Source organism: Pseudomonas aestuarii (genome assembly GCF_027988105.1).
GTDB lineage: Bacteria > Pseudomonadota > Gammaproteobacteria > Pseudomonadales > Pseudomonadaceae > Aquipseudomonas > Aquipseudomonas aestuarii.
In genome coordinates this window covers 510,742-568,182 of record NZ_JAQJZJ010000002.1, presented here as the reverse complement: position 1 = coordinate 568,182, position 57,441 = coordinate 510,742, and the positions used below count along the sequence as shown (strand labels likewise).

The 57,441-nt window shown below is 62.8% G+C and carries 48 protein-coding genes, 5 tRNA genes and 1 pseudogene (2 of these 54 cut by a window edge); 50 read left to right on the top strand and 4 right to left on the bottom strand.

Annotated elements, in window-relative coordinates:
- From tolQ to PH586_RS06340, 39 genes and pseudogenes are all read left to right on the top strand, one after another.
- On the top strand, positions 1 to 642 hold the 3' portion of the coding sequence (gene tolQ, locus PH586_RS06530) for a protein TolQ (RefSeq protein WP_271346946.1). 54 nt of this gene lie to the left of the window's left edge; the window shows 642 of its 696 coding nt (coding positions 55-696); the start codon falls outside the window, past its left edge; the stop codon is at positions 640 to 642.
- A 32-nt stretch (positions 643 to 674) separates the two neighbouring features.
- Positions 675 to 1,127, top strand: coding sequence for a protein TolR (tolR, locus tag PH586_RS06525; RefSeq protein ID WP_271346945.1), 453 nt, complete (start codon positions 675 to 677; stop codon positions 1,125 to 1,127).
- The gene (gene tolA, locus PH586_RS06520; RefSeq protein ID WP_271346944.1) at positions 1,127 to 2,125 is read left to right on the top strand and encodes a cell envelope integrity protein TolA; all 999 of its coding nucleotides are present in this window, start codon (positions 1,127 to 1,129) and stop codon (positions 2,123 to 2,125) included. The genes tolR and tolA overlap by 1 nt, the downstream gene beginning before the upstream one ends.
- A complete protein-coding gene (gene tolB, locus PH586_RS06515) occupies positions 2,122 to 3,420 on the top strand; it encodes a Tol-Pal system beta propeller repeat protein TolB (RefSeq protein ID WP_271346943.1) in 1,299 nt (432 codons plus the stop codon). The genes tolA and tolB overlap by 4 nt, the downstream gene beginning before the upstream one ends.
- 69 nt (positions 3,421 to 3,489) lie before the next feature.
- A complete protein-coding gene (gene pal, locus PH586_RS06510; RefSeq protein WP_271346942.1) occupies positions 3,490 to 3,990 on the top strand; it encodes a peptidoglycan-associated lipoprotein Pal in 501 nt (166 codons plus the stop codon).
- Between the two features lie 5 nt (positions 3,991 to 3,995).
- Entirely contained in the window at positions 3,996 to 4,811 is an 816-nt protein-coding gene (ybgF, locus tag PH586_RS06505) for a tol-pal system protein YbgF (RefSeq protein ID WP_271346941.1), read from the top strand.
- A 129-nt stretch (positions 4,812 to 4,940) separates the two neighbouring features.
- Complete coding sequence (queE, locus tag PH586_RS06500; protein ID WP_271346940.1) at positions 4,941 to 5,588, top strand: 7-carboxy-7-deazaguanine synthase QueE; 648 nt, start codon at positions 4,941 to 4,943, stop codon at positions 5,586 to 5,588.
- Between the two features lies 1 nt (position 5,589).
- A complete protein-coding gene (queC, locus tag PH586_RS06495) occupies positions 5,590 to 6,264 on the top strand; it encodes a 7-cyano-7-deazaguanine synthase QueC (protein ID WP_271346939.1) in 675 nt (224 codons plus the stop codon).
- A gap of 56 nt (positions 6,265 to 6,320) precedes the next feature.
- Positions 6,321 to 6,396 (top strand) — tRNA-Lys (locus PH586_RS06490).
- A gap of 523 nt (positions 6,397 to 6,919) precedes the next feature.
- The gene (locus PH586_RS06485; RefSeq protein WP_271346938.1) at positions 6,920 to 7,765 is read left to right on the top strand and encodes an IclR family transcriptional regulator; all 846 of its coding nucleotides are present in this window, start codon (positions 6,920 to 6,922) and stop codon (positions 7,763 to 7,765) included.
- A 259-nt stretch (positions 7,766 to 8,024) separates the two neighbouring features.
- The gene (locus PH586_RS06480) at positions 8,025 to 8,978 is read left to right on the top strand and encodes an AraC family transcriptional regulator (RefSeq protein WP_271346937.1); all 954 of its coding nucleotides are present in this window, start codon (positions 8,025 to 8,027) and stop codon (positions 8,976 to 8,978) included.
- Between the two features lie 228 nt (positions 8,979 to 9,206).
- Positions 9,207 to 10,568 (top strand): benzoate 1,2-dioxygenase large subunit, encoded by a 1,362-nt coding sequence (gene benA, locus PH586_RS06475; RefSeq protein WP_271346936.1) that lies wholly within the window; start codon positions 9,207 to 9,209, stop codon positions 10,566 to 10,568.
- The gene (gene benB / locus PH586_RS06470; protein ID WP_271346935.1) at positions 10,569 to 11,057 is read left to right on the top strand and encodes a benzoate 1,2-dioxygenase small subunit; all 489 of its coding nucleotides are present in this window, start codon (positions 10,569 to 10,571) and stop codon (positions 11,055 to 11,057) included. It abuts the gene before it with no gap.
- 108 nt (positions 11,058 to 11,165) lie between these two features.
- Positions 11,166 to 12,176 carry a benzoate 1,2-dioxygenase electron transfer component BenC gene (gene benC / locus PH586_RS06465; protein ID WP_271346934.1) on the top strand — a complete coding sequence of 337 codons (1,011 nt, stop codon included), beginning with the start codon at positions 11,166 to 11,168 and terminating at the stop codon, positions 12,174 to 12,176.
- 113 nt (positions 12,177 to 12,289) lie between these two features.
- Positions 12,290 to 13,066, top strand: coding sequence for a 1,6-dihydroxycyclohexa-2,4-diene-1-carboxylate dehydrogenase (locus PH586_RS06460; protein ID WP_271346933.1), 777 nt, complete (start codon positions 12,290 to 12,292; stop codon positions 13,064 to 13,066).
- A gap of 79 nt (positions 13,067 to 13,145) precedes the next feature.
- Entirely contained in the window at positions 13,146 to 14,483 is a 1,338-nt protein-coding gene (locus tag PH586_RS06455) for an MFS transporter (RefSeq protein WP_271346932.1), read from the top strand.
- Between the two features lie 30 nt (positions 14,484 to 14,513).
- The gene (locus tag PH586_RS06450) at positions 14,514 to 15,635 is read left to right on the top strand and encodes a muconate cycloisomerase family protein (protein WP_271346931.1); all 1,122 of its coding nucleotides are present in this window, start codon (positions 14,514 to 14,516) and stop codon (positions 15,633 to 15,635) included.
- 39 nt (positions 15,636 to 15,674) lie between these two features.
- Entirely contained in the window at positions 15,675 to 15,965 is a 291-nt protein-coding gene (gene catC / locus PH586_RS06445) for a muconolactone Delta-isomerase (protein ID WP_271346930.1), read from the top strand.
- A 32-nt stretch (positions 15,966 to 15,997) separates the two neighbouring features.
- Positions 15,998 to 16,939 (top strand): catechol 1,2-dioxygenase, encoded by a 942-nt coding sequence (catA, locus tag PH586_RS06440; protein WP_271346929.1) that lies wholly within the window; start codon positions 15,998 to 16,000, stop codon positions 16,937 to 16,939.
- A gap of 120 nt (positions 16,940 to 17,059) precedes the next feature.
- On the top strand, positions 17,060 to 18,289 hold the full coding sequence (locus PH586_RS06435) for a benzoate/H(+) symporter BenE family transporter (RefSeq protein ID WP_271346928.1): 1,230 nt from the start codon (positions 17,060 to 17,062) through the stop codon (positions 18,287 to 18,289).
- A 143-nt stretch (positions 18,290 to 18,432) separates the two neighbouring features.
- Complete coding sequence (locus PH586_RS06430; RefSeq protein ID WP_271346927.1) at positions 18,433 to 19,707, top strand: OprD family porin; 1,275 nt, start codon at positions 18,433 to 18,435, stop codon at positions 19,705 to 19,707.
- A gap of 105 nt (positions 19,708 to 19,812) precedes the next feature.
- Positions 19,813 to 21,006, top strand: a complete 1,194-nt coding sequence (locus tag PH586_RS06425) for an ABC transporter substrate-binding protein (protein ID WP_271346926.1) — start codon at positions 19,813 to 19,815, stop codon at positions 21,004 to 21,006.
- Positions 20,990 to 21,169 (top strand): hypothetical protein, encoded by a 180-nt coding sequence (locus PH586_RS06420; RefSeq protein ID WP_271346925.1) that lies wholly within the window; start codon positions 20,990 to 20,992, stop codon positions 21,167 to 21,169. The genes PH586_RS06425 and PH586_RS06420 overlap by 17 nt, the downstream gene beginning before the upstream one ends.
- 79 nt (positions 21,170 to 21,248) lie before the next feature.
- Positions 21,249 to 22,109, top strand: coding sequence for a branched-chain amino acid ABC transporter permease (locus PH586_RS06415; protein WP_271346924.1), 861 nt, complete (start codon positions 21,249 to 21,251; stop codon positions 22,107 to 22,109).
- Positions 22,110 to 22,131: 22 nt separating this feature from the next.
- On the top strand, positions 22,132 to 23,163 hold the full coding sequence (locus PH586_RS06410) for a branched-chain amino acid ABC transporter permease (protein WP_271346923.1): 1,032 nt from the start codon (positions 22,132 to 22,134) through the stop codon (positions 23,161 to 23,163).
- On the top strand, positions 23,160 to 23,918 hold the full coding sequence (locus PH586_RS06405) for an ABC transporter ATP-binding protein (protein ID WP_271346922.1): 759 nt from the start codon (positions 23,160 to 23,162) through the stop codon (positions 23,916 to 23,918). Before PH586_RS06410 ends, PH586_RS06405 begins: the two co-directional genes overlap by 4 nt.
- Positions 23,918 to 24,646 carry an ABC transporter ATP-binding protein gene (locus PH586_RS06400; protein WP_271346921.1) on the top strand — a complete coding sequence of 243 codons (729 nt, stop codon included), beginning with the start codon at positions 23,918 to 23,920 and terminating at the stop codon, positions 24,644 to 24,646. The genes PH586_RS06405 and PH586_RS06400 overlap by 1 nt, the downstream gene beginning before the upstream one ends.
- A 751-nt stretch (positions 24,647 to 25,397) precedes the next feature.
- Positions 25,398 to 25,784, top strand: a pseudogene (locus PH586_RS23670) (methyl-accepting chemotaxis protein); the annotation flags it as partial.
- Between the two features lie 124 nt (positions 25,785 to 25,908).
- Positions 25,909 to 26,757: a CoA transferase subunit A gene (locus tag PH586_RS06390; RefSeq protein ID WP_271346919.1), complete on the top strand. Its 849-nt coding sequence runs from the start codon at positions 25,909 to 25,911 to the stop codon at positions 26,755 to 26,757.
- Positions 26,757 to 27,539, top strand: coding sequence for a CoA-transferase subunit beta (locus PH586_RS06385; RefSeq protein WP_271346918.1), 783 nt, complete (start codon positions 26,757 to 26,759; stop codon positions 27,537 to 27,539). The genes PH586_RS06390 and PH586_RS06385 overlap by 1 nt, the downstream gene beginning before the upstream one ends.
- Positions 27,536 to 28,741 (top strand): 3-oxoadipyl-CoA thiolase, encoded by a 1,206-nt coding sequence (gene pcaF, locus PH586_RS06380; protein ID WP_271346917.1) that lies wholly within the window; start codon positions 27,536 to 27,538, stop codon positions 28,739 to 28,741. The genes PH586_RS06385 and pcaF overlap by 4 nt, the downstream gene beginning before the upstream one ends.
- A 181-nt stretch (positions 28,742 to 28,922) precedes the next feature.
- Positions 28,923 to 29,711, top strand: coding sequence for a 3-oxoadipate enol-lactonase (gene pcaD / locus PH586_RS06375; RefSeq protein WP_271346916.1), 789 nt, complete (start codon positions 28,923 to 28,925; stop codon positions 29,709 to 29,711).
- Between the two features lie 248 nt (positions 29,712 to 29,959).
- Positions 29,960 to 31,018: a quinolinate synthase NadA gene (gene nadA / locus PH586_RS06370; RefSeq protein ID WP_271346915.1), complete on the top strand. Its 1,059-nt coding sequence runs from the start codon at positions 29,960 to 29,962 to the stop codon at positions 31,016 to 31,018.
- 261 nt (positions 31,019 to 31,279) lie between these two features.
- Positions 31,280 to 33,919 (top strand): alanine--tRNA ligase, encoded by a 2,640-nt coding sequence (alaS, locus tag PH586_RS06365; protein WP_271346914.1) that lies wholly within the window; start codon positions 31,280 to 31,282, stop codon positions 33,917 to 33,919.
- A gap of 92 nt (positions 33,920 to 34,011) precedes the next feature.
- Positions 34,012 to 35,250, top strand: coding sequence for an aspartate kinase (locus PH586_RS06360; protein WP_238041772.1), 1,239 nt, complete (start codon positions 34,012 to 34,014; stop codon positions 35,248 to 35,250).
- A gap of 185 nt (positions 35,251 to 35,435) precedes the next feature.
- Positions 35,436 to 35,621, top strand: coding sequence for a carbon storage regulator CsrA (csrA, locus tag PH586_RS06355; RefSeq protein WP_010490393.1), 186 nt, complete (start codon positions 35,436 to 35,438; stop codon positions 35,619 to 35,621).
- Positions 35,622 to 35,683: 62 nt separating this feature from the next.
- Positions 35,684 to 35,774 (top strand) — tRNA-Ser (locus PH586_RS06350).
- Positions 35,775 to 35,881: 107 nt separating this feature from the next.
- Positions 35,882 to 35,958 (top strand) — tRNA-Arg (locus tag PH586_RS06345).
- Positions 35,959 to 36,029: 71 nt separating this feature from the next.
- Positions 36,030 to 36,106: transfer RNA gene (locus PH586_RS06340), tRNA-Arg, on the top strand.
- 159 nt (positions 36,107 to 36,265) lie between these two features.
- Here the strand turns inward: PH586_RS06340 and bamE are convergent.
- Entirely contained in the window at positions 36,266 to 36,757 is a 492-nt protein-coding gene (bamE, locus tag PH586_RS06335) for an outer membrane protein assembly factor BamE domain-containing protein (RefSeq protein ID WP_271346913.1), read from the bottom strand.
- A gap of 323 nt (positions 36,758 to 37,080) precedes the next feature.
- On the opposite strand from bamE, the gene mgtE reads away from it, so the two are divergent.
- From mgtE to PH586_RS06315, 4 genes are all read left to right on the top strand, one after another.
- Entirely contained in the window at positions 37,081 to 38,523 is a 1,443-nt protein-coding gene (mgtE, locus tag PH586_RS06330) for a magnesium transporter (RefSeq protein ID WP_271346912.1), read from the top strand.
- Positions 38,524 to 38,714: 191 nt separating this feature from the next.
- On the top strand, positions 38,715 to 38,969 hold the full coding sequence (locus tag PH586_RS06325) for an OadG family protein (protein ID WP_271346911.1): 255 nt from the start codon (positions 38,715 to 38,717) through the stop codon (positions 38,967 to 38,969).
- Between the two features lie 25 nt (positions 38,970 to 38,994).
- A complete protein-coding gene (oadA, locus tag PH586_RS06320) occupies positions 38,995 to 40,773 on the top strand; it encodes a sodium-extruding oxaloacetate decarboxylase subunit alpha (RefSeq protein ID WP_271346910.1) in 1,779 nt (592 codons plus the stop codon).
- Between the two features lie 10 nt (positions 40,774 to 40,783).
- Complete coding sequence (locus PH586_RS06315) at positions 40,784 to 41,920, top strand: sodium ion-translocating decarboxylase subunit beta (RefSeq protein ID WP_271346909.1); 1,137 nt, start codon at positions 40,784 to 40,786, stop codon at positions 41,918 to 41,920.
- A 108-nt stretch (positions 41,921 to 42,028) separates the two neighbouring features.
- On the opposite strand, the gene PH586_RS06310 is transcribed toward PH586_RS06315, so the two are convergent.
- Positions 42,029 to 42,355 (bottom strand): Arc family DNA-binding protein, encoded by a 327-nt coding sequence (locus PH586_RS06310; RefSeq protein ID WP_271346908.1) that lies wholly within the window; start codon positions 42,353 to 42,355, stop codon positions 42,029 to 42,031.
- Between the two features lie 904 nt (positions 42,356 to 43,259).
- Here PH586_RS06310 and phnN point away from each other — a divergent pair.
- Entirely contained in the window at positions 43,260 to 43,811 is a 552-nt protein-coding gene (gene phnN / locus PH586_RS06305; RefSeq protein ID WP_271347063.1) for a phosphonate metabolism protein/1,5-bisphosphokinase (PRPP-forming) PhnN, read from the top strand.
- 153 nt (positions 43,812 to 43,964) lie between these two features.
- Here the strand turns inward: phnN and PH586_RS06300 are convergent, their stop codons facing one another.
- Positions 43,965 to 44,432 carry an Lrp/AsnC family transcriptional regulator gene (locus tag PH586_RS06300; RefSeq protein ID WP_271346907.1) on the bottom strand — a complete coding sequence of 156 codons (468 nt, stop codon included), beginning with the start codon at positions 44,430 to 44,432 and terminating at the stop codon, positions 43,965 to 43,967.
- Positions 44,433 to 44,633: 201 nt separating this feature from the next.
- Here PH586_RS06300 and PH586_RS06295 point away from each other — a divergent pair, with 201 nt between their 5' ends.
- The 3 genes from PH586_RS06295 to PH586_RS06285 all read left to right on the top strand — a co-directional run bounded on the left by PH586_RS06295 (position 44,634) and on the right by PH586_RS06285 (position 50,804).
- Entirely contained in the window at positions 44,634 to 48,101 is a 3,468-nt protein-coding gene (locus PH586_RS06295; protein ID WP_271346906.1) for an indolepyruvate ferredoxin oxidoreductase family protein, read from the top strand.
- Between the two features lie 105 nt (positions 48,102 to 48,206).
- A complete protein-coding gene (locus PH586_RS06290) occupies positions 48,207 to 49,265 on the top strand; it encodes a Glu/Leu/Phe/Val dehydrogenase dimerization domain-containing protein (protein ID WP_271346905.1) in 1,059 nt (352 codons plus the stop codon).
- A 138-nt stretch (positions 49,266 to 49,403) separates the two neighbouring features.
- On the top strand, positions 49,404 to 50,804 hold the full coding sequence (locus PH586_RS06285; protein WP_271346904.1) for a sodium-dependent transporter: 1,401 nt from the start codon (positions 49,404 to 49,406) through the stop codon (positions 50,802 to 50,804).
- Positions 50,805 to 50,957: 153 nt separating this feature from the next.
- On the opposite strand, the gene PH586_RS06280 is transcribed toward PH586_RS06285, so the two are convergent.
- Complete coding sequence (locus tag PH586_RS06280) at positions 50,958 to 51,449, bottom strand: GNAT family N-acetyltransferase (RefSeq protein ID WP_271346903.1); 492 nt, start codon at positions 51,447 to 51,449, stop codon at positions 50,958 to 50,960.
- A 120-nt stretch (positions 51,450 to 51,569) separates the two neighbouring features.
- Between PH586_RS06280 and PH586_RS06275 the strand changes: the two genes are divergently transcribed.
- From PH586_RS06275 to putA, 3 genes are all read left to right on the top strand, one after another.
- Positions 51,570 to 51,644, top strand: a tRNA-Arg gene (locus PH586_RS06275).
- A gap of 582 nt (positions 51,645 to 52,226) precedes the next feature.
- Positions 52,227 to 53,696 carry a sodium/proline symporter PutP gene (putP, locus tag PH586_RS06270; protein ID WP_271346902.1) on the top strand — a complete coding sequence of 490 codons (1,470 nt, stop codon included), beginning with the start codon at positions 52,227 to 52,229 and terminating at the stop codon, positions 53,694 to 53,696.
- Positions 53,697 to 53,791: 95 nt separating this feature from the next.
- A protein-coding gene (putA, locus tag PH586_RS06265; RefSeq protein ID WP_271346901.1) for a bifunctional proline dehydrogenase/L-glutamate gamma-semialdehyde dehydrogenase PutA crosses the window boundary here: on the top strand, positions 53,792 to 57,441 show its 5' portion. It continues 244 nt past the right edge of the window; only the first 3,650 of its 3,894 coding nucleotides appear in the window; it begins with the start codon at positions 53,792 to 53,794; its stop codon lies off the right edge, out of view.

Here is a 57,441-nt window from a genome sequence, read left to right as displayed (position 1 = left end):
AGTCTGGTGGTGCAGTTGGTGATGTTGACGCTGGTGGCCGCCTCGGTCACCTCGTGGGTCATGATTTTCCAGCGCAGCACCTTGCTGCGTGCGGCCAAGCGCGCCCTGGACAACTTCGAAGAGCGCTTCTGGTCTGGTATCGATCTGTCCAAGCTGTATCGTCAGGCGGGCAGCAATCCGGACCCTGACTCTGGGCTGGAGCAGATCTTCCGTGCCGGTTTCAAGGAGTTCTCCCGTCTGCGTCAACAGCCGGGCGTCGACCCCGACGCGGTGATGGACGGTGTCGCGCGCGGCATGCGCGTGGCTATTTCGCGTGAGGAAGAGAAGCTCGAGCAGAGCCTGCCGTTTCTCGCCACCGTGGGCTCCACCAGCCCCTATATCGGCCTGTTCGGCACCGTGTGGGGGATCATGAACGCCTTTCGCGGCCTGGCCCAGGTGCAGCAAGCGACTCTGGCTACCGTGGCGCCGGGTATTGCCGAGGCGCTGATTGCCACCGCCATCGGCCTGTTTGCCGCGATTCCCGCGGTCATCGCCTACAACCGCTTCACTTCGCGTGGCGAGATGTTGATCGGCCGCTACTACACCTTCGCCGATGAGTTTCAGGCGATCCTGCACCGCAAGGTACACACCAGCGACGACTAAGCCTTAGGCTCTCTCAAGATAGGTTTCAAGCCATGGCCAGAATTCGCAACAAACGCAAGCCGGTTTCCGAGATGAATGTGGTGCCCTACATCGATGTGATGTTGGTGCTGATGGTTATCTTCATGGTCACCGCGCCGATGCTCAACCAGGGGGTCAAGGTCGATCTGCCGCAAGTCAGCAGTGAAGTCTTGCCTCAGGACAATAACGCTCAGGTCCTGACGATCTCAATCAAGGCAGACAAGTCCTACTTCTGGAATATGGGCACGGAAGTCGATGTCGATACCGTGCAGGATCGGGCCTTGACCCTGGAAGAAATGACTGCGGCAGTAACCGCGATCATCCGCCAGAGTCGTACTCAGGGTAAACAGGTGCAGGTGTTCGTGCGCGGTGATAAAGCAGTCGATTACGGCACCGTAATGGCTGCCATGAGTGGCTTGCAGCTGGCCGACGTGGGTAACGTCGGGCTGATTACCGAGGCCCCCTGATGCGTCAGCAACGCGAACCGTCACCCTCGGATAGTCTGTTTTGGCCAGTGGTCTGGGCTGTGGCGCTGCATGCCTTGATGTTCGCCATGCTGTTCGTCAGCTTTGCTTTCGCTCCTGACTTGCCGCCGGCCCGGCCGATTGTCCAGGCAACCCTGTATCAGCTGAAGTCACAGAGTCAGGCGACCACCCAGACCAACCAGAAAATTGCCGGTGAGACCAAGAAAACCACCGCGCCGATTTATGAGACCGAACAGCTGGAGCAGAAAAAGGCCGATAAGGAAAAACAGGCAATTGCGGCTAAAGCTGCGGAACAAAAGCAGGCCGCGGAGGCTCAAAAGGCCGATGCGGCGAAGAAAGCCGATGCGGCGAAGCAGGCGGAAGCAGAAAAGAAAGCGAGCGAGCAGAAGAAGCTAGCCGAGATCGCCAAGAAAAAGGCGGCGGATGAAGCGGCGAAGAAGAAGGCTGCCGAAGACGCCAAGAAGAAAGCGACGGAAGACGCCAAGAAGAAGGCCGCCGAAGACGCCAAGAAAAAAGCCGCAGCCGAGGCCGCCAAGAAAAAGGCCGCGGATGATGCCAAGAAAAAGGCTGCCGAGGCCGCCCAACGCAAGGCCACAGAAGACAAGAAGGCCGCCGCCTTGGCCGAGCTGTTGTCCGAGGATGTCGGGCGTCAGCAAGCGCTGGCCGATGAAGTGGGCGACCAGGTTGCCGGTAATCTCGATGATTTGATCGTCAAGTTGGTCAGCGAGCAGTGGCGCAGGCCGCCATCTGCGCGTAACGGCATGAGTGTAGAAGTACTGATCGAGATGTTGCCCGACGGCACCATCATCAACGCCAGTGTCACCCGCTCCAGTGGCGATGCGCCCTTTGACAGTTCCGCGGTACAGGCGGTGCGTAACGTAGGCCGTATCGCTGAAATGCAACAATTGGATCGCGCTACTTTCGATCGACTTTACCGGCAGCGACGTGCCGTCTTCAAACCGGAGGATTTAGGTCTGTGAATACCCTGATGCGTATCGTCTTGCTCGGTCTGGCCATGTTGGTCGGTTCGGTGCAAGCGGCTGATCCCCTAGTGATCAGCACAGGTACTGACCGTGCGACACCTATCGCCGTCGTGCCATTCGGCTGGCAAGGTGGCACCGTGCTGCCGGAGGATATGGCCAAGATTATTGGCGATGACCTGCGTAACTCGGGGGTATTCGAGCCTATTGCGCCGCAGAACATGATCAGCCGGCCGAGTCAGGCCAGTGAAATCATTTACCGCGACTGGCAGGCCCTGGGCGCGCAATATGTCCTGGTTGGCAGCATGCTGCCCAGCGGGGGGCGTTTACAGGTGCAGTTCGCCCTGTTCAATGTGGCCACCGAGCAGCAGGTGCTAACCGGTAGCGTCGGCGGCGGAACCGATCAGCTGCGTGATATGGCGCACCATATCGCCGATTTGTCGTTCGAGAAGCTGACCGGGGTCAAGGGCGCGTTTTCCACGCGCATGCTCTATGTCACTGCCGAACGCTTCTCGGTCAACAACACCCGTTACACGCTGCAGCGCTCCGACTACGACGGTGCGCGTGCGGTGACTTTGCTGCAGTCGCGCGAGCCGATCCTGTCGCCATCGTTTGCGCCGGATGGCCGTCGTATCGCCTATGTGTCGTTCGAGCAGAAGCGTCCGCGCATCTTCGTCCAGCACATCGACACCGGCCGGCGCGAGCAAGTGACCAACTTCGAGGGGCTGAACGGTGCACCGGCCTGGTCGCCGGATGGCAGCCGTCTGGCATTCGTGCTGTCAAAAGATGGCAACCCGGAAATCTATGTGATGGAGATGGGCTCGCGGCAGCTACGTCGGGTAACCAATCAAGGCTCGATCGATACCGAGCCGTTCTGGGGCAAGGATGGCAATACCATCTACTTCACCTCGGATCGCTCCGGCAAACCACAGATCTACAAGACCAATATCAACAGCGGAGCGGCGGAACGAGTGACCTTCGTCGGCAACTACAATGCCAACCCGAAGCTCTCTGCAGATGAAAAGACCCTGGTGATGATCCATCGCCAGGAGGGTTACACCGTGTTCAAGGTAGCGGCTCAGGACCTGCAACGTGGCAATTTGCGCATTCTTTCCGATACAAGTTTGGATGAATCACCCACTGTTGCACCCAATGGCACCATGCTAATCTACGCGACCCGCCAGCAGGGTCGGGGAGTCTTGATGTTAGCGTCCATTAATGGGCGTGTAAGGCTCCCTCTTCCTACCGCTCAAGGCGAAGTTCGAGAGCCTTCCTGGTCCCCCTACCTGAACTGATGCGGCGCTACACCGTTGTATTGCTAAGTAATACTGCTTAACACACTGGGGTTCATTAGGAGTTACATGATGGAAATGCTGAAATTTGGCAAATTTGCTGTACTGGGTCTGGCTCTGGCCGTTGCTGTTGGTTGTTCGTCCAAAGGCGGTGATGCCGCTGGTCAAGGTGATGCTGTAGATCCTAACGCTGGTTACGGTGCTGACACTGGTTCCGTAGATGGCAGCATGAGCGAAGAAGCTGCTCTGCGCGCTATCACCACGTTCTACTTCGAATACGACAGCGCCGACCTGAAAGCCGAAGCTATGCGTGCACTCGACGTTCACGCTAAGGACCTGAAAAGCAACGGCGCTCGCGTTGTTCTGGAAGGCCACGCTGACGAGCGCGGTACCCGTGAGTACAACATGGCTCTGGGCGAGCGTCGCTCGAAAGCCGTTCAGCGCTACCTGGTGCTGCAGGGTGTTTCCCCGGCTCAGCTGGAACTGGTTTCCTACGGTGAAGAGCGTGCGATTGCCACTGGCAACGACGAGCAATCCTGGGCTCAGAACCGTCGCGTAGAACTGCGTAAGTAATAGCCATGCATACCTGCCGCCGTGCTTTGACTATTTTGGCCCTCTGCCTGCCGTTTACGGCCTGGGCCGAGGTTCCTGTGGTGGATAACAATGCCGATTATGGCAGTAGCAGTTATCCGCCCGCTGGTTATGGCACGTCCGGCGCCTACGCCGGGGGAGGGGTTGAAGCCCCGATCTCGGCGCAAGGCATGGTGTTTACCCAGCTGCAACAGATGCAGCAAGAAATCGCGCAACTGCGCGGCATGCTCGAAGAGCAGCAGAATGAAATTCAGCGTTTGAAGCAAGAAGCCCTGGAACGTTACCAGGATCTTGATCGGCGTTTGAGCAGTGGAGCAGCAAGTTCTGCGGCCACCCAGAATTCCCCTACCGGTGGTGCTGCTGGCGCCATTGGCAATTCAGCGGCGCCAACTGGTCAGGCGCCAGGCAATGGTGCTGCGGCTGATCCAGAGAAGGAGAAGCTGTTTTATGACGCCGCCTTCGATCTGATCAAAGCCAAGGATTTTGACAAGGCCAGCCAGGCGTTTACTGCCTTCGTGCGTAAATACCCGAACAGCCAATATGCCGGCAATGCCCAGTATTGGTTGGGCGAGGTGAACCTGGCCCAAGGCGATCTGCAGGGTGCCGGCCGGGCATTTGCTCAAGTCAGTCAGTCCTATCCGCAGCATGCCAAGGTGCCCGACTCGTTGTTCAAGCTCGCTGACGTTGAAATGCGTCTGGGTAACACGGACAAGGCCCGAGGCATTCTGCAGCAGGTGATTGCCAAGTATCCGGGTAGTTCTGCGGCGCAGCTGGCGCAGCGGGATTTGCAGCGGATGCCGTAAGGAATCAGTTGAAAGCTGCAAGCTGTAGTGATAAACCCGCGCCTGTCGCGGGTTTTTTCGTTACAATCCGCGCCCCTTTTCCCGCAACGGAGGCGGATGGCCTGTTTAGCCGTCACGCCCGTGGCTGATATGCAAGATACCCTGCGAATTACCGAGATTTTCTACTCGCTGCAGGGCGAGACGCGCACCGCCGGCTTGCCGACCGTGTTCGTCCGCCTGACCGGCTGTCCCCTGCGCTGCCAGTACTGCGATACCGCCTACGCTTTCAGCGGCGGTGAAGTCGTGTCTCTGGACGCCATCGTTGAACAGATCGCCAGCTACAAGCCGCGCTATATCTGTGTGACTGGTGGCGAGCCACTGGCGCAACCCAACTGCATCCCTCTGCTCAGGCGCCTATGCGATGCCGGCTATCAGGTGTCGCTGGAAACCAGTGGCGCGCTGGATGTAGCGGCGGTCGATCCGCGGGTGAGCAAGGTGCTCGACCTGAAGACCCCGGGCTCGGCAGAGGTGGCGCGCAATCGCTATGAAAATATCGAGTTGTTGACGGCGAACGACCAGGTCAAGTTCGTGATTTGCTCGCGCGAGGACTATGACTGGGCGGTGACCAAGCTGATCCAGTACCGTTTGCACGAGCGTGCGGGTGAGGTGTTGTTCTCGCCGAGCCACCAGCAGTTAAACGTGCGTTCGCTGGCCGACTGGATCGTCGCCGACAACCTGCCCGTGCGCCTGCAAATGCAGTTGCACAAGATTCTCTGGAATGACGAGCCGGGACATTGATATGAGCGACAAGAAAGCGCTAATTCTTCTCTCTGGCGGCCTCGATTCGGCCACCGTGGTGGCACTGGCCAAGGCCGAGGGCTACAGCTGCTACAGCATGAGCTTCGACTATGGCCAGCGTCATCGCGCTGAATTGCAGGCGGCCGAGCGAGTGGCCAGGCACCTGGGGGTGGTCGAGCACAAGGTGATCGGTCTGAGCCTCGATGGCATCGGTGGTTCGGCACTGACCGACAGCAGTATCGCGGTGCCGGAAGGCCCGACCGAGGGCATCCCGGTCACCTATGTGCCGGCGCGCAATACCGTGTTCCTCGCCCTGGCCCTGGGCTGGGCCGAAGTGCTGGGCGCGCGGGATATCTTCATTGGGGTTAACGCAGTGGATTATTCCGGTTACCCGGATTGTCGCCCCGAGTTCATTGCTGCCTTCGAGCGCATGGCCAACCTGGCGACCAAGGCCGGGGTCGAAGGCCAGGGATTCCGGATCCAGGCGCCGCTGCAGAACATGAGCAAGGCCGAGATCGTCCAGGCCGGTATGCGCCATGGCGTCGATTACGCGTTGACGGTGTCCTGCTACCAGGCCGACGAGCAGGGGCGTGCCTGCGGTAAGTGCGACAGCTGTCGCCTGCGTGCGGCCGGTTTTGCCGCGGCGGGCGTAGCCGATCCGACCCGTTATCGCTAAAAGTTTTCTCCGGGTGTTGATTTCCTGAATTAAATCAGTATCATGCGCCCTGCATCGGGTCGTTAGCTCAGTTGGTAGAGCAGTTGGCTTTTAACCAATTGGTCGTAGGTTCGAATCCCACACGACCCACCATATATCCTTCCTCGGAAGGTCAAAAAAAGCCCGGATGTCCTTTTTGAAAAGGCATCCGGGCTTTTTTGTGCCTGCGGTTTCTTACTCGCAGCGATTGCCGGCCCGGCTGGTCTCAGTCTGTACGGCGCCCTCTATCATCTTTCTCTCAAGCGGCGCCCCTGCGGGAGCTTTTTCCGGATCGCGTCCACGCCACGCGGTGCTCTCCGGTCGGTGAAAGCAATACGGAATACCGGGTTGCTTGCTGGCTGATCAACAGGGTTGCCCGGATGACCTGGAGTCTGCGCAAGCAGTGGCGCTCGCCGCCCCTAGTCCTGGCCATTGGCGCCATGACCGAGGGCGGGGCGCGCGGCCACAAGAGCGGATCATGGTCTGGGTCGAACTCGATGCATGACGGGCAACTGGTTATTACGGACACTGGCTGAGCGCCGGCAAGGTTACCTGTCATGCCGGTGGGTCAATTGCGATTATCGAACTGGCGTTCGATAATCGCATCGGTGTTGCACCCATCTGCTCAGGAGGTTGTATGAACGAGGCGCATCTATCACCGTCCGGTCTGGTGCCGCCGGCGTATGTTTCTCCGGCCAAACGCATCGCCGATCTCAGCGGCGATCCGAACTTCATGACTTCTCTGGCGCGCGGCCTGGCGGTGATCAATGCCTTTCAGGAGCGCAAGCGCCACCTGACCATCGCGCAGATCAGCCACCGCACTGAGATCCCTCGCGCGGCGGTGCGTCGCTGTCTCTACACCCTGATGAAACTCGGCTATGCGACTACTGACGGACGTACCTACTCGCTGTTGCCCAAGGTGCTGACCCTCGGCCATGCCTACCTGTCGTCTACGCCCCTGGCCGTTTCGGCGCAGCCCTACCTCGACCGGATCAGCGAGCAACTGCACGAGGCCTGCAACCTGGCCACCCTGGAAGGCGAGCAGGTGCTCTACATTGCCCGTTCGGCGATTCCGCAGCGGCTGATCTCGGTTGACCTCAGTGTCGGCAGTCGCTTGCCGGCCTACTGCACGTCGATGGGCCGGATTCTCCTCGCCGCGCTCGACGACGACAGCCTGCGCGACTACCTTAACCACGCCGACCTGCAAGCCAAGACCAGTCGCACCCTCTACACCCCCGAGGCCCTCTGGGAGTGCCTGCAACAGGTGCGTCAGCAGGGCTGGTGCCTGGTCGATCAGGAGCTGGAGCAAGGGCTGCGTTCACTGGCCGTGCCGGTGTACGACTCTTCAGGGCATGTGCTGGCAGCGATGAACGTCAGTACCCACGCCGGCCGGGTTCCCGCCCGCGAACTGGAGCAGCGCTTCCTGCCGATCATGCTCAATGCCAGCCGCGAGTTGAGCGGTCAGTTGTTCAAGCCATTGTGAGCCACGCGCAGGAACTCCAGCCTTGAGCGAATGTGTGCGGTTATCGCGCACTGAGCATCCGGCTCTTGTTCGAATTCACTAAGCTGTCGCTATCACTCTCAATGACCCCGGCGCAGCGACCGATGTGGCTGGCGCCTGTTGACCGTTGATCGGTGCAGGCTGCTGTATGGCTGTTTTGCCTGTATCTATAAGAGGTGAGGGCGGATGCCTTGCTTGTGCCGATCCTCAGCGCCATAAAAAATATAAGAGCACCTGAGTTATGGACTGTCGTCTGCTTAATGAGAGAAGTCGGATATTCCACAATGCCGACCCCTATGCGGTTTCCGATTACGTGAATCAGCACGTCGGCGCGCATTGCATTCGTTTGCCCCAAAGCGGGCGGCCCGAGGCCAGTCTCAGCCACCGTACCTTCGGCAGCCTGGATCTGTGCCGGATCAGCTACGGTGGCAGTGTACGGGTCACCTCGCCGGCCCTGGAGACCATCTACCACCTGCAGGTCCTCCTGCAGGGTCACTGCCTGTGGCGCGGGCGGGGCGAGGAGCACTTTTTCACCCCCGGCGAGCTGCTGCTGATCAATCCGGACGATCCGGTCGACCTGACCTACTCGGACGACTGCGAGAAGTTCATCGTCAAGTTGCCCACGACCTTTCTCGATCGCGCTTGCAGCGAGAACCACTGGCGCCGGCCGGCCGACGGCATCCGCTTCGGTGCACGCCACGATCTCAGCGAGCTGGACGGCTTCATCAACCTGCTCGGTCTGGTCTGCGACGAGGCCGAAGGCGCGCAGCAGATTCCCCTGGTGCAGGAGCAGTACACGCGGATCATCGCCACCAAGCTGCTCGGCCTGCTGGCCAACAACGTCAGTCGCGAGGAATTGGGCGAAAGCTGCCCGTCGTTCGAGCGCATCGCCCAGTACATCGAGGACAACCTCAAGCAGGACATCTCCCTGGAACAGCTGGCCGAGGTGGTGCGCATAAGTCCGCGTTCACTCTACGCGCTGTTCGAGCGGTATGCCGGCGCCACGCCCAAGCACTACATCCGCGCCAAGAAGCTGGAGAAGGTGCATGCCTGCCTGATCGACCCGACCGCCAAGGTGCGTAACGTCACCGAGGTGGCGCTGGATTACGGCTTCCTGCACCTCGGGCGCTTTTCCGAGAGCTACAAGAGCGCCTTTGGCGAATTGCCCTCGGACACCCTGCGCCGGCGCGGCTGAGCCGTCTGTTGGCCGCATCACCGCATGCCCCTTGGCGTACTGCTTCGCGAGTACGCCCTACGTGCTAGCGTCTTCCCGCTTCCCTCTCCCTGCTCCCTGCTCATAGCGTCTATCCGTTTTCTCCGCCCTGCAGAAAACGGATAAAGGTCGTGTACAAACTGGATATTGTCGGACAGTCCTGAGTCGTAGCCTTGATTCCGTTGAAACAATAATAACGGAGCCATGGCGATGACCCTGCGACTCGATTACCTGAACGGCCTGCTGCAAGAAGATAAAGACAAGGGCATTTTCCGCTGCAAGCGCGAGATGTTCACCGACCCGCGTCTGTTCGATTTGGAGATGCAGCACATCTTCGAGGGCAACTGGTTGTATCTGGCCCATGACAGCCAGATCCCCGAGAACAACGATTACTACACCACCCACATGGGGCGTCAGCCGGTTTTCATCGCGCGCAACAAGGCCGGTGAGCTCAACGCCTTTATCAACGCGTGCAGCCATCGCGGCGCCATGCTCTGTCGCTTCAAGAGCGGTAACAAGGCCACCTACACCTGCCCGTTCCACGGCTGGACCTTCAATAACTCGGGCAAGCTGCTCAAGGTCAAGGACCCCAAGGAAGCGGGTTACCCGGACAGCTTCGATTGCGACGGCTCGCATGACCTGAAGAAGGTCGCGCGCTTCGAATCCTATCGCGGCTTCCTGTTCGGCAGCCTGCGCGAAGACGTCGCGCCGCTGGAGGACTTCCTCGGCGAGTCGAAGAAGATCATCGACATGATCGTCGATCAGTCCGCCGATGGCCTGGAAGTACTGCGCGGCTCCAGCACCTATGTCTATGAAGGCAACTGGAAGCTGCAGGCCGAGAACGGTGCCGATGGCTACCACGTGACGGCCGTGCACTGGAACTACGCCGCCACCCAGCAGCAGCGCAAGCTGAAAGAAGCCGGCGACGATATCCGCGCCATGAGCGCCGGTGGCTGGGGCAAGAAGGGCGGTGGTTTCTACTCCTTCGACAACGGCCACCTGCTGCTCTGGACCCGTTGGGATAACCCGGAAGACCGGCCGATGTTCGCCGAGCGTGATCGTCTCGCCAGCGAGTTCGGTGAAGCGCGAGCCGACTGGATGATCGGCAACTCACGCAACCTCTGCCTGTACCCGAACCTGTACCTGATGGATCAGTTCGGCTCGCAGCTGCGCATCGCCCGGCCGCTGTCGGTGGACAAGACCGAAGTGACCATCTATTGCATCGCGCCGAAAGGCGAGAGCAGCGATGCCCGCGCCCGCCGTATCCGTCAGTACGAGGACTTCTTCAATGTCAGCGGCATGGCTACTCCAGACGATTTGGAAGAGTTCCGCGCCTGCCAGCAGGGCTTCGCCGGTCGCGCCATGGAGTGGAACGACATGTCCCGTGGCTCTGAGCACTGGGTCGAGGGCGCCGATGAGTCGGCCAAGGAAATCGATCTGCATCCGCTGATGAGCGGTGTGCGCACCGAGGACGAAGGCCTGTTCGTGCTGCAGCATCACTACTGGCAGCAGCAGATGATCAAGGCCCTGCAGGAACAGCAAGATCAACTGATTCACGTGGAGGGCGCGTAAATGAGCCTGACATACGAAGCCGCGCGTGACTTCCTCTACCGTGAGGCGCGCTACCTCGACGACAAGCAGTGGGACGAGTGGCTGGAGCTGTATGCCAGTGACGCGACCTTCTGGATGCCGGCCTGGGACGACCGCGACCAGCTGGTGGAAAACCCCCAGACCGAGATCTCGCTGATCTGGTACGGCAACCGCAGTGGCCTGGAAGACCGGGTGTTCCGCATCCGCACCGAACGCTCCAGTGCCACCATTCCGGATACGCGCACCTCGCACAACATCAGCAACATCGAGCTGCTCGAGCAGGCCGATGGCCTGTGCAAGCTGCGTTTCAACTGGCACACCATGAGCTTTCGCTACAAGGTCGTCGACCACTTCTACGGCACCAGCTTCTACACCCTCGACACCAGCGGAGCGAACCCGCTGATCAAGGCCAAGCAGGTGGTGCTGAAGAACGACTACGTGCGGCAGATCATCGACGTTTACCACATTTAACCAGCCGCTTCGGAGCTCGGGCAGCGATTGCCGGTGGGAGGTTGATCCTCCCGCTAGCGGGTTGTCTGCGCTCAGAAATCGCCAAGAGTAGCTATAGCGAGGTGCGCCATGAGCCACAAGATCGCATTGAATTTCGAAGACGGGGTTACCCGTTTCATTGACGCCAACCTCGGTGAGACCGTCGCCGATGCGGCTTATCGCCAGGGCATCAATATCCCGCTGGATTGCCGCGACGGCGCCTGCGGTGCGTGCAAGTGCTTCGCCGAAGCCGGTCAGTACGACCTTGGCGAGGAATACGTCGAAGACGCCCTCAGCGAAGAAGAAGCCCAGCAGGGCTATGTGCTGACCTGCCAGATGCGCGCCGAAAGCGATTGCGTGGTGCGCGTGCCGGCCGCAAGCGACGTGTGCAAGACCCAGCAGGCCAGCTACGAGGCGGCGATCAGCGCAGTGCGTCAGCTCTCCGACAGCACCATCGCCTTGTCGATCAAGGGCGAGGCGCTGAGCAAGCTGGCGTTCCTCCCAGGCCAGTACGTCAACCTGCAGGTGCCGGGCAGCGAGCAGAGCCGCGCCTATTCGTTCAGCACCCTGCAGAAGGACGGCGAAGTCAGCTTCCTGATCCGCAACGTGCCGGGTGGGTTGATGAGCAGCTTCCTCACCGGGCGGGCCTTGGCCGGCGACAGCATGACCCTGGCCGGTCCCTTGGGCAGTTTCTATCTGCGCGAGATCAAGCGCCCGTTGTTGCTACTGGCTGGCGGTACTGGCCTGGCGCCGTTCACCGCGATGCTCGAAAAGATTGCCGAGCAGGGCAGTGCACATCCGCTGCACCTGATCTACGGGGTGACCAACGATTTCGACCTGGTCGAGATGGACAAGCTCGAGGCCCTGGCCGCGCGCATTGCCAACTTCACCTACAGCGCCTGCGTGGCCAGCCCGGACAGTAGCTATCCACTGAAGGGCTATGTCACTCAGCACATCGCGCCCAAGCATCTCAACGACGGCGATGTGGATGTCTACCTGTGCGGTCCGCCACCGATGGTCGAGGCGGTCAGCAGCTACATCCGCGAACAAGGCGTACAGCCGGCCAACTTCTATTACGAGAAGTTCGCCGCCAGCGCCTAAGGGCTCCTTTGGTCCGCTTGCCGGTTAGGCGGGCCTGTTTTATTCGCGGCGCGGGCCGGAGCCCGCGCCCACTGGTCGCCGATGTGCCGCCAGCCATCATCGAGGTCGGGACTATGAGTATGCGTTTTCAACACAAGGTCGCCGTGGTCACCGGCGCCGCCCAGGGCATCGGCCGCCGCGTGGCCGAACGCATGGCCGAGGAGGGCGCGCGGCTGCTGCTGGTCGATCGTTCCGAGCTGGTGCATGAACTGGCCGATGAGCTGGCCGGCGTCGCCGAAGTGCTGACCCTGACCGCAGACCTCGAGCAGTTCGCCGAGTGTCAGCGCGTAATGGCCGCGGCGCTCGAGCGTTTCGGTCGCCTGGACATCCTGATCAATAACGTCGGCGGCACCATCTGGGCCAAGCCGTTCGAGCACTACCAGGCGCATGAGATCGAGGCCGAAGTGCGGCGCTCGTTGTTCCCCACCCTGTGGTGCTGCCACGCCGCACTGCCGCAGATGCTCGAACAAGGCAGCGGCGCCATCGTCAACGTCTCCTCGATTGCCACCCGTGGGGTCAATCGCGTGCCTTATGGCGCGGCCAAGGGCGGCGTCAACGCCCTGACCGCGTGCCTGGCGTTCGAGACCGCCGAGCGCGGCATCCGGGTCAACGCCACCGCCCCGGGCGGCACCGAGGCGCCGCCACGGCGGATTCCGCGCAACGGCGCCGAGCAAAGCGAGCAGGAAAAGGTCTGGTACCAGCAGATCGTCGACCAGACCGTGAGCAGCAGCCTGATGAAGCGCTACGGAACTATCGACGATCAGGCCGGGGCAATTCTGTTCCTCGCTTCCGACGATGCCGCCTACATCACCGGGGTGACCCTGCCTGTGGGTGGCGGTGACCTGGGCTGAACACGAGCCTACCCAGAGCACCGCCGTTATCCCTTGCAACCCGCTGTTCACAACAAAAACAAAAGAGAGAACCGATGCCATGCGCAATATTGACGTACACGAGGTAATAGATAACGCGCGCTTCAATCGCTATCACTGGATGGTGATGTTGTGGTGCGCGCTACTGTTGATTTTCGACGGTTACGACCTGTTCATCTACGGCGTAGTCCTGCCGGTAATCATGCAGGAGTGGGGGCTGACCCCGCTGCAGGCTGGCGCGCTGGGTAGCTATGCGCTGTTCGGCATGATGTTCGGTGCCCTGGCCTTCGGCACCCTGGCCGACAAGATCGGGCGCAAGAAGGGCATCGCCCTGTGCTTTTTACTGTTCAGCGGCGCGACTCTGGTCAACGGTTTTGCCAGCAATCCCACCGAGTTCGGCATCTGCCGCTTTATCGCCGGGCTCGGCTGTGGCGGCCTGATGCCCAACGTGGTGGCGCTGATGAGCGAGTACGCGCCGAAGAAACTGCGCAGCACCCTGGTGGCCATCATGTTCAGCGGCTACTCGCTCGGCGGCATGCTCTCGGCGGGCGTCGGCATGTACATGCTGCCGCGCTTCGGTTGGGAGTCGATGTTCTTCGTCGCCGCCTTACCCCTGCTGTTGCTGCCATTGATTCTCTGCTTCCTGCCAGAGTCGGTCGGTTTCCTGGTGCGCCAGGGGCGTACCGAGCAAGCCCGCACGATCCTGCGGCGGGTCGACCCGAACCGGGCCATCGCGGCTGACGACACCTTGAGCCTGGCGGCGGTGAAAGGCGGCTCGGCCTCGGTGTTCGAGCTGTTTCGCGGGGGCCGTCTGCTGCACACACTGTGCCTCTGGGTGGCGTTCTTCTGCTGCCTGCTGATGGTCTATGCGCTCAGCTCCTGGCTACCGAAACTGATGGCCAACGCCGGCTACAGCCTGGGCTCGAGCCTTTCGTTCCTGTTAGCGCTGAACTTCGGCGGCATGGCCGGCGCCATCCTCGGCGGTTGGCTGGGTGACCGCTTCAAGCTGGCCAAGGTGATGGTGGTGTTCTTTGCCGCCGCCGCGTTGTCGATCAGCCTGCTCGGCTTCAACAGCCCGACGCCGTTGCTCTACCTGCTAATTGGTGTGGCCGGCGCGACCACCATCGGCACGCAGATCCTGCTGTACGCCTGCGCCGCGCAGTTCTACGGCCTGTCGATCCGCTCGACCGGCCTCGGCTGGGCCTCGGGCATCGGCCGCAACGGCGCCATCGTCGGCCCGCTGCTCGGTGGCGCGCTGCTGGGCATCAACCTGCCGCTGCAACTCAACTTCCTGGCGTTCGCCATTCCCGGTGCCATCGCCGCCCTTGCCATGAGCGTGTTCGCCATCAGCAGCCAGCGCAGCAATGCCGCGGCGCTGCCGGCGGCCACGGTTTCCTGACCCCAACCTGCGGACCCTACCGGAGCCTGAATGAGCCACTCCCTGATCGAAAGCATCGAGGCGATCATCGTCGATCTGCCGACCATCCGCCCGCACAAACTGGCGATGCACACCATGCAGCAGCAGACCCTGGTGGTTATCCGCCTGCGCTGCGCCGACGGCATCGAGGGCCTGGGCGAGTCGACCACCATCGGTGGTCTGGCCTATGGCAACGAAAGTCCGGAAAGCATCAAGCAGAACATCGACAGCCACCTGGCGCAGCTGCTGATCGGCCAGGACGCGGCCAATATCAACGCCTGCATGCAGCGTCTGGACAAAGCCGCCAAGGGCAACACCTTCGCCAAGTCCGGCCTGGAAAGCGCGCTGCTCGATGCCCAGGGCAAGCGCCTGGGCCTGCCGGTCAGCGAGCTGCTCGGCGGCCGCGTACGCGACAGCCTGGAAGTCGCCTGGACCCTGGCCAGCGGCAACACCGCCAAGGACATCGCCGAAGCCCAGCAGATGCTGGAGATTCGCCGTCACCGCATCTTCAAGCTGAAGATCGGTGCGGGCGAGGTCGCTGAGGATCTCAAGCACGTGATTGCCATCAAGCGCGCCCTGGGTGACAGCGCCAGCGTGCGCGTCGACGTCAATCAGGCCTGGGACGAGTCGGTGGCCCTGCGTGCCTGCCAGGTGCTCGGCGACAACGGCATCGACCTGATCGAGCAGCCGATCGCGCGGATCAACCGCAGCGGTCAGGTGCGCCTCAATCAGCGCAGCCCGGCGCCGATCATGGCCGACGAATCGATCGAAAGCGTGGAAGACGCCTTCAGCCTGGCCGCCGACGGCGCCGCCAGCATCTTCGCCCTGAAGATCGCCAAGAACGGCGGTCCGCGGGCCGTGTTGCGTACCGCGGCGATCGCCGAGGCGGCCGGTATCGCCCTGTACGGCGGCACCATGCTGGAGGGCTCGATCGGCACCCTGGCCTCGGCCCACGCCTTTCTTACCCTCAAGCAGCTGACCTGGCACACCGAACTGTTCGGCCCCTTGCTGCTGACCGAAGAAATCGTCAATGAGGCGCCGGTTTATCGCGACTTCCAGCTGCATGTGCCGCGCACGCCGGGCCTCGGCCTGAGCCTGAATGAAGAGCGTCTGGCGTTCTTTCGCCGCCCCTAATCCACTGGCAAACAAGCCGTCAGCAGAGGAGATGTACCCATGCTGTTCCACGTGAAGATGACCGTAAAACTGCCGGTGGACATGGACCCGGCCAAGGCCGCCCAGATCAAGGCGGATGAGAAGGAACTGGCCCAGCGCCTGATGCGCGAGGGCAAGTGGCGCCACCTGTGGCGCATCGCCGGGCAGTACGCCAACTACAGCGTATTCGACCTGGATAGCGTGCAGGAACTGCACGACACCCTGATGCAGCTGCCGCTGTTTCCCTACATGGACATTGAGGTCGCGCCGCTGTGCCGGCATCCCTCATCGATCCGTGAAGACGACCTTTGATTAGCCCTAGAACAAAAAACGAGGACACCACCATGACCGTTAAAGTTAGCCACACTGCCGAAATCCAGAGCCTGTTCAACGAGGCCGCAGGCCTCAACAACGACCAGGGCAGCCCGCGGGTCAAGCAGATCATGCTGCGCATCATCAACGACGCGGCGAAGATCATCGAAGACCTGGAAATCACCGACGACGAGTTCTGGCACACGGTGGACTATCTCAACCGCCTGGGCGGGCGCAATGAAGCCGGCCTGCTGGTGCCGGGCCTGGGCCTGGAGCACTTCCTCGACATCCTGCAGGACGCCAAGGATGCCGAGATTGGCCTGACCGGTGGCACTCCGCGCACCATCGAAGGCCCGCTGTATGTCGCCGGCGCGCCCATGGCCGAAGGCGAAGTGCGGATGGACGACGGCAGCGAGCTGGATCGTGCCACCGTGATGTTCCTCGAAGGCGTGGTGCGCGACACCCAGGGCCAACCGGTGGCCGGTGCGGTGGTCGACCTGTGGCACGCCAACACCCAGGGCAACTACTCCTACTTCGACCAGAGCCAGTCCGAGTACAACCTGCGCCGGCGCATCGTCACCGATGCCGACGGCCGTTACCGCGCCCGCAGCATCGTACCCAGCGGCTACGGCTGCGCCCCGGACGGCCCGACCCAGGAGTGCCTGAACCTGCTTGGCCGCCACGGCCAGCGTCCGGCGCACATTCACTTCTTCATCTCCGCCCCGGGCCATCGCCACCTGACCACCCAGATCAACCTGGCGGGCGAGCAGTACCTGTGGGACGACTTTGCCTACGCCACCCGCGAAGGCCTGGTCGGCGAGATCACCTTCGTCGAGGACGCCGCCGTCGCCAATGATCGCGGTGTGCAGGGCAGCCGCTTTGCCGAACTGCAGTTCGACTTCCAGCTGCAGATGGCCCCGGTCGCCGAAGCCGAGCAGCGCAGCAAGCGTCCACGCGCCCTGCAACAAGCCTGATGTGACTGGCCGGCGGCGGCCCCAGGGCTGCCGCCGGCTCGCCTGGCCTGCTTTACCCATAACAAGAGCGATCCGGACTGCGTGTCACGGATGGCCTGATGCGCCTTGCAGCGAGGTTCCATGAAAGCCTTGATCAACGATTGCTCTTTGTCCGCCGTGGTGGCCGGCTTCATTGCCACCGTAATTTCCTACGCCGGCCCCCTGGTGATCATATTTCAGGCGGCCGAGAGCGCTGGGTTGTCGCATGCCGTGCTGTCGTCCTGGGTCTGGGCGATCTCGATTGGCAGCGCGCTGCTCGGCATCGGTCTCAGCCTGCGTTACCGCGTGCCGATCATCATCGCCTGGTCGGCACCGGGCTCGGCGTTGCTGGTCGCGCTACTGCCGCAGATCAGTCTCAATGAAGCGGTCGGTGCCTATATAGTCGCCAGCCTGATCATCTTCCTGGTCGGCATCAGCGGCGCCTTCGACCGCATCATCAGCAAGCTACCCGCCGCAATTGGCGCCGGCATGCTGGCTGGCATCCTGTTCAGTTTCGGCACCGGTCTGTTCGTCTCGCTGCAAAGCAAGCCGCTGCTGGTGTTGGCGATGTTCGCCAGCTACCTGGTGGTCAAGCGTCTATTGCCGCGCTATGCGGTGATGGCGGTGTTGCTGGTCGGCTGCACGATCGCGTTTGCCACTGGCGATCTGCGCCAGGAGGCACTGGTCATCGGCCTGGCCACGCCGGTGTGGATCAGTCCCGAGTTCAGCCTGGCGGCCAGCCTGAATATCGCCTTGCCGCTGGTGATGGTGGCCCTCACCGGCCAGTTCGTCCCAGGCATGGCGGTGCTGCGCAATGCCGGCTACCAGACCCCGGCCAGCCCAATCATCACTAGTAGTGCCCTGGGTTCGCTGCTGCTGGCGCCCTTTGCCTGCCACGGCCTCAACCTGGCGGCCATTACCGCGGCCATCTGCACCGGCCGCGAAGCCCACGAAGACCCGTCCAGACGCTATGTCGCCGGCGTGTCCGGTGGCCTGGCCTACCTGGTGCTGGGCCTGTTCGGCGCCACCCTGGTGTCGCTGTTCACGGCTTTTCCCAAGGAGTTGATTGCCGCCCTGGCCGGACTGGCGCTGTTCGGCGCGATTGGCGGTGCGTTGGCGGGCGCCATGGCCCAGCCGGACGACCGCGAAGCGGCGCTGATCACCTTTCTGGTGACGGCATCAGGCATGTCTTTTCTCGGCCTGTCGGCGGCTTTCTGGGGGCTGATGTTCGGCCTCGCCGCCCACCTACTGCTGAGCGTCCGGGGTAAAGCCGCGCCTGTCGCCGCGCCGCTGCCTAGCAGCAATCTGGCCAAGGAGCAGGCAAGCGGTTAGGCGCCTTCGGCCCATGAGCATTGCCGCCACGTCTGCCGAGGAGTCGACGCGGCGGTAGTCACACCACCCACTTGCGTTGCCGGGTTCGCTCCCGGCAAGGGTGGCGCAATAGCACAACTTCAATAACAACAAAGAGCACAACGATGACTCACTATCCCCATGCAAAGCCGGTCCTGCTGTCCCTCGCCGTTGCCCTCAGTCTGCCAGCCATGGTGCAGGCGGGCGGGTTTATCGAAGACACCAGCGCAACCTTGCAAGCGCGTAACTACTACTTCAGCCGTGACTACGCCGATATCGAAGGGCCCAACCAGCAATCCAAGGCCGAGGAGTGGGCGCAGGGCTTCATCCTCAACGTTAAATCCGGCTACACCCCGGGCACCGTGGGTTTCGGCGTGGATGCCGTGGGCCTGCTCGGGCTCAAGCTCGACAGCAGCCGCGATCGGGTCAACAGCGGCCTGTTGCCGGTAACCGACGAGGGCAAGGCGGCCGATGAATACAGCCGTCTGGGCGCCGCCGTGAAGGTCAGGCTGTCGAAGACCGAGTTGAAGGTTGGCGAGTTGCAGCCCATGTTGCCGGTGCTCTACTTCGGCGATATCCGCCTGCTACCGCCGACCTATCAGGGGGCGAGTATTGTCTCCAACGAGATCGCTGGATTGACTCTGCAGGCCGGCCAGCTGCGCTCCACCAGCCTGCGCAACGAGGCCGGCGATGGGGAAATGGGTGTCCTCGTCGGTTATGCGCCGCGGCGCAGTGCCGGCAAGCTGATCACCAGCGACCGCTTCAACTATGCCGGGGCCGACTACAGCTTCAACGGCAACCGCACCTCGGTCGGCGCCTGGTATGCCCAGCTCGAAGACCTCTACAACCAGCGCTACTTCAGCCTCAAACACAGCCAGCCGGTTGGCGACTGGGTGCTCGGCGCCAGCCTCGGCTACTTCGACTCGGCCGAAGACGGCGAGCAGCTGCTCGGCAAGCTGGACAACCAGGCGGCGTTCTCCCTGCTGTCGGCCAAGTACGGCGGCCACACGGTCTACCTCGGTTACCAGGCGATGTTCGGCGCTGACGGTTTGCCGCGGGTGTTCGCCAATGTCAGCCCGCTGGGCAACGAAGTGCCGACCTACGAGTTCGCCTCCGCCGACGAGCGCTCCTGGCAGGTCCGTTACGACTACGACTTCGCCGCTCTGGGCGCGCCGGGCCTGATCGCTGGGGTGCGTTACCTCAAGGGTGACAACGTCGACACCGGCCGCGGCTTCGAGGGCAAGGACCGTGAGCGCGATCTGGACATCGGCTACGTGGTGCAGAGCGGCTCGCTCAAGGGCCTGAACGTCAAGGTGCGCAACGTCGCCGCGCGCTCCAACTACCGCACCGACGTCGACGAGAACCGCCTGATCTTCAACTACACCTGGAAGCTGCTCTAAGCACGGGCGGCCTACCGACCCTGGCGTCGGTGGGCCGCAGCCACAACGGCAACCCATGATGGTTTTCCTTGCACGCTGCGCCGCAGAGCGCCGCTGGAGATAACAATGCACAACAAAAACAAGATGCCTTGCTCGTTCCGTTCCACCTTCACCGCCAGCGCCCTGGCGTTGGCCCTGAGTGCCTCCATGAGCAGCCTGGCCCTGGCGGCCGAGCCGGTAAAAGTCGGCTTGCTGCTGCCCTACACCGGGACCTTCGCCGCCCTCGGCGAGGCCACGACCAACGGCATGAAACTGGCCATCGAGCAGCAGGGCGGCAACCTCGGCGGTCGTCCGGTCGAATACGTGGTGGTCGACAGCGAGGCCAACCCCGGTAAGGCGGTGCCGAATATGCAGAAGCTGATTGCCGGCTCCCAGGTCGACGTGGTGGTCGGCCCGGTGCACTCCGGTGTCGGCATGGGCGCGGTCAAGGTCGCCCGCGAAACCGGCGTGCCGCTGATCATCCCCAACGCCGGCTTCAACGCGGCCACCGGCCCGTTGTGCGCGTCGAACATCTTCCGCACCTCCTTCACCTCCTGGCAGACCGCCTACCCGATGGGCCAGGTGGCGGCGGACAAGGGCTACAAGAACATCGTCACCGTGGCCTGGCGTTATGGTTTTGGCACCGAGTCGGTGGAAGGCTTCAAGGAAGGTTTCGAGCAGGCCGGTGGCACGGTCAGCAAGGAAATCTACGTGCCGTTTCCTGACGTGGAATTCCAGTCGCAACTGACCGAAATCGCCGCGCTCAAGCCCGATGCGGTGTTCGTGTTCTTCGCCGGCGGTGGCGCGGCCAAGTTCGTTCAGGATTACGCCGCGGCCGGCCTGCAGGGCAAGATCCCGCTGCTCGGCTCGGGCTTCCTCACCGAGGGCACCTTGCAGGCCCAAGGCGCAGCGGCCACCGGCGTGCTGACCACCCTGCATTACGCCGACAGCCTGGATACCCCGCAGAACAACAAGTTTCGCGCGGACTACCGGCAGAAGTTCGGTAAAGAGGCCGACATCTACGCGGTGCAGGGCTACGACAGCGGCCTGCTGCTGGCCCAGTCGCTGACCAAGGTGAGTGGCAATACCCAGGACCGAGCTGCCTGGAATGCGGCCATGGCCGACGCCAGGATCGACAGCCCGCGAGGCGCGTGGAGTTTTTCCAAGGCGCACAACCCGGTGCAGAACGTTTACCTGCGCGAGGTGCGTGACGGCGCCAATGTGGTGGTCAGCACCGCCGCGACGGCGTTGGCCGATCCTGCGCGTGGCTGCAAGCTCTAGCCCGCAGCGTTATTCCCGCGCCCTGGCCGCCAGCGGCTGGCCGGTGGAGCGGGTTGCTTGCATCGAGTTGGCTTGGCGAACTCTGGATACCGCGTTGATGCACCTGGTCATAGCCGGCTATGACCCGTCGCAACGCCTGCTCTGGAGCCTTCGCCTGGTTTAGCCCGAAACAATCGACCCGCTGTGCCGACCAACCGTGGCCAGGGGGCGGGCCTGTCTCATTCCTGACCTTGGTATGCACGATGGAAGTTTCCACCATTCTCATCCAGACCATGAACGGTCTGCAGTACGGCCTGCTGCTGTTTCTCATCGCCAGCGGTCTGACCCTGATCTTTGGCATCATGCACATCATCAACCTGGCCCACGGCGCGCTCTACATGGTCGGCGCCTACCTGGTGTACTGGTTGACCGGACTGGTCGGCGATCTGTTTCTCGCCATCCTCATCGGCGTGCCCCTGGCGGCGCTGCTTGGGGTGCTGATCGAGCGCTTCCTGATCCAGGCGCTGTACCGACGTGACCACCTCGACCAGGTGCTGATGACGTTCGGCCTGATCATGGTGATCGACTCGCTGCGCAGCATCATCTGGGGCAATGACGTGCACAGCGTGGCCATCCCGGAACTGCTCAGCGGCTCGATCCAGCTGACCGAAACCCTCGACTACCCGGTGTACCGCCTGTTCATTTCCGCGGTCTGCGCGGTGATCGCCCTGGCCATGTACCTGGTCCTGCAACGCACCCGGCTGGGCATGCTCATTCGCGGCGGCTCGAGTAACCGCGAGATGGTCCAGTGCCTGGGCATCGATATCCGCCTGATCTACACCCTGGTGTTCGCCGCTGGCGCGGCGCTGACGGCGTTCGCCGGGATGATCGCCGCGCCGGTGTCGTCGGTCTATCCCGGCATGGGCAACCAGATCCTGATCATCGCCTTCGTGGTGGTGGTCATCGGCGGCCTGGGCTCGATTCGCGGGGCCTTTCTCGGCGCCTTGCTGGTGGGCCTGACCGCCACCTGGGGCGCGGTGCTGGTGCCGCAATACGCCGGCATGGCCGTGTATGTACTGATGGCCGTGGTGCTGTTGTTCAAGCCGCGCGGGCTGTTCGCCTAATTACCGTCTCGGGGAATTTCTTATGCACGCATTACCTCGCCCGATCCAGTTGTTGCTTATGGCGTTGCTGCTGCTGATGGCCGCCTATCCGCTGTTCGGTGCCGGCCTGGCCGGTGAAAAGCACGACTTCTTCCTCCAGCAACTGACCAGCATCATGATCCTGGCCATTGTCGCCCTGGGCCTCGACCTGCTGGTCGGCGTCAGCGGCATGGTCAGCCTGGCCTCGGCAGCCTTCTTCGGCATGGCCGGTTATGCCCTGGTGCTGTTCGCCCCTGAGTATGAGGCGGTGAGCATCTGGGTCGCCTTGCCGGTGTGCCTGGGCATCACCGCCCTGGCCGCACTGCTGATGGGGGTACTGATCATCCGCACCTCGGGGATCTTCTTCATCATGGTCACCATCGCCTTCTCGCAGATGCTCTATTACCTGTTCCACGATGCGTCCTTTGCCGGCGGTTCGGACGGCGCCTACCTGTTCATGAAACCGGTGGTCGCCATCGGCGGGGTGCAGCTGCTCGACCTGGATAATCGCACCAGCTTGTTCTATGTGGTGCTGGCGTCCTTGGGGCTGTTGTTCGTGCTGCTGCGCACCTTCCTGCGTGCGCCGTTCGGCCGGGTCCTGCTGGGCATCAAGGAGAACGAGCAACGGGTCCGCGCCATGGGCTACAACCCGCTGTTCTACAAGCTGGCGGCGTTCGTCATCGCCGGCACCATTGCCGGTTACGCCGGCATGCTCTCGGCCACCCAGTACGGCTTCGTCAGCCCTGGCCAACTGAGCTGGCAGATGTCGGCGCATATCCTGGTGATGGTGATTCTCGGCGGCATGGGCACCTTGTTCGGGCCGATTCTCGGCGCCTTCGCCTTCGAGGGCCTGCATCACTGGTTCGCCAGCCTGACCCCGCATTGGGAATTGCCGATGGGCGTGGTGGTGATCTGCATGGTGCTGTTGCTGCCGCGCGGGATCGCCGGCCTGTTGCTGCAACTGGCCGCGCGCAAACCCACTAAAACCTCCGCGGTGAAACTTCCCCGGGTGAGCCAGCAGGAGGCCGAGCAATGAGCGGATTGATTCTGGAAACCCGTGGCCTGAGCAAAACCTTCGGTGGTTTGCGCGCCGTCAGCGACATCAGCCTGCAAGTCGCGCCCCGTGAGATCCACGCGATCATCGGCCCCAACGGCGCCGGCAAGAGCACCATGGTCAACCTGCTCTCCGGCCACCTGCGTCCCAGCAGTGGTCAGGTGATCTTCAATGGCCAGGACATCACCGGCCTGGCACCGAACAAGGTCTCGCACCTGGGTGTCGGGCGCAGCTTCCAGCGCACCAATATCTTCCCCAGCTTCAGTTGCCTGGAAAACTGCATGCTCGCCGCGCAGTCGCGAATGAAGAACTCGTTCCGCTTCTTCCGGCGCAGCGAGCGCTACCCGCTGGTGCGCGAGCGTGCCGAGCAGGCCCTGGAGGCCTGCGGCCTGAGCAGCAAGGGGCATAGCACTGCCAGTTCCATGAGCTATGGCGAGCAGCGCCAACTGGAAGTCGGCATGGTGCTGGCCACCGAGCCGAGCTTCCTGTTGCTGGATGAACCGATGGCCGGGATGGGCAAGGAAGAGTCGAGCCGAGTGGTCGAGTTGCTCGCCGAGTTGTCGCGCGAGTACTCGCTGGTGCTGGTCGAGCACGACATGGAAGCGGTGTTCAGCATCGCCAAGACCCTGACCGTGATGGTCAACGGGCAGATGTTGGCCAGCGGTCCGCTGGATCAGGTGCGTAACGACCCTGCGGTGCAGGAAGCCTATCTGGGCGATGGCGAGGAGCAGTTCTGATGAACACTACAACGACGGTAACCCCGCTGGTCGAGGTGCGCGGCCTGCACACCTTCTACGGCAACAGCCATGTGCTGCATGGCGTCGACCTGCAGATCGCCCCGGGAGAAACCCTGGCCCTGCTCGGGCGCAACGGCGTGGGCAAGAGCACCACCATTCGCTCGCTGCTTGGCCTGACTCCGCCGCGCAGTGGCGAGGTACGGATCAGGGGCGAGAACCTCACCGGCAGCGCCGCGCACAAGGTGATCCGTCGCGGTATCGGCTATGTGCCGGAAGGCCGTGGCATGTTCCCCAGCCTGACGGTGCGCGAAAGCCTGGTGATGGCGGCGCGCCCCGGTCTCGACGGTCGCCGCGACTGGGACCTGGAGCGGGTGCTGGCGACCTTTCCGCGCCTGGCCGAGCGCTTCAGCCACCTCACCGGCAACCTCTCCGGCGGCGAGCAGCAGATGGTCGCCATCGGCCGCGCGCTGATGACCAACCCCGAGCTGATGATCCTCGACGAGGCCACCGAGGGCCTGGCGCCGCTGATCCGCAAGGAGATCTGGGACGTGATCCGCCTGATCAAGGCCAGCGGCATCGCCACCCTGGTGGTCGACAAGCACGTCAACGTGCTGCTCGACCTCACCGACCGCAGCATGATCATGGTCAAGGGTCGGGTGCTGTATGACGGCCCCAGCCAGGAGTTGAAGGGCCAACCGGAGATCCTGCAGACCCATATCGGTCTGTAGTTTTCGGCCCAGGCGCCCGGCCCTGGCTGCGCCGCAGATCACAAGTAGGAGCGGCCCATGGCCGCGAAATTGCCAGCCCCGCCAGCATTCGCGGGCAGGGAGCTAGGCATCCCCTCGCTCCTGCAGCGCGGCAGGGTAGACGCGCGAAGCAGCTTTCCTCATGCAGCGCATAACGGGGGATGGCCTTATTTTGGTTTGACGAGAGAAGAGAGCATTCATGAAGCACGATCAAGCAATGGGCCGCAGCACCTGGCGCAAGCATCTGGCCAGCGCGCTGCTGACCGGCAACCTGCTGGGTGCAGTGATCCTGGTCTTTTTGACCAGTGACAGCTGGATATCCGGCGTGGCAGCAGGCGTGGTCATCACCGGGCTGCTGGCCGGCTTTTTCTACCTGAGCCAGCCGCCGCAGGTGATCGAGCGGGTGCTGCAGGACTGTGACTGGTCACAGCCGCCGGCACAGCTGGAAGCGCCGGTGCTGGCATCCGTCAGCCTGCCGCCCGAGACGGTTTTCGATCCCGCGCTGCGCCAGCATCAGGGCGAGCTGCTGCGCGCCATCGAGCAGAGCCAGGCCGATATGCACTTCGCCACCGAGCTGGCGCAGCAGTCAGGCGAGAAGGTCAGTAGCAGTGCCGAGAGCATCCAGGCCACCAGCCAGTCGATCAGCGAGCTGGCCGATTATCTGCGCCGTACCGGCGAGGTGTTCAACACCCTCGGCGAACAGTCGCGGCGTATCGGCGCGATTGTCGGCAGCATCCAGGACATCGCCCGCCAGACCAACCTGCTGGCACTGAATGCGGCCATCGAAGCGGCGCGGGCCGGCGAGCACGGTCGCGGTTTTGCCGTGGTGGCCGACGAGGTGCGCAGCCTGGCGGTGCGCGCCAACGACTCCAGCGAACAGATCATGCAGATCGCCAAGGGCCTGAAAAGCGCCGCCGATGAAGCCAGCAGCGGCCTGGGTCAGGTCGATCAGTCGGCGCGCAACGGCCTGAGCACCTCGGCGGCGGCTCACGAAGCCATGCACGCACTACGCAGCGGTGCCCGCGCGCGCATGGAGATCGTCGGCCGGGTGATGCAGGGCTTGCAGCGCCAGCGCGAACTGGCCGAAGGGTTGGGCTGTCTGCTCGACCGGGCGGAGTAAAGCAGTGTTCGATAATCGAACGTTAAGTCGATTATCGGATTGTTTGCCAGCGTCACGGGGCCTACTGTTGACTCACCCGCCACCTTGTCCCGGTGGCACTGTCCAACCAGTGAGAACAGCACCGATGGCCGAAATAATTTCCCTTGGCGAAGCAATCCAGCGCTTCGTCAACGACGGCGACACCGTCGCCCTCGAAGGCTTCACCCACCTGATCCCGACCGCGGCGTCCCATGAGATCATCCGCCAGAACAAGCGCGAGCTGACCCTGGTGCGTATGACCCCCGATCTGGTCTATGACCTGCTGATCGGCGCCGGTTGCGCCAAGAAGCTGGTGTTCTCCTGGGGTGGCAATCCCGGCGTCGGTTCCCTGCATCGCCTGCGCGACGCGGTGGAGAAGGGCTGGCCCAAGCCGCTGGAGATCGAGGAACACAGCCATGCGGCCATGGCCAACGCCTACGTCGCCGGCGCGTCGAATCTGCCGTTCGCGGTGCTGCGCGGTTATCAGGGTTCGGACCTGGTCAAGGTCAACCCGCGGATCAAGTTCATCGAGTGTCCGTTCACCGGCGAGCAGCTGGCCGCAGTGCCGAGCGTGCGTCCGGACGTCACCGTGATCCACGCGCAGAAGGCCGACCGCCAGGGTAACGTGCTGCTCTGGGGCATTCTCGGCGTACAGAAGGAAGCGGCCCTGGCGGCCCAGCGCTGCATCGTCACCGTGGAAGAAATTGTCGACGAGCTGGATGCGCCGATGAACGCCTGCGTGCTGCCGAGCTGGGCGCTGACTGCGGTCTGCCTCGTGCCCGGTGGCGCACACCCGTCCTATGCCCTCGGTTACTCCGAGCGCGATAACCGCTTCTACCAGGCCTGGGACCCGATCGCCCGCGACCGCGAGACCTTCACGGCCTGGATCGATACCTATATCCGTGGCACCGAGGATTTCGCAGCGTTCCAGAAGAAAATCGCGGAGGGCAAATAATGAGCGCCTACAGTACCAATGAAATGATGACCGTGGCCGCCGCGCGCCGCCTGCAAAATGGCGCGGTGTGCTTCGTCGGCATCGGCCTGCCGTCCAAGGCCGCCAACCTGGCGCGCCTGACCTCCTCGCCGGACGTGGTGCTGATCTACGAATCCGGCCCGATCGGCGCCAAACCCAGCGTACTGCCGTTGTCGATCGGCGACGGCGAACTGGCCGAGACCGCCGACACCGTGGTGCCGACCGGCGAGATCTTCCGCTACTGGCTGCAGGGCGGGCGCATCGATGTCGGCTTCCTCGGCGCCGCCCAGGTCGACAAGTTCGGCAACATCAACACCACGGTGATCGGTGATTACCACAAGCCCAAGGTGCGCCTGCCCGGCGCCGGCGGCGCGCCGGAGATTGCCGGCAGCGCCAAGCAGGTGCTGATCATCCTCAAGCAGTCGCACCGCACCTTCGTCGACAAGCTGGCCTTCATCACCTCGGTTGGCCATGGCGAGGGCGGCGATCACCGTAAGCGTCTTGGTCTGCCCGGCGCCGGGCCGGTCGGCATCATCACCGACCTGTGCATCATGGAGCCGGAAGCCGGTAGCAATGAATTCATCGTCACCGCGCTGCATCCGGGGGTGAGCCGCGAACAGGTGATCGAGGCCACCGGTTGGCAGATCCGCTTCGCTGCCGATCTCGGCGAAACCGCCGCGCCGACCGAGGTGGAGCTGACCGCCCTGCGTGCCCTGGAAGCCCGCACCGCAGCGGCCCACGGCCAGACCGGAGGTGAGGAATGAGCCGCGAGGTCTTTATCTGTGACGCCGTGCGCACGGCCATCGGCCGCTTCGGCGGCGGCTTGGCCCCGGTGCGGGCCGACGACCTGGCGGCCGTGCCGCTCAAGGCGCTGATCGAACGCAATCCGCAACTCGATCTGAGCCAGGTCGACGAAGTCTTTATGGGCTGCGCCAACCAGGCCGGCGAAGACAACCGCAACGTCGCACGCATGGCCCTGCTGCTGGCCGGCCTGCCGGACAGTGTGCCGGGAGTGACCCTCAATCGTCTGTGCGCCTCAGGTCTCGACGCGGTCGGTACGGCTTTCCGCGCCATCGCCAGCGGCGAGATGGAGCTGGCGATGGCCGGCGGCGTCGAGTCGATGTCGCGCGCACCCTATGTCATGGGCAAGGCCGACAGCGCCTACGGGCGCAATCAGAAGATCGAGGACACCACCATCGGCTGGCGCTTTATCAACCCGCTGATGCAGGCCGAATACGGTGTGGATGCCATGCCGCAGACCGCCGACAACGTCGCCGACCAGTTCGGCATCAGCCGCGCCGATCAGGACGCCTTCGCCCTGCGCAGCCAGCAGCGCGCGGCTGCCGCCCAGCAGGCCGGTTTCTTCGCCGAAGAAATCGTCCCGGTAACGATCAAGGGCAAGAAGGGCGATACCGTCATCGATCAGGACGAACACCTGCGCCCGGAAACCACCCTGGAGGCCCTGAGCAAACTCAAGCCGGTCAACGGCGCGGACAAAACCGTCACCGCCGGCAACGCCTCGGGGGTCAACGATGGTGCGGCGGCGCTGATCCTGGCGTCGGCCGAGGCGGTGATAAAGCATGGTTTGACCCCGCGCGCTCGGGTGCTGGGTATGGCCAGCGCCGGCGTGGCGCCACGGATCATGGGTTACGGCCCGGTGCCGGCGGTGCGCAAGCTGTGCGAGCGGCTGGGTTTGGCGGTCGCCGACTTCGATGTGATCGAACTCAACGAAGCCTTCGCCGCCCAGGGCCTGGCGGTAACCCGCGACCTCGGCCTGGCCGACGACGCGGATCGGGTCAACCCCAATGGCGGTGCCATCGCCCTCGGCCATCCGCTGGGCATGAGCGGCGCACGCCTGGTGCTGACCGCCTTGCACCAGCTGGAAAAGTCCGGCGGCAAGCGCGGCTTGGCGACCATGTGCGTGGGTGTCGGTCAGGGGCTGGCGCTGGCCATCGAGCGGGTCTGAGCCTCCAGATCGTAGGGTGCCGCGGGGCCGCCTAGGCTTTGCGCACCGCAGGCTAACCTCGTTGTGTCGACCCGCGCCGGCATGCACCATTGCAAGCCGGAGCCCGTGGCAGCAGTCTTGATCACCAGCGGCTATGCCGCTGAGCGCATACCGAGTTCCATCTACTTGTAGGAGTTTTTCCGTGCCTGTTGTCCACCTCGCCGCTGGCGACCTGAATTACCAACTCGAAGGCCCAGCCGACGCGCCGGTGCTACTGCTGAGCAATTCCCTGGGCACCGATTTGGGCATGTGGGACTCGCAGATGCCGACCTTTACCGAGCATTTTCGGGTGCTGCGTTACGACACCCGCGGTCACGGCCAGTCGCAGGTCAGTGCGGGTTTCTACAGCATCGAACAGCTGGGCCGCGACGTGCTGGCCCTGCTCGATCACCTGCATATCGCCCGGGTGCACTTCTGTGGCCTGTCCATGGGCGGCCTGATCGGTCAGTGGCTGGGCATCCATGCCGGCGAGCGCTTGGACAAGCTGGTGCTGTGCAACACCGCGGCCAGGATTGCCACCGACGAAGTATGGAATAGCCGCATCGACAGCGTGCTGCAAGGCGGCCAGCGGGCCATGAGTGACCTGCGCGATGCGTCCATTGCGCGCTGGTTCACCCCCGGCTTCGCCGCCATCCAGGCCGCCCAGGCCAGCCGCATCACCGCCATGCTGGCAGCCACCTCGGCCCAAGGCTACGCCGGCAACTGCGCGGCAGTGCGCGATGCCGATTTCCGTGGGGAGCTCGGCGCGATCAAGCTGCCGACGTTGATCGTCTGCGGCGCTGCCGACCCGGTGACCACCCCGGCCGATGGCCGCTTCCTGCAGCAGCGCATCGCTGGCGCGCAGCTGGTCGAGTTGCAGGCCGCGCACCTGTCCAATGTCGAAGCCGACGAAGCCTTCACTCGGGCCGTGGTGGATTTCCTGCTGCAATGATGGCTCAGGCGCACCCTGCGATTCGTCTGTCAGGGGGCGCCCGGTGTGCGCTCTGGGGCGCCTGGTCCTATTTGCAAAGTCCTTTAAGATCAAACTATTATGAAAATCCTGCGGCCCTAGAGGGTGCGGGATTTTTCGTAGTTGCTGCGCGCCTTACCCTCCGAATGCCTGTCCAGGCTGCTCTCGCATAGTCAATCTGGCGGGTATACTCGAGCCCCCGCTGATCGACCTGTACAGGACCTGATGACATGACGCAGATTTCCGAACGCCTTCTGGTCCAGGCTCATCTGGACGCCAAACAGCCCAAGCCGCTGACGCCCGAGCAGGAGGCCTTCTACCGCGCCGAGATTGCCGCCGAGCTGAAAAAGCAGAATGCGGTGCTGGTGGCCCACTATTACTGCGACCCGGTGCTGCAGGCCCTGGCCGAAGAGACCGGCGGTTGCGTCTCCGACTCCCTGGAAATGGCCCGTTTCGGCAACCAGCATGCGGCGCAGACCGTGCTGGTGGCCGGAGTCAAATTCATGGGCGAGACGGCCAAGATCCTCAACCCGGAAAAGCGCGTGCTGATGCCGACCCTGGAGGCGACCTGCTCGCTGGATCTGGGTTGCCCGGTGGACGAGTTCGCCGCGTTCTGCGATCAGCACCCGCAGCGTACCGTGGTGGTGTATGCCAATACCTCGGCGGCGGTGAAGGCGCGGGCCGACTGGGTGGTGACCTCCAGTTGCGCGGTGGAGATCGTCGAACACCTGATGGACAACGGCGAAAGCATAATCTGGGCGCCGGACCAGCACCTGGGGCGTTACATCCAGAACAAGACCGGTGCCGACATGCTGCTGTGGGACGGCGCCTGTATCGTCCATGAGGAGTTCAAGGCCAAGCAGCTCGAGGACATGAAAGCCCTGTACCCGGACGCTGCGGTGCTGGTGCATCCGGAGTCGCCGACGGCGGTGATCGACCTGGCCGATGCGGTCGGTTCGACCAGTCAGCTGATCGCGGCGGCCCAGCGCCTGCCGAACAAGACCTTCATCGTCGCCACCGACCGCGGCATCTTCTACAAGATGCAGCAGTTGTGCCCGGACAAGGAATTCATCGAGGCGCCGACCGCCGGTAACGGTGCCGCCTGCCGCAGCTGTGCACACTGCCCGTGGATGGCGATGAACACCCTGGAGCGCACCCTGCTGAGCCTGCGCGAAGGCAGCAACGAGATCTTCGTCGATCCCGCGCTGATCCCCAAGGCGATCAAACCGCTCAAGCGCATGCTCGATTTCACCCAGGCGGCCCGGCTCAAGCTGTCGGGCAATGCCTGAAGCGCAGCCGTGACTGCAGTCGGGCGAAGATGGTTTGCGCCCGACTGCAACGCGCACGTGCTCATCGCCCTGGAGGCGGCTCAGTGCATTGTGCAGGCTGACTTGCATTGGCTTGGGCGATGGTGTCCAGCGTCGACTTGGGTGGCGAGAAGGGCGATAGCCGCTAACTATTGATAAACACGCTGTACCGATGCTAAAGGGCCGATATAATGCGGCCCTTTGCCGGCTTTGCCGTGGCCGCCTGTTTCCGTGGATGATCCTATGAAAAGCGCTGAAATCCGTGAAGCCTTCCTCAGCTTCTTCGAAGAGAAGGGGCATACCCGTGTCGCTTCCAGCTCCCTGATTCCGGGCAACGACCCGACGCTGCTGTTCACCAATGCCGGGATGAACCAGTTCAAGGACTGCTTCCTCGGCCTGGAAAAACGCGCCTACACCCGTGCAGCGACCAGCCAGAAGTGCGTGCGTGCCGGTGGCAAGCACAACGATCTGGAAAACGTCGGTTACACCGCGCGTCACCACACCTTCTTCGAAATGCTGGGTAACTTCAGCTTTGGCGACTATTTCAAGCGCGATGCCATCCACTTCGCCTGGGAATTCCTGACCAGTGAGCGTTGGCTGAACCTGCCCAAAGACAAGCTGTGGGTCACCGTTTATGCCACCGATGACGAGGCCTTCGACATCTGGACCAAGGAAGTCGGCATGCCGGCCGAGCGGATGATCCGTATCGGCGACAATAAAGGCGCACCTTACGCCTCCGACAACTTCTGGACCATGGGCGATACCGGCCCGTGCGGCCCCTGCACCGAGATCTTCTTCGACCACGGCGAGCACATCTGGGGTGGCCCGCCCGGCTCGGCGGAAGAAGATGGCGACCGCTACATCGAGATCTGGAACAACGTGTTCATGCAGTTCAACCGCACCGCGGACGGCGTACTGCACCCGCTACCGGCACCGAGCGTGGACACCGGCATGGGCCTGGAGCGCATCAGTGCGGTGCTGCAGCACGTCAACTCGAACTATGAGATCGACCTGTTCCAGAGCCTGCTCAACGCCTCGGCGCGGGCCATCGGCTGCGCCAACGAAGGCCAGGCGTCGCTGAAAGTGGTGGCCGACCACATCCGCTCCTGCAGCTTCCTGATCGCCGATGGCGTCACCCCGTCCAACGAAGGTCGCGGTTATGTGCTGCGCCGCATCGTCCGACGCGCCTGTCGTCACGGTAACAAGCTGGGCGCCAAGGGCAGCTTCTTCTATCAGATAGTCGCAGCCCTGGTGGCCGAGATGGGCGAAGCCTTCCCCGAGCTGCAACAGCAGCAGGCGCATATCGAGCGCGTCCTGAGAACCGAAGAGGAACAGTTCGCCAAGACACTGGAGCAGGGCCTGAAAATCCTCGAGCAGGATCTGGTCGGGCTCAAGGGCAAGCTGATCCCCGGCGAGACAGTGTTCAAGCTGTACGACACCTACGGCTTCCCCTTCGACCTGACAGCCGATATCGCCCGCGAGCGCGGTCTGACTCTCGACGAGAGCGGCTTCGAGCGCGAAATGCAGGCCCAGCGCGAACGCGCCCGTTCCGCCAGCGCCTTCGGCATGGATTACAACGCTCTGGTCAAGGTCGACAGCGACACGCGTTTCCTTGGTTACGAGGGCACCAGTGGCAGCGGCACCATCATCGCCTTGTTCGCCAATGGCCAGGCGGTCGATAGCCTGAACGAAGGCGAGGAGGGCGTGGTGGTCCTCGATCAGACGCCGTTCTATGCCGAGTCCGGTGGCCAGGTCGGTGACTGCGGCTTTCTTGTGGAAGGTACGGAGTCGAGCGCTGGCGTGCGTTTCGATGTGCGCGACACGACCAAGGTCGGCGGTGCTTTCCTGCACCACGGCATCGTTGCCAGGGGCGGTTTGCGCGTCGGTGCCGCGATCAAGGCCGAAGTCGACGCCGGCATACGTCAAGCCACCGCGCTCAACCATTCGGCAACCCACCTGCTGCACGCCGCGTTGCGTCAGGTGATCGGCGAGCATGTGCAGCAGAAAGGCTCGCTGGTCGATAGCCAGCGTCTGCGTTTCGACTTCAGCCACTTCGAGGCGATCACGCCGGAGCAACTGAAGGCCCTGGAAGATATCGTCAACACCCAGGTGCGCAACAACAGCGAGGTCGAAACGGTCGAGACCGATATCGAAACCGCCAAGCAAAAAGGCGCCATGGCGCTGTTTGGCGAGAAATACGGTGATCGGGTGCGGGTGCTGAGCATGGGCGGTGACTTCTCCGTCGAGCTCTGTGGTGGCACTCACGTATCCCGTACCGGCGACATCGGCCTGTTCAAGATCACCAGCGAAGGCGGTGTGGCGGCGGGAGTGCGGCGTATCGAGGCCGTCACTGGTGCCGCGGCTTTTGCTTACCTGAATGCGGCCGAAGAACAGTTGAAAGAGGCCGCCGCGCTGGTCAAGGGCAGCCGCGACAATCTGCTGGACAAACTGATCGCCGTGCTGGAGCGCAATCGTCAGCTGGAAAAAGAGCTGGAGCAGTTCAAGGCCAAGGCCGCCAGTGCCGCCGGCAATGATCTGGCCGGTTCCGCCGTGGACGTCAAGGGCATCAAGGTGCTCAGTGCGCGGGTTGACGGTCTGGATGGCAAGGCCTTGCTGGCCATGGTCGACCAGTTGAAGAACAAGCTTGGCAGCGCGGTGATCCTGCTCGGCGGTGTGCAGGACGACAAGGTCGTGCTAGTGGCCGGCGTGACCCAGGACCTGACAAGCAAGCTCAAGGCCGGCGAACTGATGAAGCAGGCTGCAGCGGCAGTCGGTGGCAAGGGCGGCGGTCGTCCGGATATGGCGCAGGGCGGCGGCACCGATGCAGGTGCGCTGGATGGCGCGTTGGCGCTGGCCGCCACCTTTGTCGAGCAAGGTCTGTAAGCACCGGGGTCCGCATTACGCCCGGTGGGCCTTGGCAGCATATTGAGTTGAATGTTTAATGGGCGCCCTTCACGGGCTGAGGCGGCTTTGAAATGGCTTTGATCGTACAGAAATTTGGCGGCACCTCCGTCGGCACTGTTGAGCGGATTCAGCAGGTGGCCGAGAAGGTGAAGAAGTTCCGCGAAAACGGCGATGACATCGTGGTCGTGGTTTCCGCCATGAGCGGTGAAACCAATCGGTTGGTCGAGCTGGCCAAACAGGCGAGCGATGACCAGCCGGTGCCGCGTGAGCTCGACGTAATGTTGTCCACCGGTGAGCAGGTGACCATTGCCCTGTTGACTATGGCGCTGATTCGCCGTGGTGTGCCGGCGGTGTCCTACACCGGCAATCAGGTGCGTATTCTCACCGACAGCGCGCACAACAAGGCGCGGATCCTGCAGATTGACGATCAGAAGCTGCGTGCCGACCTCAAGGCCGGTCGTGTGGTGGTGGTCGCCGGTTTCCAGGGGGTGGACGAGCACGGCAATATCACCACGCTGGGGCGTGGTGGCTCCGACACCACGGGCGTGGCCCTGGCCGCGGCACTGAAGGCCGACGAGTGCCAGATCTATACTGATGTCGATGGTGTCTACACCACTGACCCGCGTGTGGTGCCTCAGGCGCAGCGCCTGGAGAAGATCACCTTCGAGGAAATGCTGGAAATGGCCAGCCTGGGTTCCAAGGTGCTACAAATTCGCTCGGTGGAGTTCGCCGGCAAGTACAACGTCCCGCTGCGCGTACTGCACAGCTTCAAGGAGGGTCCGGGCACCCTCATTACGATTGATGAAGAGGAATCCATGGAACAGCCGATCATCTCCGGTATCGCTTTCAACCGCGACGAAGCCAAGCTGACTATCCGTGGCGTACCGGACATCCCGGGCGTGGCGTTCAAGATTCTCGGCCCTGTCAGTGCCGCCAACATCGAAGTCGACATGATCGTGCAGAACGTGGCGCACGATAACACCACCGATTTCACCTTCACCGTGCATCGCAACGATTATCAGGCTGCGCAGCAGGTGCTGGAAAATACCGCGCGTGAGTTGGGCGCTCGCGAAGTGATTGGTGACATCAAGATTGCCAAGGTGTCGATCGTCGGCGTCGGTATGCGCTCTCATGCAGGGGTTGCCAGCCGCATGTTCGAGGCTCTGGCCAAGGAAAATATCAATATCCAGATGATCTCTACCTCGGAAATCAAGGTGTCCGTGGTGATCGAGGAGAAATATCTGGAATTGGCGGTGCGTGCTCTGCACACCGCCTTTGAATTGGATGCCCCGGCCCGACAGGGCGACTGAGGCATCGCCCGAAAGGCGCGCACTACTGCGCGCCTTTTGTCTTTTTGGTTGGCGTGGATAGACTTTCTTTCTGCCCACACTAGTCAATACTTGGGTGAAGGCCTCGCTTGAGATTCATGGGGGGCTGCCACCATTTTCTTTTTTGCAGACTGTTGTATTGGATTTAAATCCGTGAGGAGAAAGGAATGCTGATTCTAACTCGCCGGGTCGGTGAGACCCTGATGGTGGGTGACGAGGTCACTGTCACCGTGTTGGGCGTTAAGGGCAATCAGGTGCGTATTGGCGTTAACGCGCCGAAGGAAGTGGCTGTGCACCGTGAGGAAATTTACCAGCGCATCCAGAAAGAGAAAGACGAAGAACCAAGCCACTAATTTTTATCTAATTTTTGGCTTTGCAAGCGGGGCAAATATGGATATCATGCGCCCCGTGTTGCGGAGAGGTGGCCGAGTGGCCGAAGGCGCTCCCCTGCTAAGGGAGTACATCTCAAAAGGGTGTCGGGGGTTCGAATCCCCCCTTCTCCGCCATTATTTAGTGTTATAGGGTGTAGAGTCTGCTTTATCAGTAAGTTGTTGAAATTAATCTGATTTAAGCTTGATTGAAAAATTTGAATCCCTATAATGCGCCGGACAGTGCACTCATAGCTCAGCTGGATAGAGTACTCGGCTACGAACCGAGCGGTCGGAGGTTCGAATCCTCCTGAGTGCACCATATTGAAGGCGATCGGCAGCGATGCGGGTCGTATTTCAAGCCAGCGGTGATCTGGTTAAAAAGCGCCACTTGCACTCATAGCTCAGCTGGATAGAGTACTCGGCTACGAACCGAGCGGTCGGAGGTTCGAATCCTCCTGAGTGCACCAAATAGAAGGGCCTGCAGCGATGCAGGCCCTTTTTCTTTGTCTACCGTTTTTGTCCGGCGCCCTGTTGCGGTCCATCTTGCTGCGGCCCGCTTGTCGGTCCACGTCAGTGCTGGAGCGCTGCGCCCAGTCGCTGTTTTATCGTGGGCATCCGGCAGGTCCTCAACGCTTGCCTCTGACGCAGCCGTTTTCATCGAAGCTGACCTGACGGCTGTTGCCCTGCTGATCGCGGTAGTGATAGCGCGTCTGGCCGTTCTGGCTGCTGACTCTGTCCGGCGTGCCCAGGCTGCTTTCCACGTCGCTGCGGTTCATGCCGCTGCGTATCTGCTGTTTGACGATGGCCGTGCGCCGCTCGCTGCCGGTAACCAGGTTGCCGCAGCCATCCTGCTGCTCGCCGACCACTACCAGTGTGCTGGTCTTTTTTGCGACCTTGCGGCGTGATGGTTTGGTTGATTTGGCCAGCGGGGTGGGTTTGCCGCTGCCTGGTGTGGCGTTGTAGGCATCCTGCAGATATAGCGTGTGTCCGGCGGGGCAGCCTCGCAGGGTGAAGGTGACATGGCCGTTGCCGTCTTCGCAGCGGAACACGGTTGAGGCCATCAGGGGCAGTGGGCATAACAGGATGGCGCAGAAAGCTGCGCGGCGCAGTCCATGCATCGTGACGTCCTCCTTGACGGTCGTGTGGCAAGCCTAGTCGATCAGCTCGACTTTGCCAGTGGTGCCTTGAGCGGTGTCTCTGGCGTCGTAGCTACGGGTTCTTGAAAACGCTGAAGTTTGCGTTGTAAAGGCTTGTTCGGGCCGGCTTTTTGTAGCGTGCAATGCCGTCGAGCGGTGTTATCATTTTGCCCGTCAGCCCCGCCGGGGCTTGTGGACCACCACCATGGACTTACCCAGTAGTTACTCTGAGTCTCGATTGTGCAATTGCGTACTGATTGATTGACCCTCTTTGGCGCGCGCCGCCGCTGGGGGTGGAGCGTGCCATGACTGAAGTAGAAGCCAAGAAGCCGCAAGAAAGCCTGCAGGACCGCCTCGCCCAAGTGGTCGAGTTGCTGCATCGGCATAAGCTGGTCGAAGACCTGACGCATCGTCAGGAAGGCCCGCATCACGACCGGGTGGAAAGCCTGGTGCACCGGCAGAATCTGGCCGAGTTGCAGCGCAAGCTCGATGAGCTGCACTCCGCCGACGTCGCCCATATCCTCGAAGCGCTGCCGTTGGACGAGCGTCTGACCGTCTGGCAGTTGGTCAAAGCCGAGCGCGACGGCGATATTCTCCTCGAAGTATCCGATGCGGTGCGCGAAACGCTGATCGCCGATATGGATGACCACGAGATCCTCGCGGCGGCCAAGGAGATGGATGCCGACGAATTGGCGGATCTGGCCTCCGAACTGCCGCGCGATGTCGTCCATGAGTTGATGGAAACCCTCGATGCGCAGCAGCGTGAGCGGGTTCGTTCGGCACTGTCCTATGAGGAGGAGCAGGTTGGCGCGCTGATGGACTTCGAGATGGTCACCATCCGCGAAGATGTCAGCCTTGAGGTGGTATTGCGTTACCTGCGGCGGCTGAAAGAGCTGCCGGGGCATACCGACAAGTTGTTCGTGGTCGATTACGACGGCGTGCTCAAGGGTGTGCTGCCCGTCAAGCGCTTGCTGGTCAATGACCCGGACAAACTGGTCAGTGAGGTGATGGCGACCGATCCGGTGAGTTTTCATCCGGATGAAGATGCCTACGATGCCGCCCAGGCGTTCGAGCGTTACGACCTGATCTCAACGCCGGTGGTCGACAAGAACGGCAAGCTGATTGGTCGTCTGACCATCGACGAGATGGTCGACCTGATTCGCGAGGAAAGCGAAAGCGAAGTGCTGAACATGGCCGGTCTGCGAGAGGAGGAAGACATCTTCGCCTCGGTCTGGAAGTCGTTGCGCAACCGTTGGGCCTGGCTGGCCCTCAACCTGATTACCGCGTTCATTGCCTCGCGGGTCATCGGCCTGTTCGAGGGTTCCATCGAGAAGTTGGTGGCCTTGGCCGCCTTGATGCCGATCGTTGCCGGCATCGGTGGTAACTCGGGCAATCAGACCATCACCATGATCGTGCGCGCCATGGCGCTGGATCAGGTCAGTACCGGTAATACCGCGCGACTGATTCGCAAGGAATTGAGCGTTGCCTTGATCAATGGCCTGGTCTGGGGTGGGGTGATTGGTGTGGTGGCTTATATGCTGTACGGCAGTTGGTCGCTGGGTGTGGTGATGACCGCGGCCATGACCCTGAATCTGCTGCTTGCGGCCTTGATGGGGGTGCTAATTCCCATGACCCTGGTGCGCTTGGGGCGCGACCCGGCGTTGGGGGCCAGCGTGATGATCACCGCGGTGACCGATAGTGGCGGCTTCTTCCTCTTTCTCGGGTTGGCCACGGTGTTTCTGCTGTAGCGGGGTGCCCTTATTTACGAGGTGAATGTGTGGCGCCTTATTGTCCGTATTTGTCGCAAAATTCAGCCTGGGGTTTGCTCAAACAACCGTTTCAAGCTAAGGTGCGCCAGCTTTTACCGGCAGCTTTCGGGTGCCTGCTCCGTCCAAGAACATGCGACTGCCGAGTCGCACCAATAAAATAAGGAGTCATGATGACCTCCAGCCAACTCCTGCTTGAGGGTGTCGATCTCATGCTGATGGGCATGGGCTCAGTATTTTTCTTTCTGGCTCTTCTGATTCTCTGTATTCGTCTGATGGCTCGTGTGCTCCTGCGTTTCGCGCCGGCTCAGCATGTGCGTGAGCCCAGTGCGCCATCGCCGGTGAAATTGGCGAGCCAGGAACCTGGGCCGGACATTGTTGCTGCCATTCAGTTGGCCCTTCATCAACACCGCGTGCGCCGCGGCTGATTCTGGTTAGTCAGGGAGTTTCCGTATGACCGCAACGAAAAAAGCACTCGGTATCACCGATGTGGTTCTGCGCGACGCGCATCAATCCATTCTGGCAACCCGGGTGCGTCTCGAGGACATGCTGCCGATCGCGCCCAAGCTCGATCAGGTGGGCTTCTGGTCGGTCGAATCCTGGGGCGGTGCTACTTTCGATGCCTGCATTCGTTACCTGGGCGAAGACCCTTGGGAGCGCATCCGTGCGCTGAAGCAGGCTATGCCCAATACCCGCCAGCAGATGCTCTTGCGTGGGCAGAATTTGCTCGGTTATCGGCATTATGCCGATGACGTGGTGGAAAAGTTCGTCGAGCGTGCGGCGGTCAACGGCGTCGATGTGTTCCGTGTATTCGACGCGATGAACGATCCGCGCAACCTGCAGACCGCGCTCCGTGCGGTCAAAGAGCAGGGCAAGCATGCCCAGGGCACAATTTCCTATACCACCAGCCCGGTACATACCCTGGACATGTGGGTAGACCTGGCCAAGCAGATCGAAGACATGGGCGCCGACTCGATCGCGATCAAGGATATGGCGGGTATTCTCAACCCGTACATCGCCTTCGAACTGGTAACGCGGCTGAAGGCTACCCTGTCGATCCCGATCCACATGCAGTGCCATGCCACAGCGGGCCTGTCCACTGCCGCCATCGTCAAGGCGGTAGAAGCCGGCATCGACAACGTCGATACGGCGATTTCCTCGCTGTCGATGACCTATGGTCATTCGCCAACCGAGTCGGTGGTGGCGATCTTCCAGGGTTCCGAGCGCGACACCGGCTTGAATCTGGAGCTGCTCGAAGAAATTGCCGCGTACTTCCGTGAAGTGCGCAAGAAGTACGCGAAGTTCGAAGGCACCCTCAAAGGCGTCGATTCGCGCATCCTGGTCGCTCAGGTTCCTGGCGGCATGCTGACCAACATGGAAAACCAGCTGAAAGAGCAGGGCGCCCAGGACAAGTTCGATGAGGTGTTGGCCGAGATTCCGCGGGTGCGCGAGGATCTGGGCTTTATCCCGCTGGTGACGCCGACTTCACAGATCGTTGGTACCCAGGCGGTGATCAACGTATTGACCGGTGAGCGCTACAAGTCGATCACCAAGGAAACCGCCGGTGTGTTGAAGGGTGAATACGGCGCAGCGCCAGCCCCCTTCAATAAAGAGCTGCAACTGCGGGTGCTCGATGGTGCCGAAGCCATTACCTGCCGCCCGGCGGACATGCTCACTGCGGAAATGGACAAGTTGACAGCCGAGCTCAAGGGCATTGCCCAGGAGAAGGGCATCAAGCTGGCCAAAGATGAAATCGACGATGTGCTGACTTATGCCCTGTTCCCGCAGATCGGCCTGAAGTTTCTGGAAAATCGCGGCAACCCGGCGGCCTTTGAGCCGGCGCCGACCAGTAACGAATTGCCGTCCCGTGAAGCCGGTAAGCCCGAGGTCTACACCGTTGAAGTCAACGGCAAGTCCTTTGTGGTCCAGGTCAACGAAGGGGGGGACATCGAAGGCCTCAAGCCTGTCGGTGCCGCCGCTGTCACGGCCTCTGCTGCTGCTCCTGTAGCTGTCGGTGCGGGCGATCCGCAATCGGCGCCTCTGGCGGGCAATATCTTCAAGGTTCTGGTGCAGCCAGGAGTCGCGGTCGAAGAAGGGCAGTTGGTGATCATTCTTGAAGCGATGAAGATGGAAACCGAGATTCGTGCGTTCAAGGCTGGCACCATCGGTGCGGTTAACGTCAAGGTGGGTGATGCGGTGGCGGTGGGCGAAAGCCTGTTGACCATCGGTTGAGGGGCATTTAATGGAAAAGCTTCTCAAGCTTTGGCAGAGCACAGGCCTGTATCATCTGGAGCCTGGCCAGGCCTTGATGATCGTCATCTGTCTGGGGTTGATCTACCTGGCGATCAAGAAAGGTTTCGAGCCGTTGTTGCTGATCCCGATTGGCTTTGGTGGTCTGTTGGCCAACATTCCAGTAGCGGGCATGGCTGAAGGCTCCGGGATCTTGCACCTGTTCTATGAAGTTGGCTTGCCGACCAGCGTGTTCCCGCTGTTGATCTTCATGGGGGTCGGCGCAATGACCGACTTCGGGCCGATGCTGGCCAATCCGAAGACCTTGTTCCTTGGTGCGGCAGCGCAGTTCGGTATTTTTGCCACCTTGATCGGTGCGCTGGCGATTGCCTCCCTGGGTATTCCTGGTCTGGAGTTCACCCTGCGTGAGGCGGCCTCTATCGCGATCATCGGTGGTGCCGATGGCCCGACCTCGATCTTTGTGACTGCCAAGCTGGCGCCTCATCTGCTCGGGCCGATTGCCGTTGCTGCATATTCATACATGGCTCTGGTTCCGCTGATTCAGCCGCCGATCATGCGCGCGCTGACGACCAAGGAAGAGCGGGCGATCGTCATGCAGCAGCTGCGGCATGTCAGCCAGGTCGAGAAGATTGTGTTCCCGCTGGTGCTGTGTCTGTTGGTGGGCATGCTGCTGCCGGACGCGGCGCCATTGGTGGGCATGTTCGCCTTTGGCAACTTGTTGCGTGAGGCGGGTGCGGTCGAGCGTCTGGCCGATACTTCGCGTAACGCGTTGATCAATATCGTGACCATTTGTCTGGGCTTGACTGTGGGTTCCAAGCTTTCTGCTGAGTCATTCCTGCAAATGAAGACTCTCGGCATTCTGCTGCTGGGCATGATCGCCTTCTGTGGCGGTACTGCTGCCGGAATTTTAATGGCCAAGGCGATGAACCTGTTCAGCAAGAACAAGATCAATCCGTTGATTGGTTCGGCCGGGGTATCGGCAGTGCCAATGGCGGCGCGGGTATCGAACAAGGTCGGCCTGGAAGCCAATCCGCAGAACTTCCTGCTGATGCATGCCATGGGCCCGAACGTGGCCGGGGTGATCGGCTCGGCAGTGGCGGCCGGTGTGTTGCTCAACTTTGTTGGATAACGACAAGGGCGTTTAGACGCTATAAACAAGAAAAGCCGCCTGTTCAGGGCGGCTTTTCTTTGGCGAACTAAAAAACCGGTACGGGCGCCGGTTTTTTATCGTCGTAACTTACGCTTCTTCAGCGGCCATCTCGGCGTCATGGGCAATCAATGCGACCAGGGCATTTTGCTGGCGACGTGACAGCTGGCGGAAACGCTGCAGTAACTCGCGTTCGTGCAAGGACAGTTCTGGGCTGTCCAAGCTTACGTTTAATTCATCACCCAGGCTGCTTTCCTGAAGCATGCTCTGCTCAAGGCGGGCGATGATTTCCGAGTTCATGCTGCGATGATGATTGCGCGCGACATCAGCGATTCGCTCGCGCATGCCATCAGGCAAGCGAACGACGAATTTGTCAGCCGTGCGGCTGGAATAAATAGCCTGTTTCATTGGGCGCATACATTTAACCGATTAGTTCAGGGAAGCAATGCTGGCAGTGAGCCACGTGATTGTCACTGTTTTGACCGTCTTTAGCACTAGCTGTTCACTCGGAATCGCGATTTGCATTGATATGCTTGCGCCGTCCATGCAAATATTTGACGCCAATTACGTGGCGCATTGTGTTGGCTGTAGAGGCTCTTTGCCAGCACCAGTTATCAGAAATGTGTGTTGCTATGCAAAAGCCCGGCATTTTTAGCCTCCCAAACAACGAGCACTCACTCGCGCTTGATGGCTCGTGCGCTTGGCGTGCACCGGTTGTGGCCTGCGCCGTGCAGCGAGCTTGAGGCGTCAAACGGCTCGTAAGCGGCTGCTCTAAGAGCGCAGCGGCCTGGGTTGAGGGTCAGGCAGAGCAAATGTCTGCCGCCAAGCAGACACTCTGCGTTCTTGCTTGCTTTGTCCTGCGGCAGGATGGGGTGGTAGAACCGATCAGTGTGTCCTGTTCCGCGCTAACCATCTCGTTGCGCCATCCGATTGGGCAGGCCTGCTGTGATCTTGCGCCAGGCCGCTCGGTCATCATGCACAGGTGCACGGGTGCCCCAATTACGAAGTTCACCACCTGCGCGCCGACATCGGTTGCACCTTCCTGTCGTCAAATCTTCCCGCTGGTTTAAGCGTAGTGCAAAACGTCCTGTTGGGTTGTCTCGAGCCCATGTCGGACTGGCATGTCCACCTCGGCTGTCGTGCTTCGGAAAAAGCCGCGCACCATCCCTGTGGCTCATTGCGGGCTGGCGACACGATGCAATCGCCGGTTTCGCCATGCCCATGAGTTACCGTCTACTCTGGGGCGGTCTGGTCCTGATGTGAATGTGAGTTCAAAGTACTGATCCTGCAAATTGGGCGATAAGCGCATATGGGTGTTCTGATGGGCGGCAGATTGATCTATCTGATGGGGCCTTCGGGATCGGGTAAGGACAGTCTGTTGAATGCTGTCCGCGAGCGTCTGGCCGCGCGTGACTGCCAGATTGCCAGGCGGGTGATTACTCGTTCCGCCGAGGCGGTTGGCGAGGATGCCGTCGTGGTTGGCCTGGCTGATTTCGAGCGGCAGGAGGCTGATGGCGCCTTCGCCATGAGCTGGCGAGCCAATGACCTGGCCTACGGTATTCCCCGGCAAATAGATGAGTGGTTGGCGGCCGGGCAAGATGTGCTGGTCAATGGCTCGCGCGCCTACCTGGGGCGGGCGCGCCAGTGCTATCCAGGGCTGATCGGGGTAGTGCTGACGGTGGATATCGATGTATTACGCGAGCGCCTGCTTGCACGTGGTCGTGAAACTCCCGAGCAGATCGAACAGCGTTTGGCCCGCAATGTGCTGTTCGGCAGCGTTGCTGTGGCAGCAGCCGAGGGTGTGCATGTGCTGGATAACTCCAGCCACCTCGAGTGCACAGTGGATAGCCTGCTGGCCCTGATAGGCGTCTGACGCTGCTGGGCGCCGATGAGGTCCACCCCGGGTGTACATCTACTACGCCTGCGCGGATTGCGGCAGTGCGCGGGTCTGGCCGTCATGGCGGTATGGTCCCGGGTCCCGGTCGCACACTGCCCGCACCGCTCTAGGGTCCAAGCGGAGCATTGCTCAATCCAGCGGCAACTCGGTGGTGCGCTTGACTTCGCTCATGGCGATGTTCGAGTGCGCTTCCTGCACATGCGGGCGTTGCAGCAGGTGGTCGCGCAGGAAGCGCTCGTAGCTGGCGATGTCCTTGGCCACCACCTTGAGCAGGTAGTCCGAGCCGCCGGCCATGGTGTAGCACTCCAGCACTTCAGGGTAGCCGACCACTGCCTGTTCGAATTCCTCGAGGTTCTTGCGGCCATGGGCCGACAGCTTGATGTCGACGAATACGGTCATCCCCAGGCCCAATAATTTGGGGTTGAGCAGGGCGACCTTGCGCTCGATCAGGCCGTCCTCCTGCATGCGATGAATCCGCCGCCAGCAGGGCGATTGTGACAGTTCGACCTTCTCGGCAATCTCGGCGGCGGAGAGGTCGGCGTTGTGCTGCAACAGGCGGAGAATCTTGCGATCGATAGGGCCGAGTTTTTCTTGCATGATTTATCTCGATTTTTTGTAATTGCTGCAATCGTCATGCGCAGTATTGGCTTTTGTGCCCGAAATTAGAAAGAAAATATCCGTACCGCTCAGTCATATTCTTAGCCAGTCGTTTAGCCCGGTGATCCTGGGCGAAACAGAACCCGGTTGGCATTCACCGTTGCCAGCCTAGCTCTCCATAACAATAAAAGGAGCGTGCGCATGTCTCTGGCCGAGATCCGCCTGGATGACAAGTATCGCCTTGCCACTGGTCACCTATACCTCACCGGCACCCAGGCGCTGACCCGTCTGCCGATGCTGCAGAAGCAGCGCGACACGGCCCATGGCCTCAACACCGCCTGCTTTATCTCCGGCTACCGCGGCTCGCCGCTGGGCAACCTGGACAAGAGTCTGTGGGAAGCCAAGAGCTTCCTGCAGGAAAACGCCATCCACTTCCAGCCCGGGGTCAACGAAGAGTTGGCCGCCACCTCGGTGTGGGGCAGTCAGCAGACCAGCCTGTTCCCCGGCGCGCGCTACGACGGTGTGTTCGCCATGTGGTACGGCAAGGGCCCGGGCGTCGACCGCTGCGGCGATGTGTTCAAGCACGGCAACTCGGCCGGCGTCTCCGAGCATGGCGGCGTCTTGCTGCTGGCCGGTGATGACCATGGCTGCAAGTCCTCGAGCATCGCCAACCAGAGCGAGCACGCCTTTATCGCCGCCTCGATTCCGGTGCTGAATCCGGCCAACGTCCAGGAAATCCTCGACTACGGCATCCTCGGCTGGGAGCTGTCGCGCTACAGCGGTTGCTGGGTGGCGCTGAAGACCATCGCCGAGAACGTCGACTCCTCGGCGGTGGTGGATGTCGATCCGCTGCGCGTCGAGGTGACGATTCCCGAGGACTTCGAGTTGCCGGAAGACGGCGTGTATATCCGCTGGCCGGATCCGCCCCTGGCCCAGGAAAAACGCCTCAATACCTACAAGATCTATGCCGCCCGTGCCTTCGCCCGGGCCAACAACCTGAATCCGCTGATGCTCGACTCGCCTAATCCGCGCCTGGGCATCGTCACCACCGGCAAATCCTACCTGGACGTGCGTCAGGCCCTGGAAGACCTCGGCCTGGATGAACAGTTGTGCGCCCAGGTCGGCCTGCGCGTGCTCAAGATTGGCATGAGCTGGCCGCTGGAGCCGGTGTCGGTGCACGAGTTCGCCGAGGGCCTGGACGAGATCCTGGTGGTCGAGGAGAAGCGCAGCATCATCGAGGACCAGCTGACCGGTCAGCTGTACAACTGGCCACTGGGCAAGCGTCCGCGGGTGGTTGGCGAGTTTGACGAAACCGGCGCTTCGCTGCTGCCCAACCTGTCCGAGCTGACCCCGGCGATGATTGCCCGCGCCATCGCCAAGCGCCTGGCACCGATCTACAGCAGTCCGCAGATCGAGGAGCGTCTGGCCTTTCTTGCGGCCAAGGAAGCCTCCCTGGCCGCGCCCAAGCACAGCACGGTGCGCACCCCGCATTTCTGCTCCGGTTGCCCGCACAACACCTCGACCAAGCTGCCCGAAGGCAGCCGCGCTCAGGGCGGCATCGGTTGCCACTACATGACCCAGTGGATGGACCGCAACACCGACACCTTCACCCAGATGGGCGGCGAGGGCGCGACCTGGATTGGCCAGGCGCCGTTCACCGACACCGCGCACATCTTCCAGAACCTCGGCGATGGCACCTACTTCCATTCGGGCCAGCTGGCCCTGCGTGCGGCGGTGGCGGCCGGGGTCAACATCACCTACAAGATCCTCTACAACGACGCGGTGGCCATGACCGGCGGCCAGCCGATCGACGGCGAACTGCGCGTCGACCAGCTCAGCCAGCAGGTGTTCGCCGAGGGCGTCAAGCGTATTGCCCTGGTCAGCGATGAGCCGGACAAGTACCCGAGCCGCGCCGGCTTCGCGTCCATCGTGACCTTCCACCACCGCAGCGAGCTGGACGCGGTGCAGCGCGAGTTGCGCGAGTTCAAGGGCTGCTCGGTGATCATCTATGACCAGACCTGCGCCACCGAGAAGCGCCGTCGGCGCAAGCGCGGCAAGCTGGTCGACCCGGCCAAGCGTGCCTTCATCAATCCGGCGGTGTGCGAGGGCTGCGGTGATTGCAGCGTCAAGTCCAACTGCCTGTCGGTGCTGCCGCTGGAAACCGAACTGGGGCGCAAGCGCGAGATCGATCAGAACTCCTGCAACAAGGATTTCAGCTGCGTCGAAGGTTTCTGCCCGAGCTTCGTCACCGTGCACGGCGGCAGCCTGCGCAAGCCGGAGGGGGTCGGCCAGAACGCCCTGTTCGAGGCCCTGCCGGAACCCAGGCAGCCGAGCCTCGAGCGGCCGTGGAACATCCTCCTGCCAGGCGTCGGCGGCAGCGGCGTGACCACGGTCGGCGCGCTGCTGGGCATGGCTGCGCACCTGGAAGGCAAGGGTTGCAGCGTGCTCGACCAGGCCGGTCTGGCGCAGAAGTTCGGCCCGGTAATCACCCATATTCGCGTCGCCGCCAAGCAGGACGATATCTTTGCCGTGCGCATCGCCGCCGGCGAGACCGACTTGCTGCTCGGTTGTGACCTGGTGGTGGCCGCCAGTGAGGACGCCCTGGCCAAGCTCAACGACAAGATTGCCCATGCGGTGATCAACAGCCATGAAGCGGCCACCGCCGAGTTCACCCGTAACCCCGATGCCCAGGTTCCCGGCGCGGCGATGCGCGAGGCGCTGATCGAGGCGGTGGGTGCTGGCAAGACCCACTTCGTCGATGCCACCCGCCTGGCCACCCGCCTGCTCGGCGACAGCATCGCCAGCAACCTGTTCATGCTCGGCTATGCCTACCAGAAAGGCCTGGTGCCGGTGGCCGCCGACGCCATCGCCAAAGCCATCGAACTCAACGGCGTGGCCGTGCAGCTCAACCAGCAGGCGTTCCTCTGGGGCCGCCGTGCGGCGCACGATGTCGCCGCGGTGGAGAAGCTGGCCGCACCCAAGATGGTCGAGGCGCCACGTTGCGAAACCCTGGAGCAGATCGTCCAGTTCCGCGTCGATTTCCTCACGGCCTACCAGAGCGCCGCCTATGCCGAGCGCTACCGTGCGCTGGTGCAGCGCGTGCGCCTGGCCGATCAGGGGGGCGATCAGGCCCTGAGCCGTGCGGTGGCGCGCTACTACGCCAAGCTACTGGCCTATAAGGACGAGTACGAGGTGGCACGGCTGTACAGCGACGGCCACTTTATCCAGCAACTCGAGGCGCAATTCCAGGGTGACTACCGTCTGCAGTTCCACCTGGCGCCGTCCTGGCTGGCCAAGCCCGATCCCAGCACCGGCCAGCCGCGCAAGCGCCAGTTTGGGCCCTGGATACTCAAGGCCTTCGGCCTGCTGGCCAAGTTGAAGATCCTGCGCGGCACGCCGCTCGACCTGTTCGGTTACAGCGCCGAGCGCAAGCTGGAGCTGCAGCTGATCGAGGACTACGAACGCAGTGTCGACTTCCTCCTCAAGCAGCTGAATGCCGACAACTACCGCAGCGCCGTGGCCTTGGCCGAATTGCCGGAGCAGATCCGCGGTTATGGCCACGTCAAGGAGCAGAGCCTGATCAAGGTGCGCGAGCAGGAGCGCCAACTCATGGCGCGCCTGCTGGTCAGCGAGATCCAGGTGGTGCAGCTGTTCGAGCCGGCGGCCTGATGCGCGCTATGTAAATGTAGGAGCCAAGGACTGGCTGTCCCCCTGGCTCCTATACGTTGATCTGAGACCCTCAACCCTCACAACAAGAACAATCAAGGAATCCCCATGTCCGTGTTTTCCCATATCGAATTCGATCACCACGAGCAGGTGGTCTACGGCCACGATCAGGCCAGCGGTCTGAAGGCCATCATCGCCATCCATAACCGCAACCTCGGCCCGGCCCTGGGTGGTTGCCGCATGTGGCCCTACGCCAGCGACGAGGAAGCGCTGCGTGATGTGCTGCGTCTGTCGCGTGGCATGAGCTACAAGTCGGCGCTGGCCAGGCTGCCACTGGGTGGCGGCAAGGCGGTGATCATCGGCAATCCGCACACCGACAAGAGCGCGGCGCTGTTCCAGGCCATGGGCGATTTCGTCGACAGCCTGGGCGGGCGCTATGTCACTGCCGCTGACTCCGGTACCGGGGTGGCGGAAATGCAGATCATGGCCGAGCGCACCCGCCATGTCGCCGGCGCCGGTCAGCGCGAGGCCTTTGGCGGCGGCATGCGCAATGGCGACCCGTCGCCGTCCACCGCCTACGGGGTGTTCATCGGCCTGCAAGCGGCGGTCAAGCACCGTCTCGGCCGTGACGATCTCAAGGGACTGCGGGTGGCGATCCAGGGCGTTGGCCAGGTTGGTTTCGGTCTGGCCCAGCAGCTCAAGGAAGCGGGCGCCGAGTTGTGGGTCACCGACATCGTCGAGGCCAATGTGCGCCGCGCAGTGGAACAACTCGGCGCCACTGCAGTCGGTCAGAACGACATCTACGGCCTGGACGTGGACGTGTTCGCCCCCTGCGCCATGGGCGCGATCATCAACCCGCACACCCTCGAAGCGCTGCGCGCACCGGTGATTGCTGGCGCCGCCAACAACCAGCTGGCCGATGCCGCACTGGCCGAGGAACTGCGCCGCCGTGGTTGTCTGTATGCCCCGGATTACGCGATCAATGCCGGCGGCATCATCGATGTCTGCTACGAGCGCAACGGTGGCAGCACCGCCGACCTCAAGGCGCATATCGAAGGTATCGGCGCCACCCTGGAGGAGATCTTCCAGCGCGCCGAGCGCGAGGGCGCCACCACAACGGCGGTGGCCGACCGTCTGGCCGAGGAGCGCCTGCGCGGCGCACGTTGATTCGTAGGGTGGATGACGCTCTTTTCATCCACCGCCCACCGGGCAATGGTGGATGGCTGGAGCGTCAGCTTCGCGCATCGATTCACCCAGATCCGATCCCCGACTGACTTTTTCACAACAACAAGAGGGCAAGCCCCAATGAGTCAAGACAGCATCGTCGCCGGCGCCAGTGCCGGCCCCATCAGCAGCGCAGCTGAGCGCGGCCTATGGTCGTCACGCTGGGTATTCTTCCTTGCCGCCACCGGTTCGGCGGTGGGCCTGGGCAATATCTGGAAGTTTCCGTATATCACCGGGGAGAACGGCGGTGGGGCCTTCGTTCTGGTCTACCTGGCGTGCATCCTGGCCATTGGCATTCCGCTGCTGATGGTCGAGGTGATGATCGGTCGTCGTGGCCGAGCCAACCCCGAGGGTGCCTTCGCCGCCGTGGCCAGACAGGCGGGCGCCAGTCGCCATTGGCGCTGGTTGGGCACGCTGGCCGTGCTCACCGGTTTTCTTATCCTCAGTTTCTACGCGGTCGTGGCCGGCTGGGCCTTGGCCTATGCGCCAGCGGCCGCCATGGGCAACTTCGCCGGGTTGGATGGCGAGAGCAGTGGCGCGTTGTTCGGCGCCATGCTCGGCGATCCCTGGCAGCTGGCCGGTTACGCCACCCTGGTGTTACTGCTGACCCTGGGCATTGTCGCCCTGGGCGTACGCGAAGGCCTGGAGCGCGCGTTGCGCTTCATGATGCCGGGACTGTTCGTGCTGCTGCTGATCCTGGTGGGCTATGCCGCCACCACCGGGTATTTCCTCGAGGCCGTGCACTTCCTGTTCGACGCCGACTTCAGCAAGCTCAGCACGCAGGGCGTGCTGGTGGCCTTGGGGCACGCCTTCTTTACCCTCAGCCTGGCCAGTGGCGCCATGATGGTATACGGCTCCTACTTGCCGGCCGGTACTTCCATCGTCAAGACGTCGCTGATGGTGGCCCTGGCGGATACCGGGGTGGCCTTGCTGGCCGGTCTGGCAATCTTCCCGCTGGTGTTCGCCAATGGCCTGGAGCCGGGTGCAGGTCCTGGGTTGATCTTCGTCACCCTGCCGATCGCCTTCGGCCAGATGCCGTTCGGTCAGGTGGTTGGCGGCTTGTTCTTCATCATGCTGGCGCTCGCCGCATTGACCTCGGCGATCTCGCTAAGCGAGCCGACCATCGCCTGGCTCGGCGAGAAATTCGCTATCGGCCGGCTCAAGGCGGTGTTGTTGAGTGGCCTGGCGCTGTGGGTGCTCAGTCTGGGTACGGTGTTTTCGTTCAACGCCTGGGCGGAGTACACCCTGTTCGGCAAGACCTTCTTCGACAGTCTGGACTACCTGACCACCAACCTGATGATGCCGCTCGGCGGGCTGGGCACGGTGCTGTTCACCGGCTGGGCGTTGAGCCGCACAACCGTGCAGGAAGCCTTGGGACTTGGCCACGCGCCGTTGTTCACGCTGTGGTGGCAGTTGCTGCGCTGGGTCACCCCGGTAGGCATCCTGGTGGTGTTCCTGCATACCCTGGGGCTGTTCGCCTAGGTGGCTGGATAAGGCGTCATCCACCCTGCGTCTCGCCTGACGTAGGGTGTACTCGGGAGCGTAGCGAACAGTACACCAGGCGGCGTACTGCTCCGCGACGACTGCAGGGATGCAGGAGGTAGAGCGACGCAGGAGGCCGAAGCCGAGTACGCCCTAGGTCTCGCCTGACTCCAGCGCCAGGGCCAGGCTGATGCCGTGCGGCTTGAAGCCCAACCCCTGATAGAAACGATGAGCCGCCTCGCGGCTCTGGTTGCTCGATAGCGCCAGCTTGTAACAGCCCCAGGCGCGGGCGCGTTCGACGGCTTTGTCGATCAGGGCCTGGCCAATCCCCAGGCCGCGGGCGTCGGCATCCACGACCACATCCTCGAGAATCGCCGAGCGGGCGAAGTTGTGCGCCAGGTGTTCGATCAGGTGGAGCGTGCAAGTGCCGAGCAGTTTGCCGTCGCGCTTGGCCACCAGTACCACCTGATTCGGCGCTGGCGCGCTCAGGCGCAGGGCCAGCAGTTTTGCGTCGGGGCGTGCTCCGTCCGGCGCCAGTTGCTGCAATAACGCGCTCAGTGCCTGGGCGTCGCCGGGGCAGGCGGGGCGCAGGACGAAGTGGGCAAATGGGGAATCCGGCACATGCTGGGATGCTGACTGGGTCATGGCGATCTCCTGGGCGGTCGACTTGAGTATGGCCGTGAGTTGATGGCGGCGACATGACAAATCCGCCGAGGCTGGTTAACATGCGGCCCGGTCGGCAGCATTGCCGATCCGCATTACCAAGTCCCCTTAGTTCAAGGGATAGAACAAGCCCCTCCTAAGGGCTAGATGCTGGTTCGATTCCAGCAGGGGACGCCATCATCCTGTTTCCGAGTGCTGCGCCGTCACTTGGACATCTACGCCAAACCCCGCCCTGTGCGGGGTTTGGCGTTTCTGGCGCCTCTGTTCAGGTCGACTGGCGCCGCCGTCGATTTTCCTGAGTGTCGGTGCCCGCCGGCCACCGCCGTGCGTTTGCGCTTTCCTCCCGTTCGTCCGGGCCATCCGCCATGCGCACCCCCGAGGTCGCCCGGTTACCGGCGCCTATCGGGTGCGACGGGCGGTAAGGCTACAGATCTCTCCTATAGTTACTTAAGACCCGTTTGCCGCCGAGGTGCGGTGTTCGTGCCTGCCGACGGCCTGCAATCAGGCCGACGAGGCCTGGAGCCGGACTTGTTCAGGCGCTAGGCGAACGTTGCAGCCGCAGCAGGATCGCGGGGCAGCGGGGCGGTTCTGCAACTCATCGGGTTCGCCCAAGTGATTGCCATGCGCAACAACTACGTGAGGATTCCCATGGAACATGCACTGAGTTTCGCAACCTGGTTCTGGCTGATCGTACCGATGAGTGCCGTTGTGGTGCTGTCGCTGGTTACCTACCTAATGGGCAAGTAAGGAGCGGCAACCATGAACATGAGTACTCCCACCCTGGTGACCTTCGTCGTCTACCTGATCGGCATGCTGATCATCGGTTTTGCGGCCTATCGGCTCACCGACGACCTGTCCGACTACGTGCTCGGCGGACGCCGCCTCGGCCCCGGCGTGGCGGCGCTCAGCGCCGGCGCCTCGGACATGAGCGGCTGGTTGCTGCTGGGCCTGCCCGGCGCCATGTATGCCTCGGGCATGAATCAGGTCTGGATCGCCGTGGGCCTGACCATCGGCGCCTACCTGAACTGGCAGTTCGTCGCCCGCCGGCTGCGCGTCTATACCGAGGTGGCACGGGACTCGATCACCGTGCCCGACTACCTCGAGAACCGCTTCCACGACAGCAGCAAAGTGCTGCGGATGATCTCGGCAGTGGTGATCTTGCTGTTCTTCACCTTCTACACCTCGTCCGGCATGGTGGCCGGGGCGACCCTGTTCGAGAAGAGCTTTGGCATGGAGTACGGCACCGCACTCTGGGTCGGTGCCATCGTCATCATCTCCTACACCTTCCTCGGCGGTTTCCTGGCGGTGTGCTGGACCGACTTCGTGCAGGGCATGCTGATGTTTCTCGCCCTGCTCATGGTGCCGATTGCAGTGATCTCGGCCGATGGCGGCTGGAGCAGCACGGTGGCGGAGGTGGCGGCGGTCGATCCTACGCGCCTCGACATCTTCCACAACATGACCCTGTTCGGCATCGTCTCGCTGATGGCCTGGGGCCTGGGCTACTTCGGCCAGCCGCATATCGTCGTGCGCTTCATGGGGCTGCGCCGCTCGAGCGACATGCCCACGGCCAAGCTGATCGGCATGACCTGGATGGTGCTGGCGCTGTACGGCGCGATCTTCACCGGCTTCGCCGGCATCGGCTACTTCGCCGATAAGCCGCTGGCCAATGCCGAAACGGTATTCATCAGCCTGTCGCAGCTGCTGTTCAACCCTTGGGTGGCGGGCGTGCTGTTGGCGGCGATCCTGTCGGCGATCATGAGCACCATCGACTCGCAGCTGCTGGTGTCGTCGAGCGCCCTGACCGAGGACTTCTACAAGGCCATGATCCGGCCGAACGCCAGTCAGAAGGAGCTGGTGTGGATCGGCCGTGGCACGGTCATCCTGATCGCGCTGATCGCCGTGCTGATGGCGCGTGACCCCAACAGCACGGTGCTTGGCCTGGTGTCCTATGCCTGGGGCGGCTTCGGCGCCGCGTTCGGGCCGGTCATCCTCCTGTCACTGTTCTGGAAACGCATGACCCGCAATGGCGCCATCGCCGGCATGGTAGTCGGCGCAGTGACGGTGATCCTGTGGAAGCAGGTCGAAGGCGGCATCTTCGATATGTACGAGATCCTGCCCGGCTTCATCCTCTGCGCGCTCACGGTGGTCGTGGTCAGCTTGATCAGCCAGCCGCCGGTCGCGGCGATCCAGGACGAGTTCGATACTTTCGAGAAGACCCTTCACCAGTGAGCACGCTGATAAAGCCGCGCACCCCTTCACCTGCTTGCGGCCATCGCTAGGCCGCAAGCAGGTGTCCGCCCCAGACTTGCGGCGAGGACGAGACCATGAGCTTCGAGACACCCCCTCTGCTACCCGATGCGCTGCGGCGCGAGATCGACGCCCACTACCGGGCCGACGAAACCCGCTGCGTGACGGCGCTGCTGGCCCAGCTGGACCTGCCCTCCGAGGCCCAGGCGCGGATCCAGGCCACGGCCACGCGCCTGGTCGAGGGTGTGCGCGCCAAATCCAAGGGCGGCATCGATGCCTTTCTGCACCAGTACGGTCTGTCCACCCAGGAAGGGGTGATGCTGATGTGCATCGCCGAAGCCCTGCTGCGCATCCCCGACGACGCCACCCAGGAGGCGCTGATCCGCGACAAGATGTCGGCCGCCAACTGGGACGCCCACCTGGGGCGCAGCGACTCGGTGTTCGTCAATGCCTCGACCTGGGCCCTGATGCTGACCGGCCGGGTCGTCGGCTTGCGCGGAGTCAAGGGGCAGACGCCGGGGGCGGTGTTGCGCCGGCTGGTCGCCCGGGTCGGCGAGCCGATGATTCGCGAGGCGGTGAATCAGGCCATGCGCATCATGGGCAAGCAGTTCGTCATGGGCCGCACGATCGACGAGGCGCTGGAGCGGGCCAAGGTATTCGAACGCAAGGGCTACAGCTATTCCTATGACATGCTCGGCGAAGCGGCGCGGACCATGGCCGACGCCGATCGCTTCTTCGAGTCCTACCGCAGCGCGATCGCCGCCATCGGTCGCGTCTCGGGCGGCAAGGGCATCTACGCGGGGCCGGGCATCTCGGTGAAGCTGTCGGCGCTGCACCCGCGCTACGAGCTGTGGCAGGAGCAGCGAGTGATGGACGAGCTGGTGCCGCGCATGCATGCCCTGGCGCTCGAAGCTGCGCGGCTCGACATCGGCCTCAACATCGATGCCGAGGAGGCGGCGCGGCTGGACATCTCCCTCGACGTCATCGAGGCGATCTCAGGCTCCGATGATCTCAAGGGCTGGGACGGCTTCGGCGTGGTGGTACAGGCCTATCAGAAGCGCGCGCCCTTCGTCATCGACTGGCTCGCCGACATGTCGCGCCGCAATGGCCGGCGGATGATGGTGCGCCTGGTCAAGGGCGCCTACTGGGACGCCGAGATCAAACTGTCGCAGGAGCTGGCGTTGCCCGGCTATCCGGTCTACACGCGCAAGGTCAACACCGACGTCGCCTACCTGGCCTGCGCGCGCAAGCTGCTGGCCAACCGCGATGTGTTCTACCCGCAGTTCGCCACCCACAATGCCCACTCCATCGCCTCGGTACTCGAGTACGCCGGGGACCAGGGCGGCTACGAATTTCAGCGCCTGCACGGCATGGGCGAGGAACTCTACGAGGGCGTGGTCGAGGACAAGCGCATCGGCATGCCGTGCCGCATCTACGCGCCGGTCGGCGGCCACGAGGACCTGCTCGCCTACCTGGTGCGCCGGCTGCTGGAGAACGGCGCCAACAGCTCCTTCGTCAACCGTATCCAGGACGAGTCGCTGCCGGTCGAGGCGATCGTCGCCGATCCGGTCGCCCAGGTGCAGGCGCTGTCCTACATTCCGCATCCACAGATTCCCCAGCCACGCGACCTCTATGGCGCGGGGCGGGTGAACTTCGCCGGGCGCGATCTGTTCGATCGCGCGACCCTGCGCGAGCTTTCCGCCTCGATGGCCGCGGCCGAGCAGGGCAGTTGGCGTGCCGGGCCCATCATCGATGGCCAGGAGCGCCAGGGCGACACCCGGGATGTACTGAGCCCGGCCGACCGCAACCGCGTCGTCGGCCAGGCCAGTGAGGCCACGGACGAGGATGTCGAACAGGCGCTGGCCAGCGCCCAGCGTCATGCTGCCGACTGGTCCGCCACCCCGGTCGCCGAACGGGCGGCGGCCCTGCGTCGCCTCGCCGACCTGATGGAAGAGGAGGCGCCGCAGCTGATGGCCATCGCCGTGCGCGAGGCCGGCAAGACGCTCGCCGATGCCCTCGCCGAGGTGCGCGAGGCGGTCGATTTCTGCCGCTACTACGCGCTGCGCGCCGAGCAGGATTTCGCCCAGCCGCTGCGCCTGCGGGGGCCGGCCGAAGCCGGCCAGGAGGCGCGCCTGCAGGGCGGCGGGGTGTTCTGCTGCATTAGCCCGTGGAACTTCCCCCTGGCGATCTTCACTGGCCAGATCACCGCCGCCCTGGCAGCCGGCAACGCGGTGGTGGCCAAGCCCGCCGAGCAGACGCCGCTGATCGCCGCCGCCGGGGTGCGCCTGATGCACCGCGCCGGGATCCCCGCCGGTGTGCTGCACCTGTTGCCCGGCGACGGCGCCCGCGTCGGCGGCGCGCTGGTCGCCGATGCGCGGGTGACCGGGGTGTGCTTCACCGGCTCGACCGAGGTGGCCCAGCTGATCAACCGCACATTGGCGCGGCGCGACGGCCCGCTCTGCCCGCTGATCGCCGAGACCGGCGGCCTCAACGCGATGATCGTCGACTCCAGCGCGCTGCCCGAACAGGTCGCGCGCGATGTGGTCATGTCGGCCTTCCAGAGCGCCGGCCAGCGTTGTTCGGCGCTGCGCGTGCTGTTCGTCCAGCAGGACGTCGCCGACAAGATGCTGAAGATGATCTGCGGCGCCATGGAGGAGCTCAACGTCGGCGATCCGGCGCAGCTGTCCACAGACATCGGCCCGGTCATCGACGAAGAGGCCAAGGGCCTGCTCGACAAGCACATCAAGCGCATGCGCGGCGAGGCCAAACTGCTCAAGCAGGTCAAGCCGGGGCCCAGCAGCGGCAAGGGCAGCTTCGTTGGCCCGGTGGCCTTCGAACTCGACAGCCTGACGCGCTTAAAGCGCGAGGTGTTCGGCCCGGTGCTGCACGTCATCCGCTTCCCCGGCGAACAGATCGACAAGGTGGTCGAGAGCATCAACGCGACCGGTTACGGGCTGACCCACGGCATCCACACCCGCGTCGACGAAACCCGCGACTTCATTCTCGAGCGGGTGCGCGCGGGCAATGCCTACGTGAATCGCAACCAGATCGGCGCGGTCGTCGGCGTCCAGCCCTTCGGCGGCGAGGGCCTGTCCGGCACCGGGCCGAAGGCCGGCGGCCCGCATTACCTGCCGCGCTTCGCCAGCGAACGGGTGGAGGGCGCCGCGACGCCGGCTGCCGGCCCATCCGCCGCTGAGGCGGCCATGGCCGGCGTGTCGCGCGAGCGCCTCGGGCGTGCGCTCGAGGAGGCGAAAGCGGCGGCGCCGGCCTGGTCGGCGCTGGCGGTCGGCGAGCGCGCCGAGCTGCTGGAGCAGGCGGCGGCGGCGATCGAGGCCGCGCAGCAGACGCTCGGCAATCAGGACCCGGACGGCGCACAGGGGGTCGTCCGCGCCGCCGAGGCACTGCGTTTCTATGCTGCCCAGGCGGAGGCGGAGCTGAGCGAGCCCACCGAGCTGCCCGGGCCCACCGGCGAGCGCAATGAGCTGAGGTCGCCGCCGCGCGGCGTGGTGGCCTGCCTGGCGACGGCCGGCAACGGCTTGGCCGCGCTCGCCGCCGAGTGCGGTGCGGCCCTTGCCGCCGGTAACAGCGTGGTGCTGTGGCACCAGGTTGAAGCCGTCGCCAGCGAACTGCAGCGCCTGCTGCTGGGCGCCGGGGTGCCGCAGGGCGTGCTGGGCCTACTGAGCAGTGGCGAGGATGCGACGCTCAAGGAGCTGGTCGAGGACGCGCG

What these genes read in the sequence shown, in the direction of transcription:
- tolR (WP_271346945.1), top strand. Translation starts at nt 675, where the DNA reads ATGGCCAGAATTCGCAACAAACGCAAGCCGGTTTCCGAGATGAATGTG.
- tolA (WP_271346944.1), top strand. Translation starts at nt 1,127, where the DNA reads ATGCGTCAGCAACGCGAACCGTCACCCTCGGATAGTCTGTTTTGGCCA.
- pal (WP_271346942.1), top strand. Translation starts at nt 3,490, where the DNA reads ATGGAAATGCTGAAATTTGGCAAATTTGCTGTACTGGGTCTGGCTCTG.
- ybgF (WP_271346941.1), top strand. Translation starts at nt 3,996, where the DNA reads ATGCATACCTGCCGCCGTGCTTTGACTATTTTGGCCCTCTGCCTGCCG.
- queE (WP_271346940.1), top strand. Translation starts at nt 4,941, where the DNA reads ATGCAAGATACCCTGCGAATTACCGAGATTTTCTACTCGCTGCAGGGC.
- queC (WP_271346939.1), top strand. Translation starts at nt 5,590, where the DNA reads ATGAGCGACAAGAAAGCGCTAATTCTTCTCTCTGGCGGCCTCGATTCG.
- PH586_RS06485 (WP_271346938.1), top strand. Translation starts at nt 6,920, where the DNA reads ATGAACGAGGCGCATCTATCACCGTCCGGTCTGGTGCCGCCGGCGTAT.
- PH586_RS06480 (WP_271346937.1), top strand. Translation starts at nt 8,025, where the DNA reads ATGGACTGTCGTCTGCTTAATGAGAGAAGTCGGATATTCCACAATGCC.
- benA (WP_271346936.1), top strand. Translation starts at nt 9,207, where the DNA reads ATGACCCTGCGACTCGATTACCTGAACGGCCTGCTGCAAGAAGATAAA.
- benB (WP_271346935.1), top strand. Translation starts at nt 10,569, where the DNA reads ATGAGCCTGACATACGAAGCCGCGCGTGACTTCCTCTACCGTGAGGCG.
- benC (WP_271346934.1), top strand. Translation starts at nt 11,166, where the DNA reads ATGAGCCACAAGATCGCATTGAATTTCGAAGACGGGGTTACCCGTTTC.
- PH586_RS06460 (WP_271346933.1), top strand. Translation starts at nt 12,290, where the DNA reads ATGAGTATGCGTTTTCAACACAAGGTCGCCGTGGTCACCGGCGCCGCC.
- PH586_RS06455 (WP_271346932.1), top strand. Translation starts at nt 13,146, where the DNA reads ATGCGCAATATTGACGTACACGAGGTAATAGATAACGCGCGCTTCAAT.
- PH586_RS06450 (WP_271346931.1), top strand. Translation starts at nt 14,514, where the DNA reads ATGAGCCACTCCCTGATCGAAAGCATCGAGGCGATCATCGTCGATCTG.
- catC (WP_271346930.1), top strand. Translation starts at nt 15,675, where the DNA reads ATGCTGTTCCACGTGAAGATGACCGTAAAACTGCCGGTGGACATGGAC.
- catA (WP_271346929.1), top strand. Translation starts at nt 15,998, where the DNA reads ATGACCGTTAAAGTTAGCCACACTGCCGAAATCCAGAGCCTGTTCAAC.
- PH586_RS06435 (WP_271346928.1), top strand. Translation starts at nt 17,060, where the DNA reads ATGAAAGCCTTGATCAACGATTGCTCTTTGTCCGCCGTGGTGGCCGGC.
- PH586_RS06430 (WP_271346927.1), top strand. Translation starts at nt 18,433, where the DNA reads ATGACTCACTATCCCCATGCAAAGCCGGTCCTGCTGTCCCTCGCCGTT.
- PH586_RS06425 (WP_271346926.1), top strand. Translation starts at nt 19,813, where the DNA reads ATGCACAACAAAAACAAGATGCCTTGCTCGTTCCGTTCCACCTTCACC.
- PH586_RS06415 (WP_271346924.1), top strand. Translation starts at nt 21,249, where the DNA reads ATGGAAGTTTCCACCATTCTCATCCAGACCATGAACGGTCTGCAGTAC.
- PH586_RS06410 (WP_271346923.1), top strand. Translation starts at nt 22,132, where the DNA reads ATGCACGCATTACCTCGCCCGATCCAGTTGTTGCTTATGGCGTTGCTG.
- PH586_RS06405 (WP_271346922.1), top strand. Translation starts at nt 23,160, where the DNA reads ATGAGCGGATTGATTCTGGAAACCCGTGGCCTGAGCAAAACCTTCGGT.
- PH586_RS06400 (WP_271346921.1), top strand. Translation starts at nt 23,918, where the DNA reads ATGAACACTACAACGACGGTAACCCCGCTGGTCGAGGTGCGCGGCCTG.
- PH586_RS06390 (WP_271346919.1), top strand. Translation starts at nt 25,909, where the DNA reads ATGGCCGAAATAATTTCCCTTGGCGAAGCAATCCAGCGCTTCGTCAAC.
- PH586_RS06385 (WP_271346918.1), top strand. Translation starts at nt 26,757, where the DNA reads ATGAGCGCCTACAGTACCAATGAAATGATGACCGTGGCCGCCGCGCGC.
- pcaF (WP_271346917.1), top strand. Translation starts at nt 27,536, where the DNA reads ATGAGCCGCGAGGTCTTTATCTGTGACGCCGTGCGCACGGCCATCGGC.
- nadA (WP_271346915.1), top strand. Translation starts at nt 29,960, where the DNA reads ATGACGCAGATTTCCGAACGCCTTCTGGTCCAGGCTCATCTGGACGCC.
- alaS (WP_271346914.1), top strand. Translation starts at nt 31,280, where the DNA reads ATGAAAAGCGCTGAAATCCGTGAAGCCTTCCTCAGCTTCTTCGAAGAG.
- PH586_RS06360 (WP_238041772.1), top strand. Translation starts at nt 34,012, where the DNA reads ATGGCTTTGATCGTACAGAAATTTGGCGGCACCTCCGTCGGCACTGTT.
- csrA (WP_010490393.1), top strand. Translation starts at nt 35,436, where the DNA reads ATGCTGATTCTAACTCGCCGGGTCGGTGAGACCCTGATGGTGGGTGAC.
- bamE (WP_271346913.1), bottom strand. Translation starts at nt 36,757, where the DNA reads ATGCATGGACTGCGCCGCGCAGCTTTCTGCGCCATCCTGTTATGCCCA.
- mgtE (WP_271346912.1), top strand. Translation starts at nt 37,081, where the DNA reads ATGACTGAAGTAGAAGCCAAGAAGCCGCAAGAAAGCCTGCAGGACCGC.
- PH586_RS06325 (WP_271346911.1), top strand. Translation starts at nt 38,715, where the DNA reads ATGACCTCCAGCCAACTCCTGCTTGAGGGTGTCGATCTCATGCTGATG.
- oadA (WP_271346910.1), top strand. Translation starts at nt 38,995, where the DNA reads ATGACCGCAACGAAAAAAGCACTCGGTATCACCGATGTGGTTCTGCGC.
- PH586_RS06315 (WP_271346909.1), top strand. Translation starts at nt 40,784, where the DNA reads ATGGAAAAGCTTCTCAAGCTTTGGCAGAGCACAGGCCTGTATCATCTG.
- PH586_RS06310 (WP_271346908.1), bottom strand. Translation starts at nt 42,355, where the DNA reads ATGCGCCCAATGAAACAGGCTATTTATTCCAGCCGCACGGCTGACAAA.
- phnN (WP_271347063.1), top strand. Translation starts at nt 43,260, where the DNA reads ATGGGCGGCAGATTGATCTATCTGATGGGGCCTTCGGGATCGGGTAAG.
- PH586_RS06300 (WP_271346907.1), bottom strand. Translation starts at nt 44,432, where the DNA reads ATGCAAGAAAAACTCGGCCCTATCGATCGCAAGATTCTCCGCCTGTTG.
- PH586_RS06295 (WP_271346906.1), top strand. Translation starts at nt 44,634, where the DNA reads ATGTCTCTGGCCGAGATCCGCCTGGATGACAAGTATCGCCTTGCCACT.
- PH586_RS06290 (WP_271346905.1), top strand. Translation starts at nt 48,207, where the DNA reads ATGTCCGTGTTTTCCCATATCGAATTCGATCACCACGAGCAGGTGGTC.
- PH586_RS06285 (WP_271346904.1), top strand. Translation starts at nt 49,404, where the DNA reads ATGAGTCAAGACAGCATCGTCGCCGGCGCCAGTGCCGGCCCCATCAGC.
- PH586_RS06280 (WP_271346903.1), bottom strand. Translation starts at nt 51,449, where the DNA reads ATGACCCAGTCAGCATCCCAGCATGTGCCGGATTCCCCATTTGCCCAC.
- putP (WP_271346902.1), top strand. Translation starts at nt 52,227, where the DNA reads ATGAACATGAGTACTCCCACCCTGGTGACCTTCGTCGTCTACCTGATC.